This is a genomic window from Bacillus sp. GW823-FHT06A10 (assembly GCF_058795375.1).
Map to the genome: position 1 here is coordinate 145,070 of NZ_JBXAHT010000003.1, position 57,671 is coordinate 202,740.

Below are 57,671 nucleotides of genomic sequence, written 5' to 3' on the forward strand. Positions count from 1 at the left end.
AATACAACCAATCGCAATAAACATACAAAACGATTGTGGATCTCCAGCCAAATTATACTCATCAACAATAAAGCCAATCATAAAGAGTGTTATCGCCGAAACACCGATACACAATATCGAAATAAACCAAAGCGAAAATTCATTAATTAGCTCTTTCTTCTGTATTGAAACGATTAGCATAACAAGAATAGACGCTGCTAAAATACTTTTAAAAACAGGACGTAAATACACAAACTCCTCCATCAATTTCTCCTTTTCCAAAAAACATCACATCTCAACATTAACATATTTAACCAAATTAAAAACACATGCCATCTTAAATTAAAACGACATGTGTTTCCGTATTTGCTATGATAGTTGCTTCCACTTCGTTCCCAAAACAGGACGCTCATAATTTTGGATTGCATGAATTAGTTTATCTGCCGTCTCAGCTGAAACGATCAATTCTTTATTTGATGGATTCATAAATCCTTCTTCTGCTGCACGTTCAACCATTTGCAGAATTGGTCCGTAAAAACCTTTTATGTTTAATAAACCAACCGGCTTATTGTGTATACCAATTTGTGACCAACATACAACTTCAAATAGTTCTTCAAACGTTCCGTATCCGCCTGGAAGCGCAATAAAAGCATCTGCAAGCTCTGCCATTTTCGCTTTACGTTCATGCATCGTCTCTACTTCAATTAATTCTGTTAATCCTGTATGCACAATTTCTCCTCGGAATAGACCGCGTGGCATAACACCTGTTACACGTCCACCTAAACGAAGAACTTCGTTTGCTACTTCTCCCATTAATCCAACGCACGAACCACCGTATACGAGCTCATACTCGTTCTCAACAAACATTTTACCTAACTGAATTGCCTGCTCTTTGAATTCTGGTCTCTCCCCTAAATTAGAACCTGCAAACACACAAATCTTTCTCATTCCTACACCCCGAAACTATATATTGTTATGATACAATTGACATTGTACAACATATTGAGGAGATGAGGAAGAAATGGATATCGTTGCATTCCAAAGATGGGTTGAGGAATTTTACGAAAAACGAAGCTGGTCACAGTATAATGCCTTTATTCGCTTAAATTTCTTAACCGAGGAAGTTGGGGAAGTTTCACGAGTCGTTCGTGCTATTGAAATCGGCCGCGATCGCCCTGATGAAGATGCGAAAACAGAAGAAGAGCTAAAACAAGAACTAAAAGAAGAACTTGGCGATGTACTATCTAACCTTATTATTCTTTCGCAAAAATATGATTTAGACTTACAAGACATTATGGACGCACACGTCACAAAGCTTTCGAAAAGGTTCGAAGTATCTAAATGAGAATATTATCAATTATGGTATAATATTCTTGTCACAATACTAAGGGGGATTTTATGTTATCAAAAAAATTGCACGACGCATTAAATGAACAAATGAACTTTGAATTTTACTCTGCCCATGCTTATATGGCAATGGCTGCTTACTGTACAGCTGAGAGCTATGATGGATTCGCTAACTTTTTCCTTGTACAAGCTGAAGAAGAACGTTTCCACGCAATGAAGCTTTACAACTATATTAATGACCGCGGAGAGCGCGCTATTATTACTGGATTTGATAATCCGAATAACGAATACGAATCTGTATTAAACGCTTTTGAAGTCGCACTTGAGCACGAGCGTGAAGTAACGAAACGTATTTACAACTTATCTGATATCGCTTGGGATGAGCGTGAACATGCAACAATTACATTCTTAAAATGGTTCGTTGACGAACAAGTTGAAGAAGAAGCTTCATTCGATAGCATCATCCAAAAACTAAAACGTATTACAAGCGATTCAAACGCACTGTTTATGCTAGATGCTGAATTAGAGAAACGTACATTTACGCCTCCAGCTGAGTAATATTTCAATCACCTTAATACATGTATTAAGGTGATTTTTTTGTTTGCTCTCTATCTTAAAATCACCTTAAATTTCCTCATATTTGACATAGTGCCAGATATAAAATGGTATTATTTTCAATATAAAAACGAATATACGAGGAGAGGAAAAATGAATCAACGTGTAGAAGCTGTTGATGCAATTCGTGGTTTCGCTTTGTTTGGCATTTTACTAGTCAATATGACATTAATTCAATTTGGGTTCTTCACCAGTGAAAAACCAACTTATCTATTTGGCGATCTTGATAAAGGTGCTAATTGGTTTATTCAATTTTTCGGCACACATAACTTTATATCCCTATTTTCTTTTCTATTTGGGCTTAGCATTATTTTGTTACAAAAAAGTATTATCGCAAAAGGAAAAAAATTCTTCCCCACATACATAAGACGTATTATCATTCTTTTACTACTCGGCTACATTCATGGCACTTTTGTTTGGGAGGGAGATATTTTATTTGCATACGGAATAATCGGGATTTTTTTAATGATATTCATCAATCGAAAACCGAAAACTTTGCTTATTTGGGCGATTATTCTACTCGCACTTATTACACTTATGTCTTATCAAACTGATTCATCTACAAATATAAATGATTTCGCACCTTATACTGAAAAAGAACATAAAGTCCATCAAACTGGAAGCTATATGGATCACGTCAACTTTAGATTGACTGAAAATCCTTTTGATTACATAGGAATTGACGGTGCATTCGGATTATTTTTCATATCAGTTTTCGCAATAATTTTTATGTCTCCACTGTTCCTACTCGGAATGTATGTAGGGAAAAAAGGCTGGCTATTTGAGGTCAGTAAACATATACCTGCTGTCAAAAAAATATGGTTTGCCACCGGTCTCTTCTCTTTTACAATTAAAATCTTAGCTATGTTCATAAAACACCCGGTTTTAATTATGTTACAAGATGGCCTTACACCAGTAACTATGACCTTCTTTTACGGAAGCACAATCATTTTATTATTCCATTACAAAAAAGCAACTCGTCTACTAACATACATGGCGAACATGGGGAAAATGTCCGTTAGTAATTACTTAGCGCAATCTATTATCGCAACAACCATTTTTTACGCATATGGATTTGGCTTATACGGGAAAATCGGCTATTTCTTCGGTATTCTTTTAACCATCGGAATTTATACGATTCAATTATTCGTTAGCACCTATTGGCTCCAGAAATACCGAATGGGGCCAGTGGAATATGTCTGGAGACTGGGAACTTATTTAGAGAAACCACGTTTTAAAAGAGACTTGGATAAAGCAAGTTAAACAAAAAAGCAATGAGCCTACGCTCATTGCTTTTCTTAATTTATTAAAGCATAACCCCAACGATAATCGCTGATAATATACTTACTAACGTTGCACCGTATACAAGTTTTAAACCGAATGATGATACAACGTTTGCTTGTTTGCCATCGATACTCTTCGTTGCACCTGCGATAATTCCGATAGATGAGAAGTTCGCAAATGATACAAGGAAGATAGATAAAATACCTACTGTACGAGCTGATAAATCGCCAGCTACTTTTCCAAGGTCAAGCATTGCAACGAATTCGTTCGTTACTAATTTTGTTGCCATAATTTGTCCTGCTTGTAACATCTCTGATGTTGGAATACCCATCACGAATGCTAATGGTGAGAAGATATATCCTAAAATGCTTTGGAATGTGATTCCGAAAATTGAATCGAATACACCATTAATTGCTGTAATTAATGCCACGAAACCGATTAACATCGCCGCTACTGTTACAGCGATTGAGAAACCAAGCATAATATATTCGCCTAACATTTCAAAGAATGTTTGTTTCTTGTCTTCTTGTAATTCTAAAATATCGTCTTCTTCTTTTACTTCATATGGATTAATAATATGAACAATAATGAATCCACTAAATAAGTTTAATACAAGTGCTGTTACTACATATTTTGGATCAATCATTTTCATATAAGAACCGACAATTGACATCGATACTGTAGACATTGAAGATGCACAAAGTGTGTATAAACGATTTTTCGGTAATTTGCTTAGTTGATCTTTTACTGTAATGAATACTTCCCCTTGACCAACGATTGCAGCTGCTACCGCATTATATGATTCTAGTTTTCCTAAACCGTTAACTTTACTTAATAGGAAACCGACTGCACGAATGATAATCGGTAAAACTTTAATATGTTGCAGGATCCCGATTAATACTGCTAAGAAAATAATCGGTAATAATACTGTTAAGAAGAATGGTGCTTGTCCATCGTTTGCTAGACCACCAAATACGAAATTAACCCCAGCTTCCGCAAATTTTAAAATAGAACCAAATCCATCTGCGATCCCTTTTACTAATACAAATCCGACCTTTGTATTTAGTAAGAAATACGCAAGTACCAATTGAATAACAAGCATAAGTGCAATTGGTTTATATTTAATCTTCTTACGATCTGAACTGATAAGGAAACCTAGTACAAACACTACAAGTAAACCGACTAGAAACATTACTATTTTCATATGTGAATCCCCCACTTCTCCCACGAATTATTGGTCGTATAACGTATAACGAATGACGTCTGACCATTGTTGTTAAAAAAATTTAAAACCCCTAAACTATTCAACTGTCATCTAAAATCAGTAAGCGTTTACATAAATTGCAATTTATAAAAGGTAGCTTCTTCTCTCCTACCATACTTGAAAGTCTGAAATTGATACCACCTACAAATCAAATTGTAAGCGTTATCTAGGTGAAATGCAATATAAATTTTAAAAGATTTTTATATGTTAATATATTCCTAATTAATTGGTTTTTTCATGCAAATTTACCATAAAAAAAATAGCCCTAGCTATGAGCTAGAGCCATCCTTTTTTTACCCCGCTTTAACGGGCAGTAAGACCCCCATCTCAACATTCAGCGAAAACAAAGAAGTTAGATGGGTGATTAACTGCCCATAAAAGCCCGATTGGTTCAACTAATAATCAGCGGGGGATAAAGCTCCCCCCACTAATTAAAGTTTCACTTTATAACATAACACCAACGATAATCGCTGATAGAATACTTACTAACGTCGCACCGTACACAAGGCGTAAACCGAATGATGATACAACATTTGATTGATTTTCATCGATACCTTTCGTTGCACCTGCGATAATTCCGATAGATGAGAAGTTCGCAAATGATACAAGGAATACAGAAAGAATACCAACCGTACGAGCCGATAAATCACCAGCTACTTTTCCAAGGTCAAGCATCGCAACAAACTCGTTTGATACTAATTTTGTTGCCATAATTTGTCCCGCTGTTACCATTTCTGCTTGCGGGATGCCCATTACGAATGCTAATGGTGAGAAAATATATCCTAAAATAGCTTGGAATGTAATACCGAACATTGTATCAAACAAGCTATTGATTGCTGTAATTAATGCTACGAAACCGAGTAACATAGCTGCTACTGTAATCGCAATCGTGAAACCAAGCATAATGTACTCGCTCAGCATTTCAAAGAATGATTGTTTTTTCTTATTTTCTAATTTCAGTGTATCTTCTTCTTCTGTAATATTGTACGGGTTAATAATATGAATGATAATGAAACCACTAAATAAATTTAATACAAGTGCTGTTACTACATATTTCGGTTCGATCATTTTCATATAAGAACCAACGATTGACATCGACACTGTCGACATAGAAGATGCACATAATGTATATAAACGATGTTTTGGGATTTTACTTAATTGATCTTTTACTGTAATAAATACTTCTGCTTGTCCAACAATGGCAGCTGCTACTGCGTTATATGATTCTAGTTTTCCTAGACCATTTACTTTACTTAACAACGTACCAATAGCACGAATAAATATCGGTAAAATTTTAAAGTGTTGCAGAATTCCGATTAAAACCGCAAAGAATACGATTGGTAATAACGCTGTTAAGAAGAATGAAACCTCTCCTTTATTAACAAGACCACCAAATACGAAAACGATTCCAGCTTCCGCATATCCAAGAAGTGCGCCAAATCCATCTGAAATTCCTTTTACTAAAATATAACCAACTTGTGTATTTAATAAGAAATAAGATAATACTAGCTGAATAATAAGCATAATTGCGATTGGTTTATACTTAATCTTCTTTCGATCGGCACTTATAAGAAAACCGAGTACAAATACAACGAGTAATCCTACAAGGAACATAACAAACTTCATTAATAAAATCCTCCATTTAACTCTTCATTAACGTTGAACGTCTGACCATTCAAAACAAGAAATAATCCGAACTTTCCATTTCTCCTCCAAAGTCTTCAATCGGATAGGAAAGATCATAAAACCTCTTATTTCAAAGGCATTTTCCATTCTAACATAAATCACAACTCATATCCGCACTTTTCTTAAAAAAATACATTTTATTATGAAACATTCATGAATGTTCGTCTTTTTCATTATAAAGCGAAACTTTAATGAGCAGGAGTTTCACTTCACACAAATAGCTGAACCAACAAAAAATGAGCATCAAGTTTCACTTGATGCTCACCTCATTATACTGCTTTTTCTTTATCAGCTACCGCTGGCTTATCCCAACACTCTGTATTGTTCAAACCTGGAATAGACTCCGCATAAAAGACTGGATCTTTCCCTTGTTTCTTTTGCTTAATATAATCTGATAACGCTGCGAAAGCGTACTTTGAAAGGAATACAATTGCTACTAAGTTAATAACAGCCATAATACCCATGAATAAATCTGCTAAATCCCAAACGATTTGAATTGTCGCTACAGATCCTAGCATAACCATACCAAGTACAGCAATACGGTATGCATTTAATAGCACTTTACTTCCATTTAAGAATTCAATATTTGTTTCACCATAGTAGTAGTTACCTACTAATGAACTGAATGCAAACAAGAAGATTGCAACTGCTACAAATATAGAAGCCCATGGACCGATATGTTGACTTAACGCCTGCTGCGTTAATTGAATTCCATTTAAATCAGCTGCATTATGCACGTCTGATAAAAGAATGATAAATGCTGTACAACTACAAATTAATAATGTATCTGTAAATACCCCTAAAGTTTGAATGAAACCTTGTTTAACTGGGTGCGTTACGTTTGCAGTCGCTGCTGCGTTTGGCGCACTACCCATACCTGCTTCATTTGAGAATAATCCACGTTTTACCCCTAATAAAATCGCAGCTCCTAATCCTCCGCCTACTACTTCTTTAATTCCGAAAGCATGTAAGAAAATTTCTTTAAATACATATGGAATTGCCGTAATGTTTGTTACAACAACGAATAAAGCCACTGCTACATAAATAATTGCCATTACTGGAACAATCATTTCAACCGCGCGAGCAATTCGTTTTACCCCACCGAAAATAATAACTGCAAGTAAACCAGCCATAACAAGACCTACCAATCTGCTATCTGTTTTAAATGCACCATCAAAAGCAGCTGCTACAGTATTAGACTGTACAGCGTTAAAAATCAATCCGAAACTTACTGTTATTAGAACAGAGAACACAACACCTAACCAGCGTTTCTTTAAACCCTTTTCCATATAATACGCTGGGCCCCCACGGAATGCATTCCCATCTTTTACTTTATAAATTTGCGCTAATGTGCTCTCTACAAATGCAGAAGCACCCCCAATTACCGCAATTAACCACATCCAAAATACTGCTCCTGGACCACCTGCTGAGATCGCAATAGCTACACCAGCTAAGTTACCAGTACCTACACGAGAAGCTGTACTCATACAAAACGCTTGGAATGATGATACGCCGCTCTTCTCTTTTTGCGCTTTCCTCGTTTTCGAGCTTGCTCCATCCCCAAGCAAACGAATCATTTCACCGAAGTAACGAACTTGGACAAATTTCACACGAAATGAAAAATAGAGCCCTAACCCAATTAACATCGCAATAATGACATATGACCAAAGGATATTATTTACATCCCCAATTACCCTAGCTAAAAAATCCATATTTGTATTGCCCCCTCTTCCTAACAATAAGAAAATTATATTCTAAAAACTTTAAGTAATCAAGAACTTTATGTAAGGTTTTATGACATGAGTATGTTAATTATCTTAACATACGTGTTTTTTTTCATAAAAATATAGCTATTACATGCATTTATCCAATACTCAATCACTTATCCTCTTCGACCAGTCATACTTTTAAAGCAGTACGTTCCCCATAATAACGAGAGAAACAAACAAAAAAGTTATATTAATAATTACCCCTCACCCTTTTCATTATTTACTACAACAAAAAAGGCGAGCATCGAATTTGCCTCGATGCTCACCTTTTCAATTACACTGCTTTTTCTTTATCTGTTACCGCTGACTTATCCCAACACTCTGTATTCGTTAAACCAGGAATAGAATCTGCACTGAAGACTGGATCTTTCCCTTGTTTCTTTTGCCTTACATAGTCTGCTAATGCTGCATACGCAAATCGGCCAAGAAGTGTAATTGCAATTAAGTTCGTGATTACCATTAGACCCATAAATAAGTCTGCCATATTCCATACAACTTGAAGCGTCGCAACAGAACCGAATAATACCATTCCAACTACCGCAATACGGTAAATTGTTAACCACGTTTTGCTTTGCTTAATAAATTCAATATTTGTTTCACCATAATAGTAGTTTCCTAGAAGTGAACTAAATGCAAATAAGAAAATAATAATCGCTAAGAAACTGCTCGCCCATGGGCCAATTTGTGAACTTAATGCATTTTGTGTTAATTCAATACCTTCTAAATTTGTTGCTTTATATGCACCAGAACATAGTACGATAAACGCTGTTGATGTACATACTAAGAATGTATCTACTAATACTCCAATTGTTTGAATAAAACCTTGTTTCGCTGGATGCGTTACATCAGCTGTTGCTGCCGCGTTCGGCGCACTACCCATACCTGCTTCGTTCGCAAATAATCCGCGCTGAATACCATATTTCATCGCAGCACCGATACCGCCACCTACAGCTGAATCTAAACCGAATGCACCTTTAAAGATTTCCGTAAACACATCTGGTATTAAATAGAAGTTTTTAATGACAACAAAAATAGCTACTGCAATATAAATAAGCGCCATTGGCGGAACAATCATTTCCGACATACGTGCAATACTTTTTACACCACCAAAAATAATAACCCCAACTAATGCAGCTAATACAATACCAACAATATAACGCTCTAAGCCAAATGCATTTTCAAACGCTAATGTTACTGTATTTGCTTGTACTGAGTTGAAAATTAAACCGTAACTAATTGTAATCAGAATAGAGAACCAAATCCCCATCCAACGTTTATTTAAACCTTTTTCCATATAATAAGCAGGACCACCGCGGAAGCCACTGCCATCTTTTATTTTATAAATTTGCGCAAGCGTACTTTCTACGAAACTTGAAGACGCACCGATAATCGCAATAACCCACATCCAAAATACAGCTCCAGGTCCTCCCATAGAAATAGCTAACGCTACACCAGCTAAGTTCCCGATACCAATACGAGCTGCAGAACTCATACAAAATGCTTGGAACGATGATACGCTGCCCTTTTTACGTGTCTTGCCAGTTAGTCCATCACTCATTAAACGAATCATTTCCCCTAAATGAGTAAGTTGTACGAATTTTAATTTAATAGAAAAATAAAGCCCTAAACCAATTAACATTGCAATAAGAATATATGACCAAAGAATTGTATTCGTTGATGAAATAAATTGCTCTAAAATATTCATACAATTAACCCCCTCCTTTTCTCCATAAAACGAATTATATTTAAAAAACATTCAAAAATCAACATTTTTCGACAATTTGCAATTTCCAAATATTAGCCAGGTTCACAGTAACAATATCTTTATGACTGACTACCCTCCCTCTAACTGTGCATACTAAAACAAAAAATAAATTCACAAACAACCCTATTGACAAAAATACCAACCTGTAACTATAATGATTACATCAGGTTGTAACAAACCTAATTACAACAAATTCATTTACTTTCAGATATACACTTTAACAAAACACTTTGGAGGGATTTATTATGAAAATCGGAATTATCGGAGCAACTGGTAAAGCAGGAAGTCGTATTTTAAAAGAAGCATTGGATCGCGGACATGAAGTAACTGCAATCGTAAGAAACGCTGCAAAAATTACAGAAGACAATGTAAAAGTTTTAGAGAAAGATGTATTCTCTCTTACATCTAACGACTTGCAGGCATTTGACGTAGTTGTAAATGCATTCGGTGCTCCAGCAGGCGAAGAACACCTTCACGTAGATGCAGGAAACGTACTTATTGAAGCTGTGAAAGGTGCACCAAACACAAAATTACTTGTAGTTGGCGGAGCAGGAAGCTTATTTGTAGACGAAGAAAAAACAACACGTGTATTTGATACACCAGGTTTCCCGGGCGAATACCTTGCAACAGCTCAAAACCAAGGTAAAAACTTAGAAATCTTGCAACAAACAAATGATATCACTTGGACATTCATCAGCCCTTCTGCACTATTCGCATTAGGAAAACGCACTGGTTCTTACAAAGCTGGCAAAGACAATCTTCTTGTTAACTCAAAAGGTGATAGCTACGTAAGTTACGAAGACTTCGCAGTTGCAGCACTTGATGAAATCGAAAACCCAAAACACGTAAACGAACGCTTCACAGTAGTTTCTGAAGCTGAATAATAAAAAAAGCTCGTAAAACATTATGTTTTACGAGCTTTTTCTTATTATTGCACTTGCTCTAATCCATTTTGAGTAATCTTAAAGGATATTTCTTGCCCCTTCATCGCATCCTCTTTTTTAACTAACTCATTCTTTTTGTACCAATTCAAACGACTCGGTTCCGCATGATATACTTTCAACACATCTCCATACTCAAATGCCGTTCCATTTAATTGCCCAGCAAAATTCTTTGAAGTCTCTTGTCCTTCTGCCGTTACATGCTTTTTCTCATTTCCATTTTGATCATAAATCGTAAGGCCTATATACTGCTCATTTACAAAGCGATAATGAATCTCCTCATTTGTAAATGTTGCATGTAATTTCTTTTCAGCGTGGTTTAACGTAACAATTGAACGTGTTACATTCGAAACACCTTGATATACTATGCTATCTCCATATGTAACTTCCACAGATACTTCTGTCACTTTCTTATTCCCAAAGCTATCTTTCGTTTCTACTTTTGCTTTTTGTTCACCAATTTTTGTTGTATCCAGTTTTTCTACAAAACCAATTACTTCTCCATCTTTTACTTGAACAAAGTTTTTTGCATCTAATTTATCAGCGTTTGTTCCGATTACTACTTTTTGTGGGACTGCTGTTACTTCTTGTTGCGCTTCCATTCTCTCGAAACCTTTTTCCGTTAATTTAAAGTACAACTCTTGTTTCCCTTTACCGTTACTTACAAACTCATTTTTTTGATACCACTTCAATCGATCTGATTCTGCATGATATACCTTAATAACATCACCATATCCGAAGTCTACACCATTTAACTGTTCTGCAAAGTTTTTCGAACTCTCTTGCCCCTCTGCCGAAATAACTTTCTTTTCATTTCCATTTTGATCGTATAGCGTGATTCCCATATATTTTTCATTCTCAAAACGATAATGAACTTTAGCATCCGTAAATGTTGCCTGTAGCTTTTTCGTATTATGATCCGCAGTTACGATAGAACGCGTATTATTACCATCACCTTGGAAGACTAAGCTATCGCCATAGATTACTTCCAATGGCACTTCCGTCACTTTCTTATTTCCAAAACGATCTTTCGTTTCTACTTTCACTTTTTGTTCACCGATTTTTGTTGTATCCGGTTTTTCTACAAATCCAACTACTTCTCCATCCTTCACTTGAACAAAGTTTTTTACATCTAATTTTTCAACGTCTGTTCCGATTACTACTTTTTGTGGGACTGCTGTTACTTCTTGTTGCGCTTCCATTCTTTCGAAACCATGCTCTGTTATTTTGAAATATAACTTTTGTTCTGCTTCCCCTTTTCCCTTACCTACAAACTCGTTATTTTGATACCAGTTTAATCGTTCTGATTCTGCATGGTACACTTCCACAACATCACCATATGCAAAGTCTATACCATTTAACTGTTCTGCAAAGTTTTTCGAACTCTCTTGCCCTTCTACCGAAATAACTTTCTTTTCATTTCCATTTTGATCATATAGCGTGATTCCCATATACTTTTCATTCTCAAAACGATAATGAACTTTAGAATCCGTAAATGTTGTCTGTAGCTTTTTCGTATTATGATTCACAGTTACGATAGAACGTATCGCATCACCATTGCCCTGGAAGACTATACTATTTTCGTAGCCAACATTCACCAAAACTGGAATTAAATTTTTATTCCCTTTTTCATCTATAATTTCTACTTTTACAGTTTTTTCTCCAATTCCAGGTTTATCTTGTATAATTACACCTGTTACTTTTACACTTTCTCCTAAATTTTGTACAAGTTCGTTTGCTTTTTTCTCATCATATGTAGTACCAACTGCTATATTTTGTATTTTTGTATCATTTGGCTCACCATATGGAACTTCATATAGCTCAGTTTGTTTTTCTCGAATTGGATTACTATCTATCGATAACCATATTTCTTTTTCTAATTTAGGTAAATTTAATCCCTCTATTTTCTCTCTTGTATCATCATTTGGAGTTAATCCCCATTTTTCAAAGAAAGAAATTAAATTTTGTCCAGCTGCTTTGGACGTCATATAAATAAACATCTGCTTTTTCTCTTCATCAGATTGAGGCATTTCTACATCATGTAACATACGGTACATTTGGTGCAGTTTCGGATAGAATTGATCTCCATAAGCTAAATGCAGCTGCCAAAACATAACTAATTTCTCGAATACCCCCATTTTCTCTTGCGCATCCGGTTTACCTAAATATGCAAATGCATCTTCATAACGCCCTTCTTTTTCTAATCTCGTTTTATGCCCAAATGTAGTTTGAACCGCTAAAGAATAAATATTAACAGTTACCTCTCCAAGCTCATTCCATAACCAAGGATCCTGCTGATGTTGATGACCTAATTCATGCCAAGGGCCCCATCCATTAGCATTTAATTCTTCTACATCTAATACTGGTTTTAAACTCCCTTTTGAATAGGCTGTTCTATACTCCATAGCGTACATATGAGTTTTTGTATACCAATCTTCCACGAAATGAATATAATGTTTGCCCCTATTCGTAGCGCCTACACCATCTTTTGATAAACCTGATATTCTACTTTCTATATTAATGATTTCATCATGTTTCTTTAGTAACTCAGTTGGATCTGCTTGCTTCAAATGTTCCTTCACAGTTTCAGAGTGCATAGTCAATAAACTATTTTCCCCCTTCATCTCTATTGCATAAGGGTTAGGATTCTCTGCCAACATACGCTTCCAATCTTCTGTCGTATGTTTCCCTAAAATAAATAAAGGATTTGTACTTCCACCTTTCTCCACTTTAGCAGTTATTTCACCTGAATTATTGTAATTATAAAAGTACAATAACCCACCCTTTGGAGAAGAAATTTTGTTCTCACCAGGATTTAAATTAAATTCGATAGGTCCTCCTAATACATTTTCATTTTCATAAGAATATGTACCAATATAAGCTTTAATTTGCTGATTGCCACCTACTTGAATAACTATTTCTTCACCTGGTTTTGCATAAATACCTGTTGGTTCATATGGAGAAAAACTAAATTGACGTTTATGCAAGTCACGTATCTCTTTCACGTCACCTTTTGGCAACAATTGATACACTCGCTCTTCTTGCTGTTTCTCCATATTTGCAAGTGACATCTCTGCATACACCCTAGGCACTTCAAGACCATATGGTGTTAATAACGTAGCTAAACAAACACCAGCTACTAATACCCTACTCTTTTTCTTCTTTGACATAATCTGTGTCCTCTATTCTTTTTTTAGACAAACCATCCTACATATATCCATTTAATTAAAAATCCTATTATCTTTATAAAAACATTTAATGTACAGACTAAGATTTCTCGCACCTATATCTATTACTACCGCATCCCTTTCCACATATTCACTTTCTTACATTGTAAAGCTTTTATGTATTGTATCCTCCTCACTTCTCTACTTGTGACGAGTTCTCTTTCTACATAAAAAAAGAATAGTAATAGATATTTTTCAGTCTTGTCATCTATACATCTAAAAGCATGAGCGACAATAAAATCTTACATTTCCTTCATATATGACCATCTATAGGTAGTTTTTTCAACTGAATTTTACATGCTTTCTACTTTGTTTAATAGGCTTTTCAATACGAATAATATTACAATTTTGTGAATAAAATTCATTAATTGTAACGTTTGAATTTCATTATATTAACGGTATTGCAAAATAACGAACTACCTTCTTACTTACTCTTTAACGAATCCCATATAATAAAAAGCCCATAAAACAAAATGTTTTACGAGCCTTTCTATTACATAAGGTTTAAATACCTTTTTTAAACTGTCTTTTCCTGTATTCCTTCTGTTCTTTCAAAACCTTTTTCCGTAATTTTAAAGAACACATCATTCACACCATATGTTGTATCATTTAATGTATTGTTTTTATATACTTTAAAGCGATCAAACTCTGCTTGATACACTTTTACTACATCACCATACTCAAATGACATTCCATTAAATTGTTCCGCAAATGCTTTCGTATTTTCCGTTCCTTCTAATACCATTTGCTTCTTCTCTTTTCCAACCTTATCAAATACAGTTAATCCCATATACTTTTCACCTTTAAAGTGGGTATGAACTGGACCTTCTGAACCTACTGTACTTAACTTTTTATCTTCATGATTTAATGTGATAATCGATTTAATATTCGTTCCACCATGCCATGTACCGAAGAACATAATGCTATCACCATAAATCACTTCTACTGGTACTTCTGTCACTTTCTTATTACCAAAGCGATTTTTCGTTTCCACTTTCACCTTTTGTTCACCGATTTTTGTTGTATCCGGTTTTTCTACAAAACCAACTACGTCTCCGTCTTTCACTTGAACAAAGTCTTTTGCATTTAATTTTTCAACATCTGTTCCAATTACTACTTTTTGTGGCACTTCTGTGACTTCTTGTTGAGCTTCCATTCTCTCAAAGCCTTGTTCTGTCACTTTAAATAACACTTCATGAACACCATACTGCGTATCTACGAGTTCATTCTTTTTATACACTTTAAATCTATCAAACTCTTTTTGATACACTTTTACTATATCGCCGTATTCAAAGACCATTCCATTAAATTGTTCCGCAAATCCTTTTGTATTTTCAGATGCTTTTACTGATAAAGCTTTCTTCTCTTTTCCATCTTTATCATATACTGTCATCGCCATATACTTCTCATCTGCAAATGAAGTATGCATTGCATCTTCTGAATCTGTTGTGCTAAATTTCTTTTCTTCATGATTTAATGTAACAATCGATTTAATATTGGTTCCGCTATGCCATGTACCAAAGAACATAATGCTATCTCCGTATATTATTTCTAGTGGCACTTCTGTTACTTTTTTATTATCAAAGCGATCTTTCGTTTCCACTTTTACCTTTTGTTCACCGATTTTTTTTGTATCCGGTTTTTCTACAAAACCAACTATTTCTCCATCTTTCACTTGAACAAAGTTTTTCGCTTCTAATTTTTCAACATCTGTTCCGATTACCACTTTTTGTGGTACTGCTGTGACTTCTTGTAAACCATCGATTAATTCATATCCTTGCGGGGTAATTTTAAATAATTTTTCCGTTTTGTTTTTAGCTTCCCCTTGGTCTACACGTTTATTGTCATCATACCATTCCAAATATTTAGGCTGTATATGGTATACCTTAACCATGTCTCCATACTCAAATGACATTCCATCTAACTCTTTCACAAAATTCTTTAATCCTTCATGTCCCTCCGCAGAAACACTCTTCTTTTCATTTCCGTTTGCATCGTAGATTGTAACACTTATATATTTTTGATCTCGATAATTATGATTCAATATATTCCTTACTAATGCCGTATTAAATTTCTTATCCTCATGACGTAACGTTAACACAGCGTTGGTATTCCAAGGTGTTTTGAATGCCATACTATCACCGTACAAAACGTTAACCGGTACAGGAATTGCATTTACATTACCTTCTCCATCCACAATTTCTACATTTACAATTTGTTTTCCATTTTCTTGTTTAGGCCAAATTATCTTACCTGTTACTTTTACATTTTCACCTAAGTTTTGCACAAGTTCACTCGCCTTTTTCTCATCAAACTCTGTACCTACTAAAATATTTGGTACTTTATTAACTGGCTCGCCATAAGGAACTTTGTATGCTTCAACTTGTTTTTCACGAATTGGATTACTATCTCTCGATAACCATATTTCATTTTTCGGTTCAGGTAATTGTAGTTTATTTACTTTTTCTACCGTATCCGCCTCTGCATGTAATCCCCATTTCGCAAAGTAAGAAATTAAATTTTGTCCTGATGCTTTTGAAGCCATATAGATAAACATTTGTTTTTTCTCTCTATCTGAAATAACTCCATCAATATCTAACATAGGGAACTCTGTATCTGATAGTACTCTATACATTTGATGAAGCCTTGGATAAAACTGATCTCCATAAATTAACTGTAACTGCCAGAACATAATAACTGGATCGGATTTATCAAAATCTTTTTTCTCATCTGGTTGATTCAAATATGCAAAAGCTTTCTCATATCGTCCATCTACTTCCATCCGTGATTTATTTCCAAGGGCCGTTTGCACAGCTAGACTATAAATGTTGACTGTAGTTTCTCCCATCCCCGTCCACTGCCAAGGTGCTTGTTGATGTAAGTGACCGACTTCATGCCACGGTCCCCATCCATTCTTTGTAAGTTTTTCTGTATCCAACACCTTATCCATCACATCTGGGACATAACCAGTATGATAATCCTTAGCAAACATGTGATCCCCTTTTGCTGGGACTCTTTTTTCGACAAACTGTACATAATGGCTCGTAGACTTCGCTACTCCCATACCATCCTCAGATAAACCAGCTACCGAGTTTTCCATTCTAATAATCTTATCGTGCAATTTCATTAACTCTACTGGGTCTGTATCTCCCATATAATTTTTCACAGCATCATAACTCGCAGTAACTAAACTTCTCTCTCCCTTTAATTCTACTGCGTAAGGATCTTTGTACTTTTCCAGCATTTCATCCCAATCTTTTTTCGTATGTTTTCCTAATATAAATAAAGGGAAATGACTCCCACCTTTTTCAACTTTTGCAGTTACCTCGCCACTATCATTTAAATTATAAAAATACAAAATCCCACCATTAGGGGACTTAATTACATTTTTACCTGTTTTCAAATCAAATTCTTTAAAACCTTCTACATCATAAGAGCTCGTTCCGATAAAAGCTTTAATAGACTCTTTCCCTTGTATTTCAATCGTAATTTCTTCATTAGGTTTTGCATAAATTCCAGTTGGTTCATTAGCAGATAAATTCCATTTCTGCTTTAAGCTCTCTCTCTCTTCTTCCACCTTACCTTTCCCCGGCAACTGAAATACCCTTTGCTCAAACTTATTCTCTTGAACATCTTCTAATTTTCCACCTTTAACCTCTTCCAAAGGCGCCGCATACCCTTTCGATGCTTCGAAAGCTACTGGCGATAATAATGTAGATATACATATACCAGCTACTAATACCCTACTCTTTTTTTGCTTTGACATAATCTGTGTCCCCTGTCCTTTTTTTAGGCAAACCACTCTATATATTCATCTAATCAAAAATCCTATTATTTTTATAAAAACATTTAATGAATAGACTAACGCCTCTCGTACCCATATCAATTACTACCGCATTACTCTCCCTGTATTCGCTTTATTGCATTGTAAAATTTTTATGTATTATTCTCCTCTTCACTTATGAAAAGTTCTCTTCTTACATAAAAAGAGACTAGTAAAAGATATTTTTCGGTCTTGTCATCTATACATCTTAAAATAAAAAATAATATAATCTTACATTTTCTTCATATATGACCATCTATAGGTAGTTTTTCCAACTGAATTTTACATGCTTTTTCCTACATTTGATAGGCTTCAACTGAGAATAATATTACAATTTTGTGAATAAAAACCTGTCATCTTAACGTTACGATTAATTGTTTTTTAATATTATTTTAAAATAAAAACCTGTCAAAAAGACGCTACTCTTTTTGACAGGTTTTTATTAGTTCAGTATACGTTTCATTATAAATCCTTTTCCATTTATCCATTCACCTTCAATTTCACCAGTTAAATGAAATTCAATTGATTCATATAATTTTTGGGCAAGTCTATTCTCTGGATGTATACTTAAATATATAACTTTTCGATCATATTCTTTTTGTAAGTATTCTATTAGCAAATGTAATAATGGTTTTGCGTAACCTTTACCTTGGCAATTACTATCAATCATAAATTGATTTAAATATACAGCCTTCTCTTTTTCTTCAAACCAACCGTACATCGCATATCCGATTGGCGTGTCACCATCATAAAACCCTAATGAAGCAGCATCACCTTTATATTTCGTATCAACATCGACTAAACATTCTGCAACTGTACTTTCAATAAATTCAAGCTGTTCTCTGGTTACTTTCAAATTAGCAATTTCATTTCGATTTTCATTCGTTATTTTATAAATATGAAGAGCCATAATTCTCTCTCTTTCTAATTTCTCATTTTCATTATACTTTACAGTGGTGTAATGAAGCCAAAATAAACTAATTCTAACTCTTTTCGCGGCAAAAGTTCAAACGAATGAAAAAGCACTGGCATACGCCAATGCTTTTTCATTATCTCTTTTGATTCGGTTTATGCGGTTCATTTGGAGTATATGGCTTATTTGGTTTATTTGGAGCCTCAGCCTTTTTCCAACTTACCGCTAACTCTGGACTTGTTTTTTCTTCACTACGCTCAAGTAATACTACTGCATTTTGAATAGTCGGTGTACCTTTATGCGCAATTCCTTGTAGTTTCGTTAAATTTCCTGATACTTTAAAGCTAAATCCACCAGCTGGCGTTTGTTTCGGAATTAAAATGCGGAACTTCTCTCCTACATTAAATTCTGTTTTTGTTTCGCCTTTTTCATTTGCAAATTTCACGCCCGCTGGTGCACCTGTTGCTTGCACTTTATACGTTCCGCTTTTTGCATTTGTTTCTACTGTATATAAACCTGTTTCAAAGAAATCATTTTTTAATACTGCTTCTTGTTCTTCTGTAGGAGTTACACTCATCGTAATTTCTTGTAACTCTTCACTAGCGTTTGCTTTTGCAACGATGTCTTTCGTTACTTTCTCTACATTTTTATTGCGGAAATCTAAATCATTAACATCAATTTGTTTTAACGCATTCCATACTGCAAGCTGCGTTGCGTAATGCGCCTCTCTCCAATCAGATACTCCTAATTCTTGTGGGCTCTTTTGTGGATATCCATTCAACAGTACACGGTACACATTAATATCCACTTTACCCATTTCTGGTAAATCTTGACCACTCGGAGATTTTAAATCTACATTTAAGCAAAATGCAATTTTTCCATCTGCCGTTTTAATAAGTTCTGTTCGAATTGGTTTCTTCTTTGACTTACTATAACTCCAATTCATTTCATACTTTGTATGATCCATAACTTCTGCGAATGCTTTTTGAAGTGGGAATAATACAAATAAGACACTTAAAAACATAGCTAAAAGTTTGAACGATTGCTTTATATTCATGTTTACAGCCCCTTAATAACAAACTTAATACTAAGTAGTATTTAATTAGAAAATATTTTTATGCAAAAAAAAGAGCGCATAAAAGCACTCTTTTTTCTTTCTTACTTTAATCTTAGAAATCGAAGTTATCAGGATCTGGACCAACGCGGTGATTTTGGTTTAACGCATCGATTTTTTCCATGTCTTCTTTTGTTAATTCAAAGTTAAATACATCAGCATTTGCAATAATGCGGTGTTCTTTCGTTGATTTTGGAATTGTAATTACTCCGTTTTGAAGATCCCAACGTAAAATCACTTGTGCTGTTGTTTTACCGTGTTTCTCAGCAATTTCTTGTAATGTTTCATTATCTAATAATTGACCTTGCATAAGTGGTGACCATGCTTCCATTTGAATACCTTGTTCTTTACAGAAAGCTTGTAATTCTTTTTGTGTTAAACGAGGGTGATATTCTACTTGGTTAATCATTGGCTTAATTTCTGCATCTTTCATTACATCTTGTAAGTGATGAATTTGGAAGTTACTTACGCCAATTGCACGTACGCGATCTTCTTTATAAAGTGTTTCTAGCGCTCTCCACGTATCTTTATATTTTCCTTCTACAGGCCAGTGAACAAGGTATAGGTCTAAATAATCTAATTCTAATTTCTTTAAACTCTCTTCGTATGCAGCAATTGTTTCTTCATATCCTTGATCTGCGTTCCATACTTTTGAAGTGATAAATAATTCTTCTCTTGAAATACCAGTCGCTTCAATACCTGCACGGATTCCTTCACCTACAGCTTTTTCATTTCCGTAAATTGCAGCTGTATCGATGCTACGGTATCCTGCTTTAATCGCTGATTTTACAGCTTCTACAAGTTCTGGTCCTTCTTCTACTTTAAATACACCTAAACCGAACCAAGGCATTTCTACACCATTATTTAATACTGTTTTACTTTGTAAGTTTTTCATTTTATTTTCTCTCCTTTTATTTTACTTGATCTCTTTTTTCTAATGTCATGCTCCATGCTGTTAAAATCACGGCACCTACTACCATAAGACCGCCTACCCAAGCAGTATGGATTAATCCTAACGAATTCGTTACAAGGCCACCTATATAAGAACCTAAAGCGATTCCTCCGTTAAATGCGGCAATATTAATTGCTGAAGCAACATCAACCGCACTTGGAACAAAGCGCTCTGCCAATATAACTACATATACTTGTAGCCCTGGAACATTCATAAATGCGAATAGTCCCATGAAAATAATTGTGATTAATCCAGCTACTTTAAATGGCGCTGTAAATGTTAAAACAAATAATATGATCGCTTGAATAAAGAACATGTAAAATAGCGCTCGAATCGGATTATGATTCGATAATTTCCCGCCAACCATATTCCCTATCGCAATGGCGATTCCATACACTAATAAAATGATAGTAACGGTACTTGCTTCAAATCCTGTTACTTCTTGTAATAGGGGTGATAAATACGTAAATGTTACGAATGTACCACCGTATCCAAGTGCAGTAATAATGAAAACAAGTAATAGTCTTCCATTTTTAATTAATTTAAATTGATCACGAAACGATACAGGTACACCATTTTTTAAATTAGATGGGACGAGTATACTGTTTGCGATGAAAGCAATAATTCCAATTACGACAATCGCCATAAATGACGCTCTCCAGCCAAACTCTTGACCGATAAATGTTCCAATTGGCACACCAGTAATAGTCGCAACTGTTAATCCAGTAAACATAATCGCAATTGCGCTAGCACGTTTATTCTCTGGTACGATTGCAGCTGCAATTGTAGATCCAATTGACATAAACACACCATGTGCAAACGCAGATACAATTCTTGCGATAATTAATACAGTGAAGCTTGTTGCTACCGCCGCAATGCCATTACCAATAATGAAAATAACCATAATCCACATTAATAATGTCTTTCGCGACATACTAGCCGTTAACGCTGTTAAAACAGGAGCTCCTACCGCCGCTCCTAACGCATATAAGGAAACCGTTAAACCGGCTGTTGTAACCGAAACATTTAAATCTTTTGAAATAGATGGTAGTAAGCCGACACTAATAAACTCGGTCGTACCAATCCCAAACGCACTAATCGCTAGCGCTAATAAAGCAAACATACTTCTTCGGCTCGTCTGAGCTTCCGAAGATGGTACTGTATATGAACTCAATTGAATTCCTCCTTATTACAAGAAATCCAATCATAATAGTATGATAAAAAGGCCCTTTTATCTTCTAAAAAATATATTTCATACTTACAAATGCTATTATGAATGGTTTCATCCCTTTTTTGAAGAACGCACTTTAAAGTACGATAGGTACCAAAAAGTAACATAGTCACTTTTTGGTACCGTACTACTCATTTGCCTCTTACATGTGCTATTATGAAACATATTTAACATAATAAAAAGTACGTACTTTAAAGTGCTATAGGTACTAAAAAGTAACATTTGTATTATTAAACTTACTTTACTCAAAAAGGGAGGGGTTCATATGAAGAAATACAATATTCCTGTAGAGGCGACTTTAGAAGTTATCGGCGGCAAATGGAAAGTTGTTATTCTTTGTCACTTAACGAAAGGTACAAAGAGAACGAGTGAATTAAAACGCTCAATGCCTGGTATTACACAAAAAATGTTAACGCAGCAATTACGTGAATTAGAAGACGACGGGGTCATTCAAAGAAAAGTATACAACCAAGTCCCACCGAAAGTAGAATATTCTCTTACCGACTACGGTTGGTCTTTAGAATCCATTCTTGACTCTCTTTGTTCTTGGGGCGAATGCCATCTTGAAAAAGAAGGTAACACATCGATGCTAATTGCAGAAGGTGAATAATAGGAAAAAGGAAAAAACGAACATGAATTTGTTCGTTTTTTCCTTTTTTTCTATATATATATGTACATTTCTAACTGAAACAAAATATTTTATACGCTTTCATACCTTGTCAGCACTACGTTATACACTCAATATCAAATAATTAGGAATCATTTTTATGTTAACATAGGTGTATATAGTATATAATATAGGATATATATTATATACACTTTCCGGTAACGGAGCTTTTCCATTATGCGGACAAGCCATATATCGGACAGTTCATAAATAATAAGTAAGACGTTATGGTTTTAGATTTATGTTTGCAGCTTACTTGCTGTCATAAATTTAAAGGCATTTTATTGTGTTTTGTGAAACTTTGCATAAAGTTTCGTAAACGTTTACTATCTTACTTATAAAAAATAAGAGTATTGCTATCGTAAAGGAGAATTGGAGATGCCAGAAACTATGACTCAAACAAAGCCAGAACAAGAAACTGTACAAATTTCTGCTAGCCAAGGACAACTTGATGTACTTGATCAGTTGTTAAAACCTGAGGTACAAGAATCATTAACAACACTAGTAGAACAGCTTCCAAAATTAACTGAGCTTGTTAACATTTTAACTAAGTCTTATGACTTCGCTCAAACTGTTGCTACTGATGAAGTATTAAAAAGCGACACTGTTGGTGCAATTACAGAGCTTGTAGAACCTGTAAAAGATACAGTGAAAAGCATGGCTGCAACTGCAATCGAAGCGAAAGATCGTGCTGACGAAAGCAACGAAGTTATCGGCCTATTCGGTCTGTTAAAATTACTAAAAGATCCACAAGCACAAAAAATGTTCCGCTTTGTGAACGCATATCTTCAAATTAGTGCAGAACGTAACAATAAATAATTTAACTTATAACAACAATTAGTAAAGACGGGGGATATCATACTATGTCAAAACAAATTGTCATCTTAGGCGCTGGTTATGGCGGTCTTCTTGCCGCTTTAAACGTACGTAAATATTACAGCAAATCAGAAGCACAAGTTACAGTGATTAACCAATACCCAACACACCAAATCATCACTGAATTACACCGCCTAGCAGCTGGTAACGTGTCTGAGCAAGCAATTGCAATGCCACTTACAAAGCTTTTCAAAGGTAAAGATATCGATCTTAAAATTGCAACAGTTGAGTCATTCTCAGTTGATAGCAAAGAAATCAAACTAGCTGGTGGCACTACTTTATCTTACGATGCACTTGTAGTTGCTTTAGGAAGTAAAACTGCTTACTTCGGTATTCCAGGACTAGAAGAAAACAGCATGGTATTAAAATCTGCTGCTGATGCAAACAAAATCTACAAACACGTTGAAGACCGTATTCGTGAATACGCGAAAACGAAAAACGAAGCTGATGCTACAATCGTAATCGGTGGTGGCGGATTAACTGGCGTTGAGCTAGTTGGTGAGCTTGCTGACATTATGCCTAAACTTGCAAAAAGCCACGGCGTAAATCCAAAAGAAGTTAAACTTCTTCTTGTTGAAGCAGGTCCAAAGATCCTTCCAGTATTACCAGACCACTTAATCGAACGTGCAACTACTAGCCTAGAAGCACGCGGCGTTACATTCTTAACTGGTCTTCCTGTAACAAACGTTGCTGGCAATGAAATCGACTTAAAAGACGGTCAAAAACTTGTTGCTAACACATTCGTTTGGACAGGCGGCGTACAAGGTAACCCATTAATCGGTGAATCAGGTCTTGAAGTTAACCGTGGACGTGCAACAGTTGATGCATACCTACAATCTACTTCTCACAAAGACGTATTCGTTGCTGGAGACAGCGCTGTTGTCTTCGCTCCAGACGGTCGTCCATACCCACCAACTGCACAAATCGCTTGGCAAATGGGTGAGTTAATTGGATACAACTTATACGCAGCACTAGAAGGCAAAGCATTCGAAGAGTTCGCACCTGTAAACTCTGGAACACTTGCTAGTCTAGGACGTAAAGATGCGGTTGCTACAATTGGAGCAAGCAATACTCCACTTAAAGGCTTACCAGCATCATTAATGAAAGAAGCAAGTAACGTTCGTTACTTATCACACATTAAAGGTCTATTCAGCTTAGCTTACTAATCTGAATATAAGCCCGAATCATGCCCAGCATGGTTCGGGCTATTTTTATCCGTAATTTTCTCTAACTTATTTATTCGGCAGAAGAATAATATAACCCTTTTAATTATCTAAATTTACTGATTATTTTATGTCCAAATTGTGTATACGAAAAGATGGAAGTATTCTTCCTACTCCCATCCTTTCACACAAACTATTCGCCTAACTTCACAAGGCTGTAGTTCTTCTTCCCTTTACGAATAATAATAAATCTTCCATCAAATGAATTTTCTACAGTAACATCCGTACCCACATCTGTTACTTTCTCACCATTCATAGAAATCGCACCATTATTAATGTCTTCGCGTGCTTGGCGTCTAGATGGTTCAATTCCTAAATCGACTAGCCACTCTACGATGTTTTTCGTCTCTTTTGAAGACTGGAACGTTGGCATTTCTTTAAAGCCTTGTTCAATTTCATCAGCTGTTAACGATTTAATATCCCCGCTAAATAACGCTGCTGTAATCTTCTCAGCTTGTAATAATGCCTCTTCTCCATGAACGAATTTCGTCATTTCTTCCGCTAACACTTTTTGCGCTTCACGTTTATGAGGTTCCGCTTCTACCTTCGCTGCTAATTCATCAATACGCTCTTTCGTTAAGAACGTAAAGTATTTCAAGTATTTAATTACGTCACGGTCATCTGTATTTACCCAGAACTGGTAAAATTCAAACGGTGTCGTTTTTTCGGGATCAAGCCAAACCGCACCACCTGCTGATTTACCAAACTTCGTACCGTCCGATTTTAATAATAACGGAATCGTTAATCCGAATACTTTCGCCTCATGACCTTCTAACTTACGAATTAAATCTAAACCACTCGTAATATTTCCCCATTGGTCACTACCACCAATTTGAAGTTGAACATCCTCTTTCGTGTATAAATGATGGAAATCCATTGCTTGCAAAATTTGGTATGTGAATTCTGTGAAAGAAATACCTGTATCTAAACGGCTTGCTACAATATCCTTCGCTAACATGCTATTGATGCTAAAGTTTTTCCCGTAATCACGTAAAAACTCAATAATATTTATTTCATGTGTCCAATCATAGTTATTTACCATCTTCACTTCGCTATTTCCGCCAAAATCAAATAGCTTTTTCATTTGCGCTGTTAACGCATCTACATTATGCTGAACCACTTCTAACGTTTGAAGTTGACGCTCCGATTGTCGTCCACTCGGATCACCAATTGTTCCTGTTGCCCCGCCAATTAAAATAACAGGATGATGGCCAGCTAATTGGAATCTCTTCATCATCATAAACGGAATCAAATGTCCGATATGCATACTATCACCAGTCGGATCAACTCCGCAGTATAGTGAAATCTTTTTCTCTTCTACTAGCTTACGTAAGCCTTCTTCGTCAGTCTGCTGATTAACGGCGCCACGCCATTCTAATTCATCAATAATATTCATTTTTTGTCATCCCCTTTATTTTTTAAAAACAAAAAAGCCCCTATGTCTACGATAGACATAGGGACGATTATTCACCGTGTTACCACCCAGTTTGCATAAATAGCATAGCTACTCATACCACTCTTAGCAATAATATCGATTGCTAGTCCGCTTAGCATTACCTAAGATACTCCAGAGTGTAATTCGCAAGTTTGTTTGTGCTAGGTTCCAGCAACCCCTAGCTCTCTCGTTAACAGTGACAAACTGCTACTGGGCTCTTTCAACGTATGTTATTTGTTAAATTATTAGCATTATATTGAATTGAAAACAAATTGTCAACAATACCCAAATATTATTTTAAAATAATTCATATCTTCATACGTATTTCGTTATTCCTTATCTTCTCCAATAATCCTTACTTCTCGCTCTAACTTCACGCCAAATTTCTCTTCAACTGTCTTTTGTACGAAGTGAATTAAATCGATGTAATCTTGTGCTGTTCCGTTATCAACATTCACCATAAATCCAGCATGTTTTAAAGAAACTTCTACTCCACCAATTCGCTTACCTTGTAGTCCTGAGTCTTGAATCAACTTACCAGCAAAGTTATTTGGTGGACGCTTAAATACGCTACCACAAGAAGGGTATTCTAGAGGCTGTTTTGACTCACGCTTAAACGTTAAATCATCCATTTTTGCTTTAATTTCTTCACGTACACCTTCTTCAAGTTCAAATCTCGCTTCAAGAATAATGTAATGGTTGTTCGCAAATACACTCTTACGATATCCAAATTCAAATGCTTCTTTCGTCAAAGTACGTAGCTCTCCATCACCTGTCATTACGACAGCTTCTGTTAATACAAACGATACTTCACCGCCATATGCACCAGCATTCATATATAATGCTCCGCCAACTGAACCTGGAATACCACAAGCAAACTCAAGACCCGTTAAGTTATGGTCTAAAGCAATACGTGATACATCAATAATTGCTGCGCCACACTGTGCTACAATCGTCGTTCCTGTTACAGTAACACCTGTAATATGAATTAAACTTACTGTAATCCCGCGAATTCCACCATCTTTAATAATGACATTCGATCCATTTCCTAAAAACGTAACTGGAATATTATATTCGTTCGCATATTTGATAACTTCTTGAATTTCATCATAATTTGTAGGCGCAACGAAAACATCTGCTTTTCCGCCAACTTTAATATGCGTATGATTCTTTAACATTTCATCTTGTTTAACATGTCCTTCAGGCAATACCGTACTTAAATATTTATAAACCTCTTGCATATTCATTTTACGATTCCTCTATTTCTATATTCATTTTATCCCGTTATACGGGCCCATAATATCCCCACGTACATGAAAGAACCTAAAGTGGTGGATACAGTGTACCCAAAATCAATTCGAGACACCTATAAACCTCTTAATTTATAAGAGGTGCCACTCATATTAAAATATATATTGCATAATAAAGCAACCCAAATGGACTACTAAACTTGACATGTCATCAGAAAGACAACAATTTGTAAAATATGTGACTTTTTCAAAACACTATCCCTCAGTATCTTACTATACCATACAAAAAGAAAGTGGTATTTTTTTGTACTTTTTACTTTATTTACATCAATGAAAAAAGAGCACATTCCACAGAATGTGCTCTTTCTATACTCATTAAATTATTTTTCGTTCTCTTCTTTTTCCTTATCAAACCATAATAGCTCATCGTCATCCACTTCACCATTATAATTGATTAAAATTTCTTCTCCCGCTTTTATATCCTTATACGCGAAGAAGTTAAAAGTATGATTCTCGAAGACAATTTCATACGTTGCATTCGGATTATATGCATGATTAAATAACATGCCGTATCCTAACAGGAATGCCGTATGATTTACCCCATACTCAAATGCGTAGTCAGCAAGTAACGTTTTTTCAATGTGTTCATGCTGTTCATTCGGATAAGAGATAACTGGTGCTGAGTGAATCAACTCACCCTTTTTAATATCACGAGTTGCAAATACACCTCTATTAAATTCTCCATCACTAAGTTCAGAAGTCTTAACTTCAATCATATTCGTCACCTATATAATTCTTTCTTTGAAGTATTTTATCCCGCTATTTGCGAGGTTCAACTAATAATCAGTAGGTATTAGTCTCACTTTATCTCCTTAAGCTTGGCAGAAAACGCGCAGAAAAGCAATTAAATTACTATCAAGTATTTATTTAAATGAAAAAAGAGCACACATGGTGTGCCCTTTTCAAGAAATATTACTTTTCTAGAATATCTTCTAGTAACTTCACTTGCTCGCTAACAGTATGTAACGTCTTCACCGATATATCATTTCGATGTTTTTCTTCTTCCACACTCGCTAGCACTTCTTCTGTAGCTGTAGAAGTTTGCTGAATTACGTTAGAAGCATGCGTAACATCCTTTACAATATTCGTCGTTTTAACTTGGAAACTTTCTTGATGAACAACAACCTCTCGCATTACTTTATTAATCGCATCAATAAACTTCCCTAAATCAGTTACGTTTGTTAAAACGCTTGCTAACATTTCGTTACACTCTTCTTGTACTCTTTCTGACTTCTCTACCTGCACTTCTACCTTACTTGCTTGATTACTAAACTCCTTCAAAATCCCTTGAATTCTTCCCGCAGAACGATTTGATTCTTCAGCAAGCTTTAACACTTCACTCGCTACAATAGCAAAACCTTTTCCATGCTCGCCTGCCCTGGCAGCTTCAATATTTGCATTTAAAGCTAGCAAACTCGTCTGACTTGAAATATTCGTTATTACATCTACAATTTCATTAATTTGTTTCGATTGCATCATTAAATCTCTAAATATAATTCCAGACTGTGAAACAACATCATTTAAACTTCTCATGTTAGCTTCAAAATTTCTTAAAGTATGTACGCTACCCTTTGAAATTTCTAAACTTTTATCCACACGAGCCGATGCAGTTCTTACTTGAGATATAATTTGTTCAATATTTCCCTCCATATCATTCAATACTTCTACCGAACGATACATCATTTCTGATTGTGATTGCGTACCAACTGCTACCTCTTCAAAGGCAAAATTAATTTCACTCATCGATTCCATCGACGTGTTCATATTTTGTCTTAAATGATTGAAATTACTATCTAGTTTCACAACTGTTTCTTCAATAAGTCTTTGCGTCTCTTCTAACTCCTGAGCTTTTCTCATTACTTCTTGCTTCTCATCACTTAAACGAAGGAGCAGATTAGAACCGATTTTCGTGACGCCCCACATAGCGATTGTTACAATCGCTAACAAACTTGCGAAATTAGCAGCTTCAGATGAGGCTGTATAAGCAAAAAATTGCTCCGGCCAATAGCTACAAAGGATAAATGTGATTACAACAGCTACCCCGCCAAGAATTAAAATGAGGCGCTCACTTAAGTAAATAAGTGAAACAGCTAATGTAAAATAGACCATTTGAAATACAGCCGGGCTTTCATTAAAAGCTTGTACCATAATGTAAGACATTGTAAGCAACATAAATGTCATGATATATTTATACGCTGATTCCATACTTTTTATAAAAGTAAAAAGCGTTCCAAATACAACGACAGAAATACCACAGATCCAAAACGCCATTGCTCTCTCTGTAAAAATATATCCATAATACCCAATCGCGATTATCCCAAGGAAGAAACTACAAATCGTTATAAACAGTAATAAATGATTTTTCTGTGATTCTTTCTCAAGGTTAGAAAAACAAGTCCTCTTTAACCACTCCATATGAAGCCCCACCTTCTACTTATACATATCAATTACTTCAGTTTAAATACCGCACTTACTGGGTTATGATCGCTATTTTCAAACTTTAAATCTTTCCCTTGTACATTTACAATCTCTACATTCGGTGAAACGATAAAGCCATCAATAATAGTGACGAAATTTTCACCTTCTACATATTTCTTTACATCATCTCTCACAGTCATAACAGACGGATCTACAGCCCACTTAAAGCCACCGTCTGTAAAGTCCTTCGGTAACTCTACTAACCACTCAGGACGCTCTTTCACGAACTTCGGATCACTTAATTGAGCGTTTGAAACTAATTGATTCCAATCTCCGCCCATTATTACGTAATCACCATTTTCATAATGCTTGTTCATATATTCTTTTAAGTACTCTACTTGCTGTTTTCTAATTTTCCCGCCTTCATCATAAGCAGACAAATGTAAATTTACGAGTCTAACATGTTTCCCATTATTAACAGGGATTTTATATTCCACAATTGCTCGATCTAAATCAAACAAACGCTTTGGCCAAGGCTCCATTCCAGGAAGCTGGAACCTCTTCGCTTCTTGAACAGTGTATTTAGAAAACGTACTTAATCCAGCCTCCGCATATCCCATTGGATTTGTTATTGGCACTGGAACCCATTTCGTATCGTAGTTCTTGCCAAATGACGAAACATAATCAGGTAATCCTTTTTTCAAAAATTCATGTTCATTTACATCAAATGAACGAAGTGACTTTATATCAACTTCTTGTAATAGTGCAAAATCACTATTCTCATTTTGTAAAAACGAAAGCATATTCTTTAAATTAGTTTCCGTTTGCTCTTTACTACTTGAACCAGATCCCTTTCCACCATCCATAAAGAAATCTTGATCCTTATCTAACCCAGCATATCCAATATTAAATGTTGTAACTTTAAATTCATTTCCAGTCGCTAATACGCGCTCCTTATTATTCTCCACCTTCAAGCTTGTAACATCAGCAGGCTGTTCTTTAGTAAGTGTCATATACGCTAGAAATCCTCCTACAATGCCCGCTACTACTAAAACACATATAAATACGATTTTAAAAAATTTCTTCAAATAAATGACTCCTTTTCACGCGAATTTATTTTTCTTTATTTTCAGTCAAATAAAACAAAACGACACACATAAGAAACATTTTATCATAATTAAAACCTTATATCACTATATTTAGTTGATAAGTAATCGATCCCATTTTAATTACTTAAAAAGCCTTCAGACATCAAAAAAAGAAAAGTTACACCCTCCTCCTCACTGGAAATTAAACGGTATATTTAGTACACTATATGTAATAATCATAGGCGATGGAGTTCGCCATAAACGCTGCTTAGCTAATGACTCCTACCAGTATGGATACTGGTAGGAGTCTATTTTTTTGAGCAAGCTATTTAAAGAGGTGAGAAAATTGATTTATATTATCGTTGGCATTGCTGGTATATTAGGAGCTCTTTCTCGTTATTATTTAGGTCTTAATATCAACACATTTTGGCATCATTCATTTCCATTGGCAACATTACTCATTAACTTAATCGGTTGCTTTTTCTTAGCGTGGCTAACTACTTATATCGCTCGGCTAAACATCTTACCTTCAGAGGTTATCACAGGCATCGGAACTGGATTCATCGGTTCCTTTACGACTTTTTCAACATTTAGTGTAGAAACTGTGCAATTGATCAATCATTCTGAGTGGAGCATAGCCTTCTTATATGTATCATGCAGCATACTTGGTGGCCTCATTATGTCTGGCCTTGGCTATACACTTGGAGATTTCTTAATTAAGAAATCTCTTACGGAAGGTGATTACTCATGATAGAAGCTTTATTAGTCGCAACAGGAGGATTTTTCGGTGCGATTACACGATTTGCAATTAGCAATTGGTTTAAGAAAAGAAATAAAACACAATTTCCAATTGCTACATTCCTTATTAATATAACAGGGGCATTTTTACTTGGATATATAATTGGCAACGGAGTCACTACAGGCTGGCAACTATTATTAGGTACTGGATTTATGGGCGCATTCACTACATTTTCTACGTTTAAATTAGAATCTGTTCAGCTTCTCAATCTAAAAAAACCGTACATCTTCCTTTTATATTTAAGTGCTACTTACATAATTGGTATCCTCTTCGCATTCCTTGGAATGAAGCTAGGCGGAATATAAAAAAAGCGACTCTATTGAGTCGCTTTTTTTCATAAGAAATATGTCCCGCCATATGGAATGGAAAATAAACCAGCTGGATGTACATCGTAATGTACAATTTGCATCGGAAGTTGTGAATACGGCATATACTGACTTTGCAACATTTGTGCAAAATATGCTTGTTGTTGCATTTGAATAGCTTGATTCACAGCATGAATTGTCCCCTGTGCCCCAGCCAGTGTAATAGCTGCTCCTACTTGTCTTCCATTATAAAAATGATGGTTCATCATGATTCATCTCACTTATTCTTTTTCTTCCATATGGTATGTTTCTATTTCATAGTAAGTGTTTTGTCCCTATAGGTTGCCCCTATCTATTGCCCTTTTTTAGCTTGGAAGTAATAAATCCAAATAATAATACACCAATACCACTAAGGAACAATACATAACTTATCGGTACTAGGAAAAAGAAAGGTTCTTCAAGGAATCCATCCGCTCCTACTTTACTGTTTGACGCATGTATAGTTAAAGAAATAATCGCTAAAATCATGAAAGAAATAGCTACTACGTATTTATTTTTCATTTCACATTCTCCTCTACTTATGTAATTCTTCTTAAATCGTTAACATCATATTATCTAAAATAACATTAACAGTCAATAATTATTTATCGTTTAACAATAAATAATTATTGACTAGACTAATAAAAAAAGGTTTGCGAAGCATCTTAAATTCCTTCACAAACCTTCTAAATTATAAATATTTACACTTCAAACCTCTTGCTTAATACAATATACATTGCGCAAAATAGCACGAATATCCCAGCATAAATTAACAAAATCTCTACACTAAACATATCCGACAACGGACCAAATATTATCATTCCTAAAGGAAGCGCGCATGAATTCGCAATTTGTACAAGGCTGAACATCCGTCCGTGCATCGATGGTTCTACTTTCTCCTGCAATAACACAGTAACTGGTGTATTGAAGCACGGCATTGTTATACCAATTAAAAAATTAAATACTAAATACATAATAAATATCGGTGCTATTCCGAGTCCAATCATAAGCAGTCCATATAATGCACAAGCTAGCGCTGTTGTATACATACGATTACGAAAGCCACCCCACGCCGCAATCAATACGCCACCAGCTGCCGCACCCGCACTAAAGGTCATCTCACTAGCAGTAAGTCTCCACATTTCAGCCCCGAAAGAACGAGTTACCATTAAAGGTGTTAAAAAAGCAGCTGGACTTATTAAAATCATGACGATAATCAATAAAACGATTAGCCTTTTAATAAATACATTTTCTTTTAAATAAGAGAATCCTTCTTTAATTCCTTGTAGATTAGAGTTTTGCTTATTCTCTGCATTCACATGTCCCTCTACTTGAATGATAAGCATAATACTAATTCCAATCATAGCCGTAATAACATCAATAAAAAATGTTGTTTCAATGCTGGCAATAGAAAGAATCGCAGCACTTGCTGCTGGAGAAAGAAACATAATTAAAGATGTAATACTGCTATTTATTCCATTTACTTTCATAAGATACTCTTTCGGAACGATTTGCGGAATTAATGCATTCACAGCTGGCGTTTGTACTCCTGTTCCAGCTGAACGAATGAGTAACACAATAAAAAGTAACCAAATACTTTTATATCCTGTTAAAAATAAAATTGCTAAAACTAACGTCGCAATCGCTATAATCCCGTCCGATAACATAATCATCTTTTTACGGTCATAACGATCAATCCAAACACCTGCAAACAAAGATATCGCAATTTGTGGTAGGAAACCGCAAACAGTTGAAATAGTCAACATCACTCCTGATGATGTTGTAAGGGTGATATACCATATAATCGCGTATTGCACGAGAGAGGAGCCGAACAACGAAATAGTTTGAGCGGTCAAAAATAATATAATTTTCGTTTTCCAATTGTTTTCACTCATATGTTTCACACCCCCTTAACTAATCCTGTCTCTATATGAAAGATGCTATCTGCCCAATCAAGATAAAAACTCGCTTCGTGAGATACGAGGATAATGCTGCCCTTAAACTTAATTAGCGCCTTTTGCAAAGCTTCCTTCGCTTCTGCATCTAAATGATTTGTCGGCTCATCTAAAATTAAGAAGTTACAAGGTGATAGTAATAATCCGCACAGTTTCACCTTCGATTGTTCACCACCACTTAACGTACGAATTTCTTGCGAAACGTGCGTATCCTTCACTCCACACGCAGCTAAATGATGGCGTATTTCCTTCATATTCAGTTTAGGAAACTGTTCTGAAATAATTTGAAGCGGCGTTAAAGAATCGTTGCTCCAATTTAAATCTTGCTCATAATATCCAATCTTTATTTGCTCTGAAAAGTGAAACTCTCCAGAAATACTAGCAATATTTCCAACGATTGTTTTTAATAAAGTAGATTTCCCTACTCCATTGAAACCTGTAATAACAAGTTTTTGCCCACCCATTACTGAAAAATTCAACTTTGGTAAGAGAGCGAAGTCGTAACCAACTTCAAGGTTATTTACTTCAAGAACTGTCTGAACTGAAATGGGAAGTTCCTGAAAATGAATAGACGGTTTATGAGTAAAACTTGGTGGTGCAATTCTTTCCATACGCTCCAATTGTTTTCTACGACCTTGCGCTATTTTTGAATTCACCCCAGCAATATTTCTACGAATATACTCTTCCGTTTTTTCAATTTTCTTTTGCTGTGCATAATATTGGCGAATATAATCTTTTCGTAAATGCTCCTTTTGTCTTACAAAATCTGAGTATTTACCGTAATACTTCTTAACTGTTCCGAACTCTACATCACATATGCAAGAAGTTACTTTTTCCAGAAAATCAAAATCATGTGACACTACAATAAACGCTCCTTCAAAATTCATTAAATAATTAGCAAGCCACTCCACATGCTCCTTATCAAGAAAATTCGTCGGTTCATCTAGTAATAAAATATTAGGCTCTTCTAATAAGAGCTTCGCTAAAATTACCTTTGCACGCTGCCCTCCGCTTAATTCACCAATAACACGATTCATCCCAATCGCATCAATACCTAAACCGGCTGCCACCTTATTCGTAATACTGTCTACTGAATAAAAATCACGAGCTTCAAGCTGCTCTTGCATTTCAGCTGCTTTTAGTAGTTGATTCTCATCTCCAGTCATCGCACTTTCTTCATATAACTTGTTCATTCTCTTTTCCATTTCATACAAATCATAAAAAGCTCTCTTTAAATATTGTGAAATGGTATAACCCTCATCAATTTCAGCGTATTGATCAAGATGCCCAATTTGAATATTAGGTTGCCACTTTATGTCTCCCTTATCAGAAATAATCTCCCCCACCAATATTTTCATTAATGTGCTTTTCCCTGCACCATTCTGCCCAACAATCCCCATATGCTCCCCTTTATGCAAATCAAAAGAAGCATTCTCGTATAATACTTTATCTATAAAACTATGTGATAAACTTTCAACTTTAAGTAAACTCATTTTTATTCCTCTTTTCCTGAAATTAAAAAAAGCAGAGAGATAGCGTCATTCGACACTAGCCCTCTGCTTCGTGGTTTTTCCTATACTACTCCAATTTACGGTAAAGACTCATCGGAATAATATACACAAAGGGCCATAGACAAAGCATTGTCTATGGCCCCTTAATCTATTTTATACACCAGCTGAAAAACCATAACGAAATAAGCATAGATAAACTATACTTTTTTAGAAAAGTTATTCAGCCGATGAATATAGGGGATTTATACCCCTTGATTAAGCTCCGTACAACGCTTCACCGTATACATTTGTGCGGAGCAAAGTTTTCTAATGAGTTTTACAAATTTTACATAAAGCATATTCTGCACCTTCCTTAATACTTAAAAGGGATTTTAGCATACGGTTTTACGAAGCGTCAACATTACTTCCGAATCTTTCAACTACTTGTTTTCAAAATATTGCTTCTGAAACATACACATTCTTATCGCATTATGATAGTTACCATCAACGAAAAACTCATCGATAAGTTCGCCTTCTACCATAAATCCAACCTTTTTATAAACATGTACTGCTTTTTCATTTTCCTTATCCACAACTAAATATATCTTATGCATATTTAATACAGCGAAAGCATAATCCATTGCTAAACGCGTCGCCTCTACTGCATAACCATATCCTTGATAATTCGGATCAATAATAATTTGGAATTCTGTTCTACGATGAATATAATCGATTTCTACTAACTCAACTAATCCAACCATTTCATTGTCTTTCTCAACGATAAATCGGCGTTCGCTTTGATCATGTATATGTTTATCGTATAAGTCTTGCAGCTCCACAAATGCCTCATATGGCTCTTCAAACCAATACGACATAATATGCGCATTATTATTCAGTTCGTGTACGAACTTTAAATCTTCTCGTTCCAATGGACGTAACTTCAATTCCTGATTCATTCCTATAACCTCCAAGTAAAAGAAACCTCTTCACTTAATTTCTCAATTTTTTTCGATTTCAAACGCCCTAATTTCATTGTAAACTTTCAAGCAACTTGAAGGTCAAGATGTAAAAAAGTAGTGCAAACTTACGTCTGCACTACTACTCTTTTCTCAAATCTCTCATATTCGATATGTATAAAGCAATAACTAAAACAAGAATTGCTCCTGCGTATAATAACGTCTCCATCGGTTCCTCATGAGACACAATAATCAATCGAATTAAGGCCGTAATTCCGATATAAATAAAATAACGTAACGGGAAATGATAATTCGATTTAAAATACTTAATAATTAATGCAATGAACTCGAAGTATAAGAAATAAACGATGATACTTTCAACCAATTTATAAGACGTATACTCTTTTGCCGAAAAAATATACTGCACAAATGTAATTGTCTCATTCACTAAGAAAATTGATAACACAATGGATAATATAATTAAAGCTATATTTAATATCCATTGCAAAACACTAGCTATAACATGATCGATATTAAATGACTTCATACTCTCTTTAGACTCCCCTTCGTATAAGTACTTATTTATTATAGCAAAATTACGATTGGAAAGAAGTTAAATCATATATTCGTCCTTTGTTGTTTCCAGTGTAGGGAAGATTTAGTGTGTGGAGAATTCTGTTTACAACCATACCCGACGAAACATGGAGAAACTCTTTCAAATTACCGTTCGTACATGTCGTACTAATGAGCAATGCATAATCTCGTATAGCATCCACATGTGCCACTTTTGAAAAATCTTTACAACTTGTACAACGCCAACCCTTCTTAACTTTAACCATTGGAATAACTAAGCATTTCTCACATTGTACTCCATTTAGCAACTCCTCTTTTTCTATTTTATATTGCTCAAGTATATTTTGTTGAAGTGGAGAATGCTCCGCTATTATTTGATGAATGAGCCTATCTACATTATCTATAACTTTTCTCTTATATTTACTTTCAAACCACTTTATTTTATGAGGTAAATTGGCACTATGAATAATTGTATGAAGAAGATTGTCATCTGAAGATTTTATAATGGTACGAGGCGAGCTAATAACAACGAGGGACTCAATTGGAAGACTAGAGGAAAATCCATGTGAGTTTAACCATTTCTTTAGTTGTATTTCTTGCCTTTTTATTTGTAAAACCGGATCTGGAAATCCCTCTGAATTTCCTTCTGTTATTCGGATAAGTTGATTAAACTTTGCATCAAACATTAATGTACCTGCTATATTTTTTATCTCAAGAAAAAGAAGAAACTTTGTGGAAAGGATAATAGTATCAATTTGAAAGTATTTATCATAATTACATAAGCGAACATCATGTAAGACACTATACTCTTTCTCAGAAATAAAACTAAGCGGATAATCAATCGCTTGCTCTCCTTTATACCCCGCCATGTGTTTTGCCAAGTTTTCTCCAATTAAATTTCGTTTCGGATGATGTACAGGTAACCTTCTAAGAAGTGCTTCTAACTGTCTTATATAAATCGGCATTTTTCTCTCTTTCACAATCACCTCAAACACCCCTTTACAAATATATCAACGATTTTTTCAATATATCTATCACAACTCACAATATATCAACGATTTTCTCAATATATCTATCACAACTCACAATATATCAACGATTTTTCCAATATATCGATTGGTCGACAATATCTGACACTACCTCACTCCAATCACTCACAGCATATCCTAGAAAAACATCTTCAGCAAAAACTTAAAATCGCATTTCCTCATAAAAAAACATAACCCGCTCCTCCAGCAAAGGTATGGTTTTTAACCCTGCGATGCCACTCTATCTATAACCTTGCTGTGAATTCCACAAAATCCATTTGTACTTATACCAACTTTCACTTTTTTCACACTGAAACTATATCCGTTAAAATCGTTTCATAACGTTATTACTTCCGCATAGCTACAATTTATATAATAACGGCACAGTACAAATAACGTGCTGAATCACTAAGTATGGGGGAATAACGATGAACGAAGCGTTACTATTAGTAGACATACAAAATGATTACTTTGAAGGCGGCAATATGGAATTACATCAACCTGAAAAAGCCGCACAAAAAGCGAAAGAAGTCTTGAAAGTATTTCGTGAAAATCATAAAACAGTTATTCACGTACAACATATCGCGAACAATGAAGGAGCTACTTTCTTCTTACCTGATACAGTAGGTGTTCAAATTCATGATGATGTACAACCGATTGTTAACGAAAGAGTCCTACAAAAACATCACCCCAACAGTTTTTTAAGAACAAATTTATTAGAAACATTAAAGACAGAGAAAATAGACCAACTAGTCATTTGCGGTATGATGACTCATGTATGTATTGATGCAACAGTGCGCGCTGCCAGTGACTTCGGATTTCAATGTATTGTAATTGAAGATGCTTGTACAACAAAAGATTTAGAATTCCAAGGAAATCTAATCCCCGCAGTACACGCTCATCAATCGTTCATGAGTGCATTAGAGTTTGGTGATATTTATGCAACAGTCATGTCAGCAAACTGTTTTATAACCAAAAGCAAATAAAGAATTACAGTTCCATATGAAAAAAGAAAGGATAAGTATCTTATTCTTTCTTTTTTTCCATCATCTTAATGACAGTATTTATACGATAATCACCATAATGTAAAACATCTGCAAGAGTCTCTTCTAATTGCTGATGCGAAGATGTATGAAGAGTCATGACATAGCACCCATCGCCGCTTATACGATACATTTCAGTAATTACGTCCGTTTTTTCAAAAAAATTTTGAATTTGATTATGATAATGCGGTGCATGCAAAAATAGTGTAACAAAGGTCATAATAGATCCTTCTAGCTTAGCCCTGTCAATATTTATCGTATATTTTTGAATGACACCTGCCTCTTCTAATTTATTAATTCGCTTCCCAACAGCCTGACCAGTCAAATGTACTATCTCCCCAATTTCCTTCCAGTTCATTCTAGCGTTTTCTTGTAGTAATTGTATAATCTTAAAATCTGTTGAATCAAACATGGACATCCCCCTTCCTATACGAAACGAATTCTATAAAAGCTTCATTTCCCCTACAGTTTTTCTCAAAAGTTTTGCACTACAATCGATTAGCTCTATTAGCAATTACATTATTGTTAGTGGCTTTCCTTCTTCTTTACAATGTATTTTTTGGATTACTCGTAGGCACTACAGCAATCTAGCGATTTTTTATAAATATGAACATTTTTTAGGAATTAGTTTATCTTTTTTTAATGTTTTATTTAGAGGCAGTTTATAGTCGGGTATTAACATAAGAAACGTAGCGACTAAGTTCATATATGACGCACCGCTACTATAATCGCTAACCGTACTACTTGAAATCATAAAATAAGGAGACGATAAAACATGAACAAAAAAACAAAAGCACTATCATCCATACTGCTCGGATTCACATTAGCATTAACAGGGTGTGCTGGTACTAAAGCTGAAGAAAATCATGGGAAACAAAAACAAGAACAAATTGCTAAAGAAACAAAAAAAGAAAATAAATTAACTAAAGGGCAAAAAATGGCTAATATTCTTAGCGAGACAAATTGGCAAGGTACACGAGTGTATGACAAAGATAAGAATGACTTAACAAAAGAGAATGCAAACTTCATTGGTCTTGCAAAATATGATGCGAAGTCAGGCAGATATGAATTTTTTGATGCTAAAACAGGTGCAAGTCGTGGCGATAAAGGAACTTTCTTTGTCACAAATGATGGGAAGAAGAGAATATTAATTTCAGAATCAATGAAGTATCAAGCTGTCGTTGACATGACAAAACTAAACAAAAATGTATTTACTTACAAACGAATGGGGAAAGACGCTAACGGTAAAGATGTAGAAGTTTTCGTTGAACATGTTCCATATAAAGAAAAAGAACTTTCTTTCACTGACCCGGACAAGCAGTTGAACACGACTACAGGAGATATTGTTAAAAATGTTGATGGAGATAAAATTTTGGGCGGCACCCTTTGGCACGGAACAAAGGTATTAGACGAAGCTGGTAACGATGTAACACAGTTTAATTCAAATTTTATAAGTCTAGCAAAATTTGATGACAAATCTAATAAATATGAGTTCTTCAATAGCGAAACAGGTCAAAGCCGCGGTGATTATGGCTACTTCGATGTTGTACACGAAAATAAAATAAGAGCCCATGTTTCAATTGGAAATAACAAATACGGTGCTGCTCTTGAACTTACTGAACTAAATAAGAATAAATTTACGTATAAAAGAACTGGTAAAGACCAAGCTGGTAAGGATATAACTATATTCGTTGAACATGAACCTTATAAAGGTGATATGAAACCACAATTTAGCTTTTAAAAACGTTTGATTAAAGATCCTGTACTGAGTTGCAGGATCTTTCTTAAGACAAAATTATTTATGATTCTCTTGAAAGAAATCGTCTCATATCCCCCTCAACACTTCAGCTTAATTGTTGAATATAACAACTTTAAAAAGCCTTACTACACATAAATCGTAGTAAGGCTCTGACTATTTAAGATAAACATTAAACGACTTCATTATCTCTATACAAATAAAGTTTAGCAAATAATGTTACTATCTCCTCCAAAGAAAAGAAACCTTATTTCAACTTTCCTATTGATAAGTTAACACGATAGTTCCCATATTTTAATAGTCGTCCTAGAAAGTTATCTAAGTCTTCGTTGGAAGCAAAATGTGTTTTTAATAAATAACACCCCTCACCACTTATACGGTGTACTTCAGAAATCCCTTCTTCTCCTTGAAAGAAATTCATAAACTCTTGGTGATTAGCTGTTGTTACGAACAAAGTAACAAATGCAGTCACTACTTGTCCTAATTTGATTCGGTTTATTGCAATTGTATACTGTTCAATAATCCCTAAATCCTCTAATCTTCGAATTCGATTTCCTACAGCTTGCCCCGTCATATGTATTTTTTGGCCAAGTTCTTTCCATTGTATTCTTGAGTTTTCTCCTAATAATTTCAGTATCTCAAAATCTGTTTGATCAATGATATAAACCAATCCTTTCACCGTGAAAGTAGAAAGCCCGAAAGTGTTTCGCCAACTTATTCTGCTTATCGATACAATTCACTATACTTAGTTTATCCTCTTACATCACATTATTTATCAGCTATATTTACTTATAACTCAGAGGACACAACAAAAAAATACATCTAGATTTAAAGGAGGTTACAAATATGTTATTACAAGAAATTCTATCGTTCAATGAACATTTTGTAGAAAATAAGGAATACGCTCCTCGTGAAGCGACAAAAATGCCTAAAAAACGTATGGTTGTTGTTTCTTGCATGGATGCTCGTTTAATTGAGCTACTTCCAAAAGCTTTAGATATACACGATGGTGATGCAAAAGTTATCAGAAATGCAGGTGGTAAAATTGCTTCTGCTTTCGATAGTGTTATGCAAAGTGTTGTAGCGTCAGTATACGATTTAAATGCAGATGAAATCTTCCTTATTGGACACCATAGATGTGGCGCGAGCCAAACGAATCCAAAAGGAACACTTCAAAAAATATTAGATCGCGGAGTAGCTTCATCAGAAATTTTATCAGCGATTGAATATGCTGGTATTGACCTTGAAAAATGGTTATTCGGATTCGATGATGTTTGCGACTCAACGCAAGCTAATGTTGATTTAGTAAGAAATCATCCACTTATCCCAAAAGATGTTCCTGTACATGGTTTAGTTATTGACCCTCACACAGGTAAATTAGATGTAGTGGTTGATGGATATAAAGCGTTAAATAGTAAAACAAAATAATAATTATCACGTATATGAAGGGAAGTTATGAGATATGAAAAAACAAGTATTAGATATGAATAGACAAGAAGCTACGCAAAAAATTTTAGCGGCAAAAATTAAAAAAGGGTTAACTTGGGAAGAAATTGCAAAAGTAAGTGAACACTCTGAGACTTGGGTTGTAACAGCCTTATTAGGACAAGCTACAATGACACGTCCAGAAGCAGAAGAAATTGGTAAACTATTAGAATTAGATGAAGAAGTAGTTCAAGCATTAACAGTAGTTCCACTTCGCGGCCAAGTAATGGAAATGCCTCCTACGGACCCGATTGCATATCGTTTATATGAAATGATGTTACAATATGCACCAACTATTAGAGAATTAATCTTAGAAAAATCCGGCGAAGGTGTAATGAGTGCAATTAACTTCAACTTGGGTGTGGATACACAAGAAGATCCAAAAGGTGGCGATCCTCGCATCGTAATTACACTTAACGGTAAATTCTTACCATTTCGTGCATGGTAATTAATTAAAAATCTATCTATATCATTAAATTAATTTTATAGATTTACAAAATCCATCCTTTTTAATCTAACTGTGTAGAAAGGATGGATTTTTAATATGAGATTCTTTTTCGGCAAAGGAGAATAATATGAATAAAGAATACTTTGATACGAGCTTTAATATTCTACAATGGTTTGTGTTTCTATTAGCAAATGCAATTGCATTACCTATAATTATTGGTGGCATATTCCATTTACCAATAGAGGATGTCTCAACATTAATGCAGCAAACTTTTTTAGTGGTAGGAATAAGTTCATTTATACAAGTATGGCTTGGGCATCGCTATCCCATCGCGGATGGGCCAGCCGGTTCATGGGTAAGTATATTTGTCATATCGGGACAAATCGCTATGCATCAGGGACAAAGTGCAAAAGACGTGTTGCAACTTTTAGAAGGCGGGTTAATTATTGCAGGTATATTACTCTTCATACTTGGTATAACAGGGCTTGTACATCGAATCTTACGTTTATTTACCCCTTTAGTTACAGGAACTTTTCTTTTAATCTTAGCACTTCAGCTTAGTGGTGTGTTAGTAAAAGGAATGATAGGATTACAAAGATCTGCAACCCATCCTGACTATACAACAGCTACTATTGCTCTCTTTGTTTTTGCCCTTATTACTTTCTTATCAATTAAAGGGAAAGGATGGATGAAAAGTTACGCTGTATTACTTGGAATTTCATGCGGTTGGCTTTTGTATGCAGTATTAGGAAAATCATCTCATATGCCTTCGCACACAACACTAGTTAAGTTACCAGAGATATTTGCTTGGGGCACACCTAGATTCGATATTGGAATGACTCTAACTGCAACTTTATTTACATTTCTTTTAGTTGCAAATACAATCGCTGCTATTTCGGCTGTAAAACAAGTGGCTCCATTATCTAAAGAAAATGAAAAGCAAACACTGAACCGTGGTGTATGGGTCGGAGGTATATCACATATTATCTCGTCGTTGTTCTCTACAATTGGAATTGTACCATTACCTGCATCAGCAGGATTTATCAAACTAACAGGACAAAGAAAAGTGAAGTCGTTCCTTATAGCAAGTCTTATATTAGCAGGAATTTCTTTTATTCCCTCAATTGTAAACTTTATATCCTTGCTACCAGGACCTATTGCTAATGCTGCACTTTTAGCAACATTTGTCCAAGTAATAGGCATTTCATTTCAATCCATTTTACGTGAAGCAGTAAATCAACGCCGATTAACTATATTAGGAATTTCATTATTAATCAGTTTAGGAATATTGTTTCTTCCAGAAAGTGCATTTAGCGGAATTCCTTCTTCCTTACAATATGTTTTAAGTAATGGCTTACTTGTGGGTACCATGCTTGTCATTCTATTAGAACAATTTTGGAAAGAGTAAAAAGCGCCCTACTTATAGGGCGCTTGTTTTATACTTAATGACTAATACTAGCTGTTGGGTATAATGTTGTTCCTCCAATTGAAACTTTTATTTCATTTGTTAATGGAACATTTTGTTCATTAATAATTGTTCTCCACCATTCCCATGCAAGACCTGTACATTCTCTTGCTACAATTTTTATATTTTTTGAATTCGGTGGAAGAGGGATAACTGTAGAGTAATGAGCCGTTTTGTCTTTTCCACTACCATCCCACGTTTTATGTGTTAGTACTTCGTTACCCTTTTGATCAAATGTGAATTCATCCCAAGATACATCAAATTGAGCAACGTAAGCACCGTAATGATCAAGTGTCATTTTAGCACTTGAATATTCTGTGGTTGTCGTCTCAATATAATCTGTATTGTTATGAACAGCAGCAGTTGCATTATCTTTTAAGAAAGTGCTTGTATATGATATTGGGTATGCTGGATTTTTAAGACTTAATTCAGCATTATCTTTAATGATATTTCGGATTTCATTGAAATCTTTAGTAACAACCTTGTTATGCTCTTTCGCATCTCCGCCTAATACTACAGCAGTAAAGGTACTTTCTTCAAAAATATCTTTATACTGTCCACTTGTTTCAACGCTGTTATTCTTAAGTAAGGCTTTAAAAGCAGCTTGTACATCTTTGCTCTTAGATGTTGTTTCTAATTTTACATAAATCGTTCTACCATAAGCTACATTTGAAACCATAACAGGTGGAGCCGAATTACTTACGCCTTTTCGAGTTAACTCGTCAAAAGTAACGCTATTATCAAAAAGGTCGGATGGATTGTTAGGTAGTTCAGCACTTACCGTATAAAATATTTGCTTATACGCCGCTACCATCACTTTTTTCTCTCCATTTGCAACCGCATTAAAATCAATGTTTAGACTGTTATCAAGATATTTAGCGTTAACATTAAGAGCGCTTGCGATTTGTGATTTACTATAAACCATAGATTCCGTATACTGCATTCTTGCAGGCAACGTATGTGTTGTAGAATACTTTTCATTCCAAGTAGATACTAAATCGTCTACTGCTCCAGCTACATTACCATATGTCGGATTTTGGACAGTGATTGTATTTTCTTTTCTCATGCCCGGTAAGTCTATACTAATATTCAAAGGCTTTCTCTTAGCCACTAATAAACTCGGTTGATTGTCTGCAAAAGCTTTATTTGCAAGTTGTACAGCTCCTGGATACGTGCGATTCACTACAGAATCAATAATTGAAATATCGACTGGTGACGTTGTAAGTGATTTTTTCTCGCGTTCCACTACTACAAATTTACCATTTGAATTGATACTTTCTTTCGGAACAAAACTTTCTACTTTATCACCATTTACAGCTAAAACCTCTTGATTATTATATTTAAGATTTGCTATACCAGTATTAATGCCACTAGCATTTTTGATTACATCAGTTACATTACTTGCTTGTGTTTCTGCGAAGGAAATAGATGAATAATTAATAGTGCATAGACTAACTAATAAACATGTAAGGAACTTTCTTCTTTTAGTGTTTTTCTTAATATTCAGAAAAATCACCCCGTTCTTTTTTTAGTAAAATATGATAATGATTGATAAATGATAGCTAACTAATAAACTTACATAAATGCTTTTAAAAGTTCTTGAATTAACGGGATTACGCCACCTACAAATTTTAAAACTGCCATTGCGATTTCCATATTATTTCCTCCTTTTTATTGCTACGAAAATATGATTTATCTTTATGCCCTCATTATAGTGACCCCTTACACTTTTATCAATACACTCTGATATGCAATATTACATATACAAAAAACAAGCTGAATTCTTTTGAAAAATTATACAGAGATATTTTTTCCACTTGGTACATACTTGAAAAGGTGAAGCATTCTTTTGCATTTTATGAGTAATCACATAAAAAAAGCTGCTGCCTATAAAATACAGACAGCAACTTCAACTAGAGTGTCTTGCATAATCTACGCAAGACATTTTATAACTAATAAACAGCGATTGGCCCATAAGGACCATTAATAATCTCTATTTTTGTTTCAAAAATATCTGTCAAAAGTGTTGGGTCCATAACTTCTTCTACTGTTCCAAAAGCAGCAATTTGTCCATCTTTCATAGCACAAATTTTATCCGAATATTTAGCTGCAAAATTTATGTCATGCATGACAGTCAAAATTGTTCGTCCAAATTCATTAGCTGCACGTCTCAAATGCTCCATCATTTGAACAGAACGAGCAACATCAAGGTTGTTCAAAGGTTCGTCCAAAAGTACATATTCCGTCTCTTGGCACAATACCATCGCTACATATGCCCTTTGTCTTTGACCACCAGAAAGCTCATCTAAATATCTATTCTCTAAACTAGTTAAATCTAAGAAATCGATATATTTAGAGATGATAGCCTCATCTTCTTTAGTCAATCTTCCCTTTGAATAAGGAAAGCGCCCAAATCCAACTAGTTGTCTCACAGTAAGCCTAGTTACAAAATGATTTTCTTGTCGCAATATAGTCAAAACTTTTGCTAAGTCTTTTGATTTGGATTCAGAAACATCCATATTTGCTACCTGAATTTGACCTTCATCCATATCTAAAAGTCTGCCAATCATCAAAAGTGTCGTTGACTTTCCAGCGCCATTTGGTCCAATTAAAGAAGTAAAGCCTGCTTTTGGTATTTCAATATCCAAAGGTCCTATTTTTACCTTATCAGTATAGAACTTTTTAACATTATCAATTTTTATCATAAAGCCCTCTTCCTTAAAACTATAGTTAAGAATATGATTCCACCGAATAATTCAATAATAACTGAAACTACACCTTGAGCATGGAATACATGATACATTAAAAAGTATGCGCTCGTCATTATTAAAAATCCTATAGCAAAAGCCATCGGAAAAATATATCTATGATCATAAGTTGACGCTGCCTGATAACTCAAAGTTGCCACTAAAAAGCCGTAGAAAGTAAGTGGCCCAATTAGAGCTGTTGAAATGGACATTAAAATAGCTACTAATACAAGCGTATAAATTACACTAGGTTGGTATTTAACTCCAAAAGAAGTAGCAACATCTTTTCCTAGTGACAAAACATTCAAATTCTTAGAATGAGCAAAAATTAATACCGCTACAATTATGATCATAGGAATTACAATAGGAAAATATGCAGGATCTGCATGATTAACAGAACCAAATAATCTTGCTTGTAAGATATCAAATTCTGAAGGCGCAAGTAGTTTTCTCATGAAAGTTGACACAGAATTTAGCCCGGTACCAATAATAATTCCAACTAAAAGCATAAGTTGTAAATTCCCGTATTTACCGGAAAGTAACCATCCATAAAGTATCAAACTCATGAAGACCATAACAACAACTTGGAATAAAAATGATCCAATTCCATTAAAATTTATTAACGCACTAGCACCAAAGAAGAATACTGTACTCGTTTGAATTGCTGAATAAAGTGATTCGAAACCTAAAAGCGATGGAGTAATAATTTTATTATTCGTAATAGATTGGAAAGCAACTGTCGACAAGCTATGGCAAACTGCAGCGATAATCATTGCAACAATAGCTACTATCCTTCTCTTAACGACTGGGATAAAAGAAGGTGAATCTATCGGAACTGGATTGTTATAAACTAAAAGTCCATATGAAGAAAGAAGACCTAAAGCAATCAATGTTATCAGTAAAATCCAATAACGTCTTGCTTCCTTCTTAGACCGAAAAGCGCTAGCTGATCTACTTTCATTATGAAGGCTAGAATCGATTTCGACATTTTCTTTTTTTCTATATTCTAATGTGATCATCGTAGCCTCCTTGGTTTTCTTTGTCTCAATAAAATAGTAATAAACACGACTGCTCCCACTGTTGCAAGTATTAAAGAAACAGGTAATTCAAAAGGCTGTATAATTGTTCGAGAAATGATGTCACAGGCAGTTATTGATCCCATTCCGATCACACAAACCCAAGGTAAATTACTCCTAAGATCATCACCTCTAAACATTGAAACGATATTTGGCACAATTAATCCTAAGAAAGGTAAGTGTCCAATAACAGCTGCAACAATTCCAACTGCAACAGAGATAAGAGCAGTCCCAAAAAGAACAATTCTATTGTAATTAACTCCAAGACTTGTTGCGACATCTTCTCCTAGTCCAGCTAAAGTCAATCTATTAGCATACATAAAAATAAGAAAAGTAATGATAACAATCAGCCATAAATATTCATATCTTCCCACCTGAATGTTAGCAAATGAACCTACAAACCAAGTTTCAATACTTTGCGTCTTTTGAAAAAGGAGTCCTAAAAAAGTAGACACTGCAGAAATTACTGCTCCAAGCATCAATCCAATAATCGGAACAATTAAAGACGAACGAAGCTTAACTCTTCTTAAAAATAGAAAGAAAATCATAGTTCCTATAAAAGAAAAAATGATTGCACCAGTCATTCTTTGAACTAAAGTCGGGGCAGGAAATAATAAATACACAAAAAGCAGGCCTAAGCCTGACCATTCAATAGTCCCCGTTGTAGTAGGTTCAACAAAGCGATTCTGTGTAATGAGTTGCATTACGAGCCCTGCCATCGCCATCGCAGCTCCAGTAAGCATTAATGCAGCTGTTCTCGGAACACGAGTTATGAAAAACATCTCTGTCCCGTCCTCTTGTCCACGTATATCATAAACTCCAGTAAACAGTGATATAATCCCTAAAATTATAACAACTATAACTGCTATTATAAAAGGTTTTGTCCATATTTTATTTTGATTATAAAACTGGGGTTGAGAAACATTCTCAACCCTAGAAATCATATTTTTTGACACTGTTTCGTACCCCTTTACACTACTTAGCTAAAGTTTTTGCCATATTTCCAAATAACTCTATATAAGTTTGAATTGATTCATTTGTGTAAGTATCTTCTGGTGCATAAATAACTTGTTTTTTAGAAACAGCAGTTGTGTTTTGAAGAGCAGGTGATTTAGAAATAACATCCTTAGCAGGTGTTGACTTAGCTGCATCAGATGTTGCAGCATCACGATCTAATACGAAAATCCAATCAGGATTTGTTTGTGCAATAGCTTCAACAGAAACGTCATCACCTTTATGACCTGCAGTAGAATTTGAAACTTCTAACGCTGGAGTCCAACCGAAAATTTCATACATTGGTCCCCAAACGCGACCAGAATGTGGAGCAGCAAAACCAATATTACCACCAGTAACGATAACACTCATAACTTTATCTTTTCCGTTATAAGCAGATTTTGCTTTTTCAATAGATTTATCAAAATCAGCTACTAATTGTTTAGCTTCTTTATCTTTATTAAAGATTTTTCCTAAAGTAACTGTAGAATCTTTAAGTCCTTTTACTAAGTTTTCGCCAGGCTTAGTAGCTTTCTCAGAGACATCAAAATTAAGATCAATAACTGCTGCATTTGGTACTAATTTTTTGATTTCTTCGTAATGGTCAGCAAATCTTTGACCAACGATTACAAGGTCAGGGTTTGCCGCTGCAATAATTTCAAGATTTGGTTCACGGTGATTCCCAATATTTTGAACTTTTTCATCCTTTTTATATGCTGAATCAGCAGGCATGATATCCTTTGGAGCAGCCGCTAATTTAATTCCCCAATCAGATAAAGTTTCAAAAGTTCTGTTATCCAAAGCAACTACATTCTTTGGGTTTACAGGAACTTTAACAGTTCCATGAGCATCAGTGATTTCAACCGTTTTTGGCTTATCACTACCATTATCTTTATTATTAGCCTTCGAAGTTTCTTTACTTGAATCTGAGCAAGCTACTAACATTAAAGTGAAAATTGCTAGAATACTCACTAATTTTAAAAGCATAGATTTTTTCATATGTATACTCCTTATAGTGTGATTTATTTCGAAAATGATGACATCCATAGATTGAATTAGAAGGTAACTTTTATTCAATCGAATCGCTATTGATAATCATTTTCATTTGAACATCCTGTTAATTAGTATAGTCATTAATTCTGTGAAAATCTTGTGAATGGTGTGAATTCATAAAATCAGGCATAAAAAGTAATATGTGAAGTCAGGCGTGTTGATTAACCATGATTTCCTCTACAAAACACGCTCATTAATAGCTAATATTTTTATAATCCATTTTTTTTACGTCTTTTAATATTTCTAAGAAACTATTTGATTATTAGATTCAATAGAAAAAAGAGTAAAACCTGAATGAAACAGTTTTACTCTTTTTTCTATTACCTTATTTTATCATTCAGTCATTGAATAACCTCTACCATGTATCGTTTGAATATATCTGTCTTTCTTCTCGCACTTTAACTTTTTTCTTACATACCCAATATATAAATCTACTACATTTGGATTTACTACTACGTTATATCCCCAAACTTGATTCAAAAGCATCTCACGGCTCAATATTGTGTTTTTGTTTTTAATTAAAAATACAAGTAAATCATACTCGCGCTTAGTAAGTGAGAGATTTTCGCCACCTTTTTTCACAATATTGCTAGATGCATCAACAAAGAGATCTTTAAACTGAAAAAAATTCATCTCATTTTGCTGGATATAGTCACTTCTCCTTAAAATTGCTTGAACCCTTGCTACTAATTCTTCTTTCACAAATGGTTTTCTTATATAATCATCTGCTCCTGCTTGTAGCCCTGCTATGCAATCCTTACTAGAAATATTGTCGGTCACAATAATGATCGGTGTCGTTTTAACAAGTCGTATTTGTCTGCAAATTTCTGGTCCCGATATACTTAATGAGTCCCAATCCAATATGATAATATCCCAATCTTGTTCATATATTATATTTAAACCTTGGTTTTCATTGTGAAGTTTTAAAATGAAATAGCCTTCTTGCGTTAGACCGCTTACAATTTTCTTTGCTGAAGACCGTTCATTTTTAATCACCAACACCTGCTTCACCGATGGTTCACCTCTACTTCAATATAACTTATTTAGATAAAAAATTATCTCCAAAAAACAATTTAAGATTTATAAATTTAAAACCCCTAAATAATCCATTAAAACAGTTTATTAGGAGAACTCTATATAATCTTACAATAGGTATGGATAAAAACACAAAACATATGAAGATTCAAATAAAGCGAAGTGTTAATTAAATAGAGATGTTCATCCCCCACTGCTTATGAGTCCTCACCAATCAGGCTTTTACTGGATAAAGTTGTGATAGTTAAGGGATAACACACAAGATGCATTGATGATGTAATTGAAAGAACCAAGAAATTAGATACATTCTATTTTTAGAACCATAACCTCGCCAATATGGCAAAGTTATGGTTCATATCATACAATGTCATTTTACCTATAAGTTGGCCAGAAAACACTTATTTTTGTAGATAATCATCTAATTATTCAACCGAATCGGAAGCATAAATTGACCGTGTTTTAATTATTAACCCATAAGCTTGCCGTGAGTTTTATTAATGTAGCTTTGGAATAATGTTTGGCCAAATTGATACTAATAACCTTAATAAACGAGCAAGTGGAAGTGACGCTTTCGTTAGTTAATAGGTCACTTTGCTCTCTTGATATGCTTTCTTTACCCGTTCAATTTGAGCGAGGTGTCCTTGTATATATTGAAGATCTTTCAAGGGCTAGAAGGGGCACCTGTGCTGGGAAGTGCAAAGTAGATTCCAGTAAAAGGATAAAAAGTGTACGGTGCACTTTTTAAAAAGGTTTTTGGTAATCATTTTGCAGTACGTTAAGGTATTCATAGTGTTGCAAATATCTATTTTCTATTTCGCTACGAATATCACCGTATTATCGAAAATTAATTTGCAACACAATATATGCAACGTTATGGCGCCATAAAAATCAAGCCCAAGTGGAGTGTTGCATAAATGTTAATTTTTGCAACTGTCGATGCATCGTGTATTACATTTTCTGTAAGTTGTTTTACACTTCACGGCACGGTTGCTCCCTCTACCCCTTCAAATGAAAATAACCTAAATCTCGCATACATAAATTATTTATTGTTAAAGTTGTTCTTTGGCAGGTTTATCCAAACATATATAGAAATATGAAAAAGTAAATTTTAATCTGACCAAAGGAGATGAAGAAATTGTTAAAAAAAGTCGGTATAGGAGTCTTTTCTACAGCAATTGTATTAAGTGCCAGTATAGGTTTTTCAGGTATTGTATCAGCAAATAGTTCATCTGCAAATGAACAAGTTAAGAATGGAGATTTTGAGGATGGGCTAAATAACTGGATTTTATCTAATCCTAATTCTTCTACCGAGAATATCGGCACTTCTGAACCAGCCAATCATTATCTCAAATTAATACATGCAGACACAGCCTATCAGCCTGTTACTGTAAAGCCGAATACAGAATATACATTAACATTTGATATAGCGGGAAGTATAGGTTCTCCATCAGAAGTAACAGTAGGTAATCTGAATGCCCATCAAGAAATCGTTCCATTAACAAAAAAGCAATATTCAGGATTTAAGCCGGAACATCATGAGATGAAGTTTAAAACAGGGGAAGATGTGTCAAACTTTGCTGTCAAACTTGCTTCTACAGCAAATGGGAGGGTTAAGTTTGATAATGTACAATTAAAGGAGAAGGAGAACCCTTATATTTTAAATATTGATTTTGACCACAATTCAAGTTTAGAACCTTTTAAACCAGCATATGGCTCTTTAATTTACAATATTGAAGAGCATGCAGGAGTAAATAATTCTAAAGGACTTCATTTTAGTTCAGGAGCTGGTCATCTTAAGGGAGACGTAACTTTGAAGCCTAATACTACATACATCATGTCCGCATCTGGAAAAGTATCGGGTCCTGAAAAAACCTTATTTGTAGGAGCACAGTCTCCTGGGGGAGAAAACACATTTGTTATGGCGTTTACTTCCACACAGTATGAACAAAAATCGGTTGAATTTACTACTCTAAATACTAATAATCCATATAAGGTCATCTTACAAATTAATGGATATGTTAACATCGGTGATGCCTATCTTGATGATATCGTACTAGTTGAAAAGTAGCCATAATTAAAAATATATTTCTATCATTGACACATGAAAACAATTCTAGAAATGAGTCGCCATATGCCCATCAACTTAAAGATTTTATAACGCCCCAAAACGAAAAAAATGTACATTTTTTTCGTTTTGGGGTATTTGCTATTCTTAGATTGATGATGATGTGATGCTATCCCTAAAAGTCGCGACTTTATTTAAAGGCGACATTAAAAATATTCTTCAAATCCTGGAAGCATAAGTTGGCCGTAAACTAAAAGAAGCATAAGTCGGCCAAAACGGCCATCTTATGCTTCTTGTTATACAAAATAAAAAAACCACCAAATATGTATTGGTGGAGACGGTGGGAGTCGAACCCACGTCCAAAAATATCGGCACTTAAGCTTCTACGAGTGTAGTCGATATATTAGCATTTCGCGAACTCTTCGGCCTATCGACAGGCTTCCAAGTTGCTAGTCTGATTGTTCTCTTCCTTCGCCCTCAGACGGCGAACTCCGGCGTAGTCCACTTAGTTTGAGTCCCTTACCCTACCACATGGACGATGGAGGGAGGAACCTTTAGTGCAATTAAGCAGCTAAAGAAAGATTGTTTTGTTTGCCAATTATAGGCTTTGACGTTTTAACGAGGCCGATCCCCTCGACTCGCAACCTAAGCTCGAACTATCCCTGTCGAATCCGTAACGTCCCCATGATAAAAATGGAGCATACGAAGAAAATATCGTGATAGCTACTAAGAGCTGTTTTTCAATGTGCAACAACCTTACATAAGTTATTATATCATACGCGCGCCGTTTTACAAATGTAAATATCTGTATTACATCTTTTGGCGATCACGGAACACGCGTGCAATTTCACGTTTCGCTTCTTTCTCTTTTAAATCGTGACGTTTATCATATTGTTTCTTACCTTTTGCTAAACCAAGTGCCATTTTTGCAAATCCATTTTTCAAATAGATTCTAAGTGGAACTAATGCGTAACCTGTTTCTTTTGCAGCGCCCGCTAGCTTATCAATTTCTTTTTTATGAAGAAGTAATTTTCTCGTACGAAGTGGATCATGGTTGAAACGATTCCCTTGTTCGTATGTATTAATGTGCATATTATGAACCCATACTTCACCATTATGTATACGTGCAAACGCATCTTTCAAGTTCACGCGACCAGCGCGAATCGACTTAATTTCCGTTCCTTGAAGGACAAGCCCTGCTTCGTATGTTTCTTCGATGAAATAATCATGAAACGCTTTTTTATTTTGTGCAATAACCTTACCTGTACCTTTTGGCATATAACGTCCCTCCTCTATTTTTACTATTGTAACAAATGTAAACAAAAAGCGAAAGTGGCTCGCTTAGAATCTTTGGACATTGGAACTCCCGACAGAGAAGCGCTTTTTGCTTCGTCCGAGGGAGTGAAATGGCCAACAGATTCTAGCCACTGTAGCTGGATTCCATAAAAAGCGAAAGTGGCTCGCTCTCAAGCCACCAAGAAAAAAGAAAAAGCCCCGCTTTTCATCAAAGCGAAGCCACTCTTTTCTTACTTACGCTTTTTCTTTTTCTTCTTGAATCCTGGTACGTTTTCGAAAAATCCTTTTTTCTTCTTGCCGTTACCATCTTTTTTCCCTGGCTGACTTGCGGATGTGGATGTGGATGCAGATGCAGATGCAGATGCGGATCCTCTTCCTTTTCCTTTGCCACCACGATCAAATTTTCTACCTGTGCCACGTTCACCGCCGCGCTCATTACTGCGCTCGCTACGTCCACCGCGTTTCTTTCTGCCTGTTCTTGGCTGCTCGATAACGACTGGACGATCTTTGAACTTACGGCGAGGTGTACCTTTCATGCCAACGATTTCAAAGTCGATTGCACGCTCGTCTTTGTTTACGTTAATAACGCGAATTGTAATTTCGTCACCGATGCGGAATACGTTTCCTGTACGTTCTCCGATCATAGCGAAATGTTGCTCGTCATAACGGTAGTAATCATCCGTTAAATAACTAACATGTACAAGACCTTCAATTGTATTTGGAAGCTCTACGAATAAACCGAAGTTTGTTACAGAGCTAATCATACCGTCATACTCTTCACCGATCTTATCAACCATATACTCTGCTTTTTTCATCTCATCTGTTTCACGCTCTGCTTCAACAGCACGGCGTTCCATATTAGAAGAGTGCTCTGCAATCTCAGGTAATTTTTCACGCCATTTTGCTTGCGTTTCATTGTCGACTTTACCATTAATAATGTATTCACGAATTAATCTATGAACAATTGTATCTGGGTAACGACGAATTGGTGATGTGAAATGTGTGTAGAACTCAGTTGATAAACCGAAATGTCCTAAACTATCCGCATCGTAACGAGCTTGCTTCATAGAACGAAGCATAACTGTTGAAATAACTACTTCTTCTGGCTGCCCTTGAACCATTTCAAGAATTTGTTGCAGCGCACGAGGGTGCACTTCATTCGCACGTCCTTTTACCGCATATCCGAAGTTCGTTACAAACTCGAAGAAACGCTCAAGCTTATCTTCTTTCGGATCTTCATGGACACGGTACATAAACGGTACGTTCATCCAGTGGAAGTGCTCTGCTACTGTTTCATTCGCAACAAGCATAAATTCTTCAATTAACTTCTCTGATACAGAGCGATCGCGCATAACAACATCAGTCGGTTTTCCTTCTTCATCTACTAATACTTTCGCTTCTTTAAAGTCAAAGTCAATTGCACCACGGCGCATACGTTTTTCACGTAGAATTTGTGCCAATTGCCCCATCTCTTTAAACATCGGTACTAATGGCTCATAACGCTTAATTAGCTCTTCGTCCTCATCTTCTAAAATGCTTCTTACGTCAGCATACGTCATACGCTCTGTCGTTTTAATCACACTTTGGAAAATCTCGTGTTTAACAACATCACCTAAGTTGTTGATTTCCATTTCACAAGATAATGTCAGACGGTCTACTTTCGGATTTAATGAGCAAATACCGTTAGATAGACGATGTGGAATCATCGGAATTACACGGTCAACAAGATACACACTCGTCGCTCTTTCCGCTGCTTCTACATCAATTGGAGAACCTTCTTGAACGTAATGACTTACATCCGCAATGTGAACGCCAAGCTTGTAGTTACCGTTCTCAAGCTTCGTTACTGTAACAGCGTCATCTAAATCTTTCGCATCTGCACCATCAATCGTTACGATCATTTGATCACGTAAATCACGGCGATCTTTTAAATCTTCTTCTGAAATCGTTTCTGGTACACTGTTTGCATGCTCCATCACTTCTTCAGGGAATGCTAAAGGTAAATGATGTTTATGAATGACAGATAAAATATCTACTCCTGGATCATTTTTATGACCTAGAATTTGAATAACTTCACCTTCTGCACTTAAACGATTTTCTGGGTAGCTCGTAATTTTCACAACTACCTTATGACCTTCTACAGCACCCATTGATGCACTTTTCAAGATAAAGATATCACTCGTCCAGCGCTTATTGTCAGGTATAACAAAGCCAAAGTTTTTCGATTCTGTATATGTACCAACAAGTTCTTTCGTTCCACGCTCTAAAATGCGTACAATTGAACCTTCTTGACGTGAACCGCTCGATTGAGAACTAAGTCGTGCTAATACTGTATCGCCATGAAGTGCACCGTTTAATTCTGTAGGAGGGATGAAAAGATCATCGTCTCCCGTTTTCTTCTCGTCTGGTACAACGAATGCAAAGCCACGTGCATGTCCAATTAACTTACCTCTTACTAAATTCATCTTTTCAGGAAGACCGTAACGGTTGCTACGTGTACGAATAACAAGTCCCTTCTCTTCCATCATTACAAGTGCCTTTACAAAATCTTTAAAGCCCTCAGAACCTTCAATTCCAAATGCCTCTTCTAACTCTTGTATCGTTAGCGGTTTATACGCTTCTTCTCTCATAAATAATAACAACTTATCAATATGTTCTTGTGTGATTTCTTCCAAGCAAAAATACCTCCTTTAAAACCTTATATTATTTAGTGTATCCGAAAGATAGGGGATGTATAAAGCGAAACTTCAATACTCCCCTTATGATTTTTACAGTTTTCACAAAAAATTCCTTATGAAAAAAAGAGGCAACTAGATCTTACCAATCTAGTTGCTCCAAGAAGTTATATACATCCTCATGTAGCTCGTCACGTTGTTTATCAAGTGTAATGACATGCGTAGAGTCTTCATACCATTTAATGTCTTTTAACGTAGATTCTACACCGTTATAAATAATGTTAGCACTATCTGTATTAATCATTTCGTCATGACGTGCTTGTACAACAAATGTTGGTGCATAAATCATATCCACATTGTTACGTACGTCAGCAATTAATTGTTGTAATGCTTGTAATGTATTCATCGGTGTCTTTTGGAATTCCAACATTTCTTGTTCAATTTGTTCTGGTGATTTTTGCT

General features: G+C 35.2%; 50 protein-coding genes, 1 other RNA gene, 1 riboswitch and 1 other annotated feature (2 of these 53 running past the window's edge). Of the genes, 15 read left to right on the forward strand and 36 right to left on the reverse strand.

From position 1 onward, the window contains the following. Positions 1-243: the 5' portion of a hypothetical protein gene (locus AC1Q8M_RS21595; protein WP_016513205.1), read on the reverse strand. 39 nt of this gene lie to the left of the window's left edge; only the first 243 of its 282 coding nucleotides appear in the window; its start codon is at positions 241-243; its stop codon lies beyond the left edge, outside the window. A gap of 105 nt (positions 244-348) precedes the next feature. Beyond that, complete coding sequence (locus AC1Q8M_RS21600; protein WP_001225756.1) at positions 349-927, reverse strand: LOG family protein; 579 nt, start codon at positions 925-927, stop codon at positions 349-351. A gap of 73 nt (positions 928-1,000) precedes the next feature. Between AC1Q8M_RS21600 and AC1Q8M_RS21605 the strand changes: the two genes are divergently transcribed. From AC1Q8M_RS21605 to AC1Q8M_RS21615, 3 genes are all read left to right on the forward strand, one after another. Next, entirely contained in the window at positions 1,001-1,324 is a 324-nt protein-coding gene (locus tag AC1Q8M_RS21605) for a MazG nucleotide pyrophosphohydrolase domain-containing protein (RefSeq protein WP_000355749.1), read from the forward strand. A gap of 53 nt (positions 1,325-1,377) precedes the next feature. Next, positions 1,378-1,884 (forward strand): ferritin, encoded by a 507-nt coding sequence (locus AC1Q8M_RS21610; RefSeq protein ID WP_000949403.1) that lies wholly within the window; start codon positions 1,378-1,380, stop codon positions 1,882-1,884. A 150-nt stretch (positions 1,885-2,034) separates the two neighbouring features. Continuing rightward, positions 2,035-3,204 (forward strand): DUF418 domain-containing protein, encoded by a 1,170-nt coding sequence (locus tag AC1Q8M_RS21615; RefSeq protein ID WP_098587569.1) that lies wholly within the window; start codon positions 2,035-2,037, stop codon positions 3,202-3,204. A gap of 43 nt (positions 3,205-3,247) precedes the next feature. Here the strand turns inward: AC1Q8M_RS21615 and AC1Q8M_RS21620 are convergent, their stop codons facing one another. From AC1Q8M_RS21620 to AC1Q8M_RS21635, 4 genes are all read right to left on the reverse strand, one after another. After that, positions 3,248-4,429 carry a NupC/NupG family nucleoside CNT transporter gene (locus tag AC1Q8M_RS21620; RefSeq protein ID WP_000706853.1) on the reverse strand — a complete coding sequence of 394 codons (1,182 nt, stop codon included), beginning with the start codon at positions 4,427-4,429 and terminating at the stop codon, positions 3,248-3,250. A gap of 504 nt (positions 4,430-4,933) precedes the next feature. Beyond that, positions 4,934-6,115, reverse strand: coding sequence for a NupC/NupG family nucleoside CNT transporter (locus AC1Q8M_RS21625; RefSeq protein ID WP_098855485.1), 1,182 nt, complete (start codon positions 6,113-6,115; stop codon positions 4,934-4,936). Between the two features lie 329 nt (positions 6,116-6,444). Continuing rightward, positions 6,445-7,887 (reverse strand): alanine/glycine:cation symporter family protein, encoded by a 1,443-nt coding sequence (locus tag AC1Q8M_RS21630; RefSeq protein ID WP_000346409.1) that lies wholly within the window; start codon positions 7,885-7,887, stop codon positions 6,445-6,447. A gap of 331 nt (positions 7,888-8,218) precedes the next feature. Then, a complete protein-coding gene (locus tag AC1Q8M_RS21635; protein ID WP_016123726.1) occupies positions 8,219-9,649 on the reverse strand; it encodes an alanine/glycine:cation symporter family protein in 1,431 nt (476 codons plus the stop codon). Positions 9,650-9,954: 305 nt separating this feature from the next. Here AC1Q8M_RS21635 and AC1Q8M_RS21640 point away from each other — a divergent pair, with 305 nt between their 5' ends. Next, a complete protein-coding gene (locus AC1Q8M_RS21640) occupies positions 9,955-10,593 on the forward strand; it encodes an NAD(P)-dependent oxidoreductase (protein WP_090978085.1) in 639 nt (212 codons plus the stop codon). A gap of 44 nt (positions 10,594-10,637) precedes the next feature. On the opposite strand, the gene AC1Q8M_RS21645 is transcribed toward AC1Q8M_RS21640, so the two are convergent. From AC1Q8M_RS21645 to AC1Q8M_RS21670, 6 genes are all read right to left on the reverse strand, one after another. Then, positions 10,638-13,820 (reverse strand): putative mucin/carbohydrate-binding domain-containing protein, encoded by a 3,183-nt coding sequence (locus AC1Q8M_RS21645; protein WP_098365878.1) that lies wholly within the window; start codon positions 13,818-13,820, stop codon positions 10,638-10,640. Between the two features lie 574 nt (positions 13,821-14,394). Then, positions 14,395-17,643, reverse strand: coding sequence for a M60 family metallopeptidase (locus AC1Q8M_RS21650; protein ID WP_492334193.1), 3,249 nt, complete (start codon positions 17,641-17,643; stop codon positions 14,395-14,397). A gap of 499 nt (positions 17,644-18,142) precedes the next feature. Then, positions 18,143-18,610 carry a GNAT family N-acetyltransferase gene (locus tag AC1Q8M_RS21655; protein ID WP_097912958.1) on the reverse strand — a complete coding sequence of 156 codons (468 nt, stop codon included), beginning with the start codon at positions 18,608-18,610 and terminating at the stop codon, positions 18,143-18,145. Between the two features lie 139 nt (positions 18,611-18,749). Then, positions 18,750-19,670 carry a thioester domain-containing protein gene (locus AC1Q8M_RS21660; protein WP_001022532.1) on the reverse strand — a complete coding sequence of 307 codons (921 nt, stop codon included), beginning with the start codon at positions 19,668-19,670 and terminating at the stop codon, positions 18,750-18,752. 112 nt (positions 19,671-19,782) lie between these two features. Next, positions 19,783-20,622: an aldo/keto reductase gene (locus tag AC1Q8M_RS21665; protein WP_065229531.1), complete on the reverse strand. Its 840-nt coding sequence runs from the start codon at positions 20,620-20,622 to the stop codon at positions 19,783-19,785. Between the two features lie 16 nt (positions 20,623-20,638). Further along, positions 20,639-21,802 (reverse strand): MFS transporter, encoded by a 1,164-nt coding sequence (locus AC1Q8M_RS21670; RefSeq protein ID WP_168410432.1) that lies wholly within the window; start codon positions 21,800-21,802, stop codon positions 20,639-20,641. 373 nt (positions 21,803-22,175) lie between these two features. On the opposite strand from AC1Q8M_RS21670, the gene AC1Q8M_RS21675 reads away from it, so the two are divergent. From AC1Q8M_RS21675 to AC1Q8M_RS21685, 3 genes are all read left to right on the forward strand, one after another. Next, complete coding sequence (locus AC1Q8M_RS21675; RefSeq protein ID WP_000760481.1) at positions 22,176-22,520, forward strand: winged helix-turn-helix transcriptional regulator; 345 nt, start codon at positions 22,176-22,178, stop codon at positions 22,518-22,520. A gap of 435 nt (positions 22,521-22,955) precedes the next feature. After that, positions 22,956-23,396 (forward strand): DUF1641 domain-containing protein, encoded by a 441-nt coding sequence (locus tag AC1Q8M_RS21680; RefSeq protein ID WP_001115309.1) that lies wholly within the window; start codon positions 22,956-22,958, stop codon positions 23,394-23,396. A 44-nt stretch (positions 23,397-23,440) separates the two neighbouring features. Beyond that, positions 23,441-24,619, forward strand: a complete 1,179-nt coding sequence (locus tag AC1Q8M_RS21685; RefSeq protein WP_000043198.1) for an NAD(P)/FAD-dependent oxidoreductase — start codon at positions 23,441-23,443, stop codon at positions 24,617-24,619. A gap of 190 nt (positions 24,620-24,809) precedes the next feature. Here the strand turns inward: AC1Q8M_RS21685 and tyrS are convergent, their stop codons facing one another. The 5 genes from tyrS to AC1Q8M_RS21710 all read right to left on the reverse strand — a co-directional run bounded on the left by tyrS (position 24,810) and on the right by AC1Q8M_RS21710 (position 30,927). Further along, positions 24,810-26,072 carry a tyrosine--tRNA ligase gene (tyrS, locus tag AC1Q8M_RS21690; protein ID WP_016513209.1) on the reverse strand — a complete coding sequence of 421 codons (1,263 nt, stop codon included), beginning with the start codon at positions 26,070-26,072 and terminating at the stop codon, positions 24,810-24,812. Positions 26,073-26,128: 56 nt separating this feature from the next. Beyond that, positions 26,129-26,344: a binding site (T-box leader), on the reverse strand. A gap of 96 nt (positions 26,345-26,440) precedes the next feature. Continuing rightward, a complete protein-coding gene (gene murB, locus AC1Q8M_RS21695) occupies positions 26,441-27,358 on the reverse strand; it encodes a UDP-N-acetylmuramate dehydrogenase (protein WP_001057106.1) in 918 nt (305 codons plus the stop codon). A 383-nt stretch (positions 27,359-27,741) separates the two neighbouring features. After that, entirely contained in the window at positions 27,742-28,137 is a 396-nt protein-coding gene (locus AC1Q8M_RS21700) for an SET domain-containing protein (RefSeq protein WP_000573651.1), read from the reverse strand. A gap of 196 nt (positions 28,138-28,333) precedes the next feature. After that, entirely contained in the window at positions 28,334-29,836 is a 1,503-nt protein-coding gene (locus AC1Q8M_RS21705) for a DUF4077 domain-containing protein (protein WP_000455093.1), read from the reverse strand. Between the two features lie 32 nt (positions 29,837-29,868). Further along, entirely contained in the window at positions 29,869-30,927 is a 1,059-nt protein-coding gene (locus AC1Q8M_RS21710) for an endonuclease/exonuclease/phosphatase family protein (protein ID WP_000713106.1), read from the reverse strand. A 232-nt stretch (positions 30,928-31,159) separates the two neighbouring features. Beyond that, positions 31,160-31,219, forward strand: a riboswitch (Fluoride riboswitch). A 54-nt stretch (positions 31,220-31,273) separates the two neighbouring features. On the opposite strand from AC1Q8M_RS21710, the gene crcB (AC1Q8M_RS21715) reads away from it, so the two are divergent. After that, complete coding sequence (crcB, locus tag AC1Q8M_RS21715; RefSeq protein WP_000639312.1) at positions 31,274-31,678, forward strand: fluoride efflux transporter CrcB; 405 nt, start codon at positions 31,274-31,276, stop codon at positions 31,676-31,678. Continuing rightward, entirely contained in the window at positions 31,675-32,031 is a 357-nt protein-coding gene (gene crcB, locus AC1Q8M_RS21720; protein ID WP_000568579.1) for a fluoride efflux transporter CrcB, read from the forward strand. Before crcB (AC1Q8M_RS21715) ends, crcB (AC1Q8M_RS21720) begins: the two co-directional genes overlap by 4 nt. Positions 32,032-32,060: 29 nt before the next feature. On the opposite strand, the gene AC1Q8M_RS21725 is transcribed toward crcB (AC1Q8M_RS21720), so the two are convergent. The 7 genes from AC1Q8M_RS21725 to AC1Q8M_RS21755 all read right to left on the reverse strand — a co-directional run bounded on the left by AC1Q8M_RS21725 (position 32,061) and on the right by AC1Q8M_RS21755 (position 38,024). After that, complete coding sequence (locus tag AC1Q8M_RS21725; RefSeq protein ID WP_000980931.1) at positions 32,061-32,300, reverse strand: DUF3947 family protein; 240 nt, start codon at positions 32,298-32,300, stop codon at positions 32,061-32,063. Between the two features lie 79 nt (positions 32,301-32,379). Further along, complete coding sequence (locus AC1Q8M_RS21730) at positions 32,380-32,592, reverse strand: DUF3955 domain-containing protein (RefSeq protein WP_000792612.1); 213 nt, start codon at positions 32,590-32,592, stop codon at positions 32,380-32,382. A gap of 179 nt (positions 32,593-32,771) precedes the next feature. Then, on the reverse strand, positions 32,772-33,965 hold the full coding sequence (locus AC1Q8M_RS21735; protein ID WP_141533166.1) for an MFS transporter: 1,194 nt from the start codon (positions 33,963-33,965) through the stop codon (positions 32,772-32,774). A gap of 5 nt (positions 33,966-33,970) precedes the next feature. Continuing rightward, the gene (locus tag AC1Q8M_RS21740) at positions 33,971-35,518 is read right to left on the reverse strand and encodes an ABC-F family ATP-binding cassette domain-containing protein (protein WP_000054875.1); all 1,548 of its coding nucleotides are present in this window, start codon (positions 35,516-35,518) and stop codon (positions 33,971-33,973) included. A 437-nt stretch (positions 35,519-35,955) separates the two neighbouring features. Next, entirely contained in the window at positions 35,956-36,471 is a 516-nt protein-coding gene (gene speG / locus AC1Q8M_RS21745) for a spermidine N1-acetyltransferase (protein ID WP_001071095.1), read from the reverse strand. Between the two features lie 142 nt (positions 36,472-36,613). Continuing rightward, positions 36,614-37,018, reverse strand: a complete 405-nt coding sequence (gene psiE, locus AC1Q8M_RS21750; RefSeq protein WP_000834708.1) for a phosphate-starvation-inducible protein PsiE — start codon at positions 37,016-37,018, stop codon at positions 36,614-36,616. 49 nt (positions 37,019-37,067) lie between these two features. Then, complete coding sequence (locus tag AC1Q8M_RS21755; RefSeq protein ID WP_002094194.1) at positions 37,068-38,024, reverse strand: nuclease-related domain-containing protein; 957 nt, start codon at positions 38,022-38,024, stop codon at positions 37,068-37,070. 476 nt (positions 38,025-38,500) lie between these two features. Between AC1Q8M_RS21755 and AC1Q8M_RS21760 the strand changes: the two genes are divergently transcribed. After that, complete coding sequence (locus AC1Q8M_RS21760) at positions 38,501-39,058, forward strand: cysteine hydrolase family protein (protein WP_001001092.1); 558 nt, start codon at positions 38,501-38,503, stop codon at positions 39,056-39,058. 40 nt (positions 39,059-39,098) lie between these two features. On the opposite strand, the gene AC1Q8M_RS21765 is transcribed toward AC1Q8M_RS21760, so the two are convergent. After that, the gene (locus AC1Q8M_RS21765; RefSeq protein ID WP_225986878.1) at positions 39,099-39,527 is read right to left on the reverse strand and encodes an Lrp/AsnC family transcriptional regulator; all 429 of its coding nucleotides are present in this window, start codon (positions 39,525-39,527) and stop codon (positions 39,099-39,101) included. Between the two features lie 363 nt (positions 39,528-39,890). Between AC1Q8M_RS21765 and AC1Q8M_RS21770 the strand changes: the two genes are divergently transcribed. Beyond that, positions 39,891-40,856, forward strand: a complete 966-nt coding sequence (locus AC1Q8M_RS21770) for a DUF4822 domain-containing protein (RefSeq protein ID WP_098855483.1) — start codon at positions 39,891-39,893, stop codon at positions 40,854-40,856. A 262-nt stretch (positions 40,857-41,118) separates the two neighbouring features. Here the strand turns inward: AC1Q8M_RS21770 and AC1Q8M_RS21775 are convergent, their stop codons facing one another. Further along, positions 41,119-41,550, reverse strand: coding sequence for an Lrp/AsnC family transcriptional regulator (locus tag AC1Q8M_RS21775; protein WP_002008929.1), 432 nt, complete (start codon positions 41,548-41,550; stop codon positions 41,119-41,121). A gap of 167 nt (positions 41,551-41,717) precedes the next feature. On the opposite strand from AC1Q8M_RS21775, the gene AC1Q8M_RS21780 reads away from it, so the two are divergent. From AC1Q8M_RS21780 to AC1Q8M_RS21790, 3 genes are all read left to right on the forward strand, one after another. After that, entirely contained in the window at positions 41,718-42,299 is a 582-nt protein-coding gene (locus tag AC1Q8M_RS21780) for a beta-class carbonic anhydrase (protein ID WP_000926482.1), read from the forward strand. A gap of 55 nt (positions 42,300-42,354) precedes the next feature. After that, a complete protein-coding gene (gene cynS, locus AC1Q8M_RS21785; protein WP_025118105.1) occupies positions 42,355-42,804 on the forward strand; it encodes a cyanase in 450 nt (149 codons plus the stop codon). A 127-nt stretch (positions 42,805-42,931) separates the two neighbouring features. Next, positions 42,932-44,212 (forward strand): purine/pyrimidine permease, encoded by a 1,281-nt coding sequence (locus tag AC1Q8M_RS21790; RefSeq protein WP_098855482.1) that lies wholly within the window; start codon positions 42,932-42,934, stop codon positions 44,210-44,212. A gap of 34 nt (positions 44,213-44,246) precedes the next feature. On the opposite strand, the gene alo is transcribed toward AC1Q8M_RS21790, so the two are convergent. From alo to AC1Q8M_RS21820, 6 genes are all read right to left on the reverse strand, one after another. Then, positions 44,247-45,785 carry an anthrolysin O/cereolysin O family cholesterol-dependent cytolysin Alo gene (alo, locus tag AC1Q8M_RS21795; protein ID WP_098361553.1) on the reverse strand — a complete coding sequence of 513 codons (1,539 nt, stop codon included), beginning with the start codon at positions 45,783-45,785 and terminating at the stop codon, positions 44,247-44,249. A gap of 436 nt (positions 45,786-46,221) precedes the next feature. Then, complete coding sequence (locus tag AC1Q8M_RS21800; RefSeq protein ID WP_000590061.1) at positions 46,222-46,974, reverse strand: iron ABC transporter ATP-binding protein; 753 nt, start codon at positions 46,972-46,974, stop codon at positions 46,222-46,224. Further along, a complete protein-coding gene (locus AC1Q8M_RS21805; protein WP_000631245.1) occupies positions 46,971-48,035 on the reverse strand; it encodes an iron chelate uptake ABC transporter family permease subunit in 1,065 nt (354 codons plus the stop codon). Before AC1Q8M_RS21805 ends, AC1Q8M_RS21800 begins: the two co-directional genes overlap by 4 nt. Continuing rightward, positions 48,032-49,048 (reverse strand): ABC transporter permease, encoded by a 1,017-nt coding sequence (locus AC1Q8M_RS21810; RefSeq protein WP_098855481.1) that lies wholly within the window; start codon positions 49,046-49,048, stop codon positions 48,032-48,034. Before AC1Q8M_RS21810 ends, AC1Q8M_RS21805 begins: the two co-directional genes overlap by 4 nt. A gap of 19 nt (positions 49,049-49,067) precedes the next feature. Further along, positions 49,068-50,084 carry a siderophore ABC transporter substrate-binding protein gene (locus tag AC1Q8M_RS21815; protein ID WP_097924553.1) on the reverse strand — a complete coding sequence of 339 codons (1,017 nt, stop codon included), beginning with the start codon at positions 50,082-50,084 and terminating at the stop codon, positions 49,068-49,070. Between the two features lie 387 nt (positions 50,085-50,471). Then, on the reverse strand, positions 50,472-51,149 hold the full coding sequence (locus tag AC1Q8M_RS21820; RefSeq protein WP_098361554.1) for a response regulator transcription factor: 678 nt from the start codon (positions 51,147-51,149) through the stop codon (positions 50,472-50,474). 1,159 nt (positions 51,150-52,308) lie between these two features. Here AC1Q8M_RS21820 and AC1Q8M_RS21825 point away from each other — a divergent pair. After that, a complete protein-coding gene (locus AC1Q8M_RS21825) occupies positions 52,309-53,241 on the forward strand; it encodes a carbohydrate binding domain-containing protein (RefSeq protein WP_098855480.1) in 933 nt (310 codons plus the stop codon). 326 nt (positions 53,242-53,567) lie between these two features. On the opposite strand, the gene ssrA is transcribed toward AC1Q8M_RS21825, so the two are convergent. The 4 genes from ssrA to estA form a co-directional block, all read right to left on the reverse strand. Next, positions 53,568-53,922, reverse strand: a transfer-messenger RNA (tmRNA) gene (gene ssrA / locus AC1Q8M_RS21830). A 126-nt stretch (positions 53,923-54,048) separates the two neighbouring features. Beyond that, complete coding sequence (gene smpB, locus AC1Q8M_RS21835) at positions 54,049-54,516, reverse strand: SsrA-binding protein (protein WP_001123917.1); 468 nt, start codon at positions 54,514-54,516, stop codon at positions 54,049-54,051. Positions 54,517-54,764: 248 nt separating this feature from the next. Then, entirely contained in the window at positions 54,765-57,209 is a 2,445-nt protein-coding gene (gene rnr / locus AC1Q8M_RS21840) for a ribonuclease R (RefSeq protein WP_098855479.1), read from the reverse strand. Positions 57,210-57,351: 142 nt separating this feature from the next. Beyond that, positions 57,352-57,671 carry the 3' portion of a carboxylesterase gene (gene estA, locus AC1Q8M_RS21845; RefSeq protein ID WP_176522245.1) on the reverse strand. Its footprint extends 421 nt past the window's final position, so only the last 320 of its 741 coding nucleotides appear in the window; the start codon falls outside the window, past its right edge; the stop codon is at positions 57,352-57,354.

Excerpts from the sequence above, each read along its gene's own strand:
- AC1Q8M_RS21600 (WP_001225756.1), bottom strand. The coding sequence starts at position 927 with ATGAGAAAGATTTGTGTGTTTGCAGGTTCTAATTTAGGGGAGAGACCA.
- AC1Q8M_RS21605 (WP_000355749.1), top strand. The coding sequence starts at position 1,001 with ATGGATATCGTTGCATTCCAAAGATGGGTTGAGGAATTTTACGAAAAA.
- AC1Q8M_RS21610 (WP_000949403.1), top strand. The coding sequence starts at position 1,378 with ATGTTATCAAAAAAATTGCACGACGCATTAAATGAACAAATGAACTTT.
- AC1Q8M_RS21615 (WP_098587569.1), top strand. The coding sequence starts at position 2,035 with ATGAATCAACGTGTAGAAGCTGTTGATGCAATTCGTGGTTTCGCTTTG.
- AC1Q8M_RS21620 (WP_000706853.1), bottom strand. The coding sequence starts at position 4,429 with ATGAAAATAGTAATGTTTCTAGTCGGTTTACTTGTAGTGTTTGTACTA.
- AC1Q8M_RS21625 (WP_098855485.1), bottom strand. The coding sequence starts at position 6,115 with ATGAAGTTTGTTATGTTCCTTGTAGGATTACTCGTTGTATTTGTACTC.
- AC1Q8M_RS21630 (WP_000346409.1), bottom strand. The coding sequence starts at position 7,887 with ATGGATTTTTTAGCTAGGGTAATTGGGGATGTAAATAATATCCTTTGG.
- AC1Q8M_RS21635 (WP_016123726.1), bottom strand. The coding sequence starts at position 9,649 with ATGAATATTTTAGAGCAATTTATTTCATCAACGAATACAATTCTTTGG.
- AC1Q8M_RS21640 (WP_090978085.1), top strand. The coding sequence starts at position 9,955 with ATGAAAATCGGAATTATCGGAGCAACTGGTAAAGCAGGAAGTCGTATT.
- AC1Q8M_RS21645 (WP_098365878.1), bottom strand. The coding sequence starts at position 13,820 with ATGTCAAAGAAGAAAAAGAGTAGGGTATTAGTAGCTGGTGTTTGTTTA.
- AC1Q8M_RS21650 (WP_492334193.1), bottom strand. The coding sequence starts at position 17,643 with ATGTCAAAGCAAAAAAAGAGTAGGGTATTAGTAGCTGGTATATGTATA.
- AC1Q8M_RS21655 (WP_097912958.1), bottom strand. The coding sequence starts at position 18,610 with ATGGCTCTTCATATTTATAAAATAACGAATGAAAATCGAAATGAAATT.
- AC1Q8M_RS21660 (WP_001022532.1), bottom strand. The coding sequence starts at position 19,670 with ATGAATATAAAGCAATCGTTCAAACTTTTAGCTATGTTTTTAAGTGTC.
- AC1Q8M_RS21665 (WP_065229531.1), bottom strand. The coding sequence starts at position 20,622 with ATGAAAAACTTACAAAGTAAAACAGTATTAAATAATGGTGTAGAAATG.
- AC1Q8M_RS21670 (WP_168410432.1), bottom strand. The coding sequence starts at position 21,802 with ATGTTTGCTTTATTAGCGCTAGCGATTAGTGCGTTTGGGATTGGTACG.
- AC1Q8M_RS21675 (WP_000760481.1), top strand. The coding sequence starts at position 22,176 with ATGAAGAAATACAATATTCCTGTAGAGGCGACTTTAGAAGTTATCGGC.
- AC1Q8M_RS21680 (WP_001115309.1), top strand. The coding sequence starts at position 22,956 with ATGCCAGAAACTATGACTCAAACAAAGCCAGAACAAGAAACTGTACAA.
- AC1Q8M_RS21685 (WP_000043198.1), top strand. The coding sequence starts at position 23,441 with ATGTCAAAACAAATTGTCATCTTAGGCGCTGGTTATGGCGGTCTTCTT.
- tyrS (WP_016513209.1), bottom strand. The coding sequence starts at position 26,072 with ATGAATATTATTGATGAATTAGAATGGCGTGGCGCCGTTAATCAGCAG.
- murB (WP_001057106.1), bottom strand. The coding sequence starts at position 27,358 with ATGAATATGCAAGAGGTTTATAAATATTTAAGTACGGTATTGCCTGAA.
- AC1Q8M_RS21700 (WP_000573651.1), bottom strand. The coding sequence starts at position 28,137 with ATGATTGAAGTTAAGACTTCTGAACTTAGTGATGGAGAATTTAATAGA.
- AC1Q8M_RS21705 (WP_000455093.1), bottom strand. The coding sequence starts at position 29,836 with ATGGAGTGGTTAAAGAGGACTTGTTTTTCTAACCTTGAGAAAGAATCA.
- crcB (WP_000568579.1), top strand. The coding sequence starts at position 31,675 with ATGATAGAAGCTTTATTAGTCGCAACAGGAGGATTTTTCGGTGCGATT.
- AC1Q8M_RS21725 (WP_000980931.1), bottom strand. The coding sequence starts at position 32,300 with ATGATGAACCATCATTTTTATAATGGAAGACAAGTAGGAGCAGCTATT.
- AC1Q8M_RS21730 (WP_000792612.1), bottom strand. The coding sequence starts at position 32,592 with ATGAAAAATAAATACGTAGTAGCTATTTCTTTCATGATTTTAGCGATT.
- AC1Q8M_RS21735 (WP_141533166.1), bottom strand. The coding sequence starts at position 33,965 with ATGAGTGAAAACAATTGGAAAACGAAAATTATATTATTTTTGACCGCT.
- AC1Q8M_RS21740 (WP_000054875.1), bottom strand. The coding sequence starts at position 35,518 with ATGAGTTTACTTAAAGTTGAAAGTTTATCACATAGTTTTATAGATAAA.
- speG (WP_001071095.1), bottom strand. The coding sequence starts at position 36,471 with ATGAATCAGGAATTGAAGTTACGTCCATTGGAACGAGAAGATTTAAAG.
- psiE (WP_000834708.1), bottom strand. The coding sequence starts at position 37,018 with ATGAAGTCATTTAATATCGATCATGTTATAGCTAGTGTTTTGCAATGG.
- AC1Q8M_RS21760 (WP_001001092.1), top strand. The coding sequence starts at position 38,501 with ATGAACGAAGCGTTACTATTAGTAGACATACAAAATGATTACTTTGAA.
- AC1Q8M_RS21765 (WP_225986878.1), bottom strand. The coding sequence starts at position 39,527 with ATGTTTGATTCAACAGATTTTAAGATTATACAATTACTACAAGAAAAC.
- AC1Q8M_RS21770 (WP_098855483.1), top strand. The coding sequence starts at position 39,891 with ATGAACAAAAAAACAAAAGCACTATCATCCATACTGCTCGGATTCACA.
- AC1Q8M_RS21780 (WP_000926482.1), top strand. The coding sequence starts at position 41,718 with ATGTTATTACAAGAAATTCTATCGTTCAATGAACATTTTGTAGAAAAT.
- cynS (WP_025118105.1), top strand. The coding sequence starts at position 42,355 with ATGAATAGACAAGAAGCTACGCAAAAAATTTTAGCGGCAAAAATTAAA.
- AC1Q8M_RS21790 (WP_098855482.1), top strand. The coding sequence starts at position 42,932 with ATGAATAAAGAATACTTTGATACGAGCTTTAATATTCTACAATGGTTT.
- AC1Q8M_RS21800 (WP_000590061.1), bottom strand. The coding sequence starts at position 46,974 with ATGATAAAAATTGATAATGTTAAAAAGTTCTATACTGATAAGGTAAAA.
- AC1Q8M_RS21805 (WP_000631245.1), bottom strand. The coding sequence starts at position 48,035 with ATGATCACATTAGAATATAGAAAAAAAGAAAATGTCGAAATCGATTCT.
- AC1Q8M_RS21815 (WP_097924553.1), bottom strand. The coding sequence starts at position 50,084 with ATGAAAAAATCTATGCTTTTAAAATTAGTGAGTATTCTAGCAATTTTC.
- smpB (WP_001123917.1), bottom strand. The coding sequence starts at position 54,516 with ATGCCAAAAGGTACAGGTAAGGTTATTGCACAAAATAAAAAAGCGTTT.